Annotated in this window: 51 protein-coding genes and 1 riboswitch (1 of these 52 cut by a window edge); of the genes, 31 read left to right on the plus strand and 20 right to left on the minus strand. The window is 66.9% G+C overall.

Annotated elements, in window-relative coordinates; translation table 11 throughout:
* Positions 1 to 111 precede the first annotated feature (111 nt).
* The 4 genes from AAG816_RS17920 (at position 112) to AAG816_RS17935 (ending at position 4972) form a co-directional block, all read left to right on the plus strand.
* Positions 112 to 1212, plus strand: a complete 1101-nt coding sequence (locus AAG816_RS17920) for an ABC transporter ATP-binding protein (RefSeq protein WP_341991032.1) — start codon at positions 112 to 114, stop codon at positions 1210 to 1212.
* A 3-nt stretch (positions 1213 to 1215) separates the two neighbouring features.
* The gene (locus AAG816_RS17925) at positions 1216 to 3012 is read left to right on the plus strand and encodes an ABC transporter permease subunit (protein WP_341991033.1); all 1797 of its coding nucleotides are present in this window, start codon (positions 1216 to 1218) and stop codon (positions 3010 to 3012) included.
* A 46-nt stretch (positions 3013 to 3058) separates the two neighbouring features.
* A complete protein-coding gene (dapA, locus tag AAG816_RS17930; RefSeq protein WP_341991034.1) occupies positions 3059 to 3979 on the plus strand; it encodes a 4-hydroxy-tetrahydrodipicolinate synthase in 921 nt (306 codons plus the stop codon).
* A gap of 102 nt (positions 3980 to 4081) precedes the next feature.
* Complete coding sequence (locus AAG816_RS17935; RefSeq protein WP_341991035.1) at positions 4082 to 4972, plus strand: IclR family transcriptional regulator; 891 nt, start codon at positions 4082 to 4084, stop codon at positions 4970 to 4972.
* Between the two features lie 282 nt (positions 4973 to 5254).
* On the opposite strand, the gene AAG816_RS17940 is transcribed toward AAG816_RS17935, so the two are convergent.
* Both AAG816_RS17940 and AAG816_RS17945 read right to left on the minus strand, forming a co-directional pair.
* Entirely contained in the window at positions 5255 to 6151 is an 897-nt protein-coding gene (locus AAG816_RS17940; protein ID WP_341991036.1) for a hydroxymethylglutaryl-CoA lyase, read from the minus strand.
* Position 6152: 1 nt separating this feature from the next.
* Complete coding sequence (locus AAG816_RS17945; RefSeq protein WP_341991079.1) at positions 6153 to 7589, minus strand: PLP-dependent aminotransferase family protein; 1437 nt, start codon at positions 7587 to 7589, stop codon at positions 6153 to 6155.
* Between the two features lie 122 nt (positions 7590 to 7711).
* Here AAG816_RS17945 and AAG816_RS17950 point away from each other — a divergent pair, with 122 nt between their 5' ends.
* The 3 genes from AAG816_RS17950 (at position 7712) to AAG816_RS17960 (ending at position 11086) form a co-directional block, all read left to right on the plus strand.
* Positions 7712 to 9031, plus strand: coding sequence for a hydroxymethylglutaryl-CoA reductase, degradative (locus AAG816_RS17950; RefSeq protein WP_341991037.1), 1320 nt, complete (start codon positions 7712 to 7714; stop codon positions 9029 to 9031).
* A gap of 269 nt (positions 9032 to 9300) precedes the next feature.
* Positions 9301 to 9699, plus strand: a complete 399-nt coding sequence (locus AAG816_RS17955) for a hypothetical protein (protein ID WP_341991038.1) — start codon at positions 9301 to 9303, stop codon at positions 9697 to 9699.
* A gap of 1 nt (position 9700) precedes the next feature.
* On the plus strand, positions 9701 to 11086 hold the full coding sequence (locus tag AAG816_RS17960; RefSeq protein ID WP_341991039.1) for a tripartite tricarboxylate transporter permease: 1386 nt from the start codon (positions 9701 to 9703) through the stop codon (positions 11084 to 11086).
* 77 nt (positions 11087 to 11163) lie between these two features.
* Here the strand turns inward: AAG816_RS17960 and AAG816_RS17965 are convergent, their stop codons facing one another.
* The 4 genes from AAG816_RS17965 to AAG816_RS17980 are packed head-to-tail and all read right to left on the minus strand — an operon-like array spanning position 11164 to position 15386.
* Positions 11164 to 12051, minus strand: coding sequence for a dihydrodipicolinate synthase family protein (locus tag AAG816_RS17965; RefSeq protein WP_341991040.1), 888 nt, complete (start codon positions 12049 to 12051; stop codon positions 11164 to 11166).
* A gap of 31 nt (positions 12052 to 12082) precedes the next feature.
* The gene (locus tag AAG816_RS17970; RefSeq protein ID WP_341991041.1) at positions 12083 to 13231 is read right to left on the minus strand and encodes an iron-containing alcohol dehydrogenase; all 1149 of its coding nucleotides are present in this window, start codon (positions 13229 to 13231) and stop codon (positions 12083 to 12085) included.
* Positions 13228 to 14289, minus strand: coding sequence for a 4-hydroxythreonine-4-phosphate dehydrogenase PdxA (pdxA, locus tag AAG816_RS17975; protein WP_341991042.1), 1062 nt, complete (start codon positions 14287 to 14289; stop codon positions 13228 to 13230). The genes AAG816_RS17970 and pdxA overlap by 4 nt, the downstream gene beginning before the upstream one ends.
* A complete protein-coding gene (locus AAG816_RS17980; protein ID WP_341991043.1) occupies positions 14286 to 15386 on the minus strand; it encodes a four-carbon acid sugar kinase family protein in 1101 nt (366 codons plus the stop codon). The genes pdxA and AAG816_RS17980 overlap by 4 nt, the downstream gene beginning before the upstream one ends.
* Before the next feature lie 418 nt (positions 15387 to 15804).
* Between AAG816_RS17980 and AAG816_RS17985 the strand changes: the two genes are divergently transcribed.
* The 16 genes from AAG816_RS17985 (at position 15805) to AAG816_RS18060 (ending at position 34301) form a co-directional block, all read left to right on the plus strand.
* Positions 15805 to 16632, plus strand: a complete 828-nt coding sequence (locus AAG816_RS17985; protein ID WP_341991044.1) for an ABC transporter ATP-binding protein — start codon at positions 15805 to 15807, stop codon at positions 16630 to 16632.
* Complete coding sequence (locus tag AAG816_RS17990; protein ID WP_341991045.1) at positions 16629 to 17471, plus strand: ABC transporter permease; 843 nt, start codon at positions 16629 to 16631, stop codon at positions 17469 to 17471. The genes AAG816_RS17985 and AAG816_RS17990 overlap by 4 nt, the downstream gene beginning before the upstream one ends.
* Before the next feature lie 24 nt (positions 17472 to 17495).
* Positions 17496 to 18572, plus strand: a complete 1077-nt coding sequence (locus AAG816_RS17995; protein ID WP_341991046.1) for an ABC transporter substrate-binding protein — start codon at positions 17496 to 17498, stop codon at positions 18570 to 18572.
* Positions 18573 to 18577: 5 nt separating this feature from the next.
* Entirely contained in the window at positions 18578 to 19270 is a 693-nt protein-coding gene (locus AAG816_RS18000; protein WP_341991047.1) for an SDR family oxidoreductase, read from the plus strand.
* 13 nt (positions 19271 to 19283) lie between these two features.
* A complete protein-coding gene (locus AAG816_RS18005; RefSeq protein ID WP_341991048.1) occupies positions 19284 to 20090 on the plus strand; it encodes an IclR family transcriptional regulator in 807 nt (268 codons plus the stop codon).
* A 54-nt stretch (positions 20091 to 20144) separates the two neighbouring features.
* A complete protein-coding gene (locus tag AAG816_RS18010) occupies positions 20145 to 21341 on the plus strand; it encodes an exo-alpha-sialidase (protein WP_341991049.1) in 1197 nt (398 codons plus the stop codon).
* A gap of 223 nt (positions 21342 to 21564) precedes the next feature.
* The gene (locus AAG816_RS18015) at positions 21565 to 22740 is read left to right on the plus strand and encodes a M20 family metallopeptidase (protein ID WP_341991050.1); all 1176 of its coding nucleotides are present in this window, start codon (positions 21565 to 21567) and stop codon (positions 22738 to 22740) included.
* Between the two features lie 479 nt (positions 22741 to 23219).
* A riboswitch (glycine riboswitch) is annotated at positions 23220 to 23316 on the plus strand.
* A gap of 227 nt (positions 23317 to 23543) precedes the next feature.
* Positions 23544 to 25100 (plus strand): ABC transporter substrate-binding protein, encoded by a 1557-nt coding sequence (locus AAG816_RS18020; RefSeq protein WP_341991080.1) that lies wholly within the window; start codon positions 23544 to 23546, stop codon positions 25098 to 25100.
* 168 nt (positions 25101 to 25268) lie between these two features.
* The gene (locus AAG816_RS18025; protein ID WP_341991051.1) at positions 25269 to 26210 is read left to right on the plus strand and encodes an ABC transporter permease; all 942 of its coding nucleotides are present in this window, start codon (positions 25269 to 25271) and stop codon (positions 26208 to 26210) included.
* A 29-nt stretch (positions 26211 to 26239) separates the two neighbouring features.
* Positions 26240 to 27094, plus strand: coding sequence for an ABC transporter permease (locus AAG816_RS18030; RefSeq protein WP_341991081.1), 855 nt, complete (start codon positions 26240 to 26242; stop codon positions 27092 to 27094).
* Positions 27094 to 28761 carry an ABC transporter ATP-binding protein gene (locus tag AAG816_RS18035; protein ID WP_341991052.1) on the plus strand — a complete coding sequence of 556 codons (1668 nt, stop codon included), beginning with the start codon at positions 27094 to 27096 and terminating at the stop codon, positions 28759 to 28761. Before AAG816_RS18030 ends, AAG816_RS18035 begins: the two co-directional genes overlap by 1 nt.
* Positions 28762 to 30267 carry a M81 family metallopeptidase gene (locus AAG816_RS18040; protein WP_341991053.1) on the plus strand — a complete coding sequence of 502 codons (1506 nt, stop codon included), beginning with the start codon at positions 28762 to 28764 and terminating at the stop codon, positions 30265 to 30267.
* 37 nt (positions 30268 to 30304) lie between these two features.
* Positions 30305 to 31468 (plus strand): M20 aminoacylase family protein, encoded by a 1164-nt coding sequence (locus AAG816_RS18045; RefSeq protein ID WP_341991054.1) that lies wholly within the window; start codon positions 30305 to 30307, stop codon positions 31466 to 31468.
* 10 nt (positions 31469 to 31478) lie between these two features.
* The gene (locus tag AAG816_RS18050) at positions 31479 to 32627 is read left to right on the plus strand and encodes a M20/M25/M40 family metallo-hydrolase (protein WP_341991055.1); all 1149 of its coding nucleotides are present in this window, start codon (positions 31479 to 31481) and stop codon (positions 32625 to 32627) included.
* 277 nt (positions 32628 to 32904) lie between these two features.
* The gene (locus tag AAG816_RS18055; protein WP_341991056.1) at positions 32905 to 33783 is read left to right on the plus strand and encodes a hypothetical protein; all 879 of its coding nucleotides are present in this window, start codon (positions 32905 to 32907) and stop codon (positions 33781 to 33783) included.
* A 23-nt stretch (positions 33784 to 33806) separates the two neighbouring features.
* Entirely contained in the window at positions 33807 to 34301 is a 495-nt protein-coding gene (locus tag AAG816_RS18060) for a ferritin-like domain-containing protein (protein ID WP_341991057.1), read from the plus strand.
* A gap of 72 nt (positions 34302 to 34373) precedes the next feature.
* Here the strand turns inward: AAG816_RS18060 and AAG816_RS18065 are convergent, their stop codons facing one another.
* The 3 genes from AAG816_RS18065 to AAG816_RS18075 all read right to left on the minus strand — a co-directional run bounded on the left by AAG816_RS18065 (position 34374) and on the right by AAG816_RS18075 (position 39697).
* Complete coding sequence (locus AAG816_RS18065; RefSeq protein WP_341991058.1) at positions 34374 to 36425, minus strand: molybdopterin-dependent oxidoreductase; 2052 nt, start codon at positions 36423 to 36425, stop codon at positions 34374 to 34376.
* Between the two features lie 138 nt (positions 36426 to 36563).
* Positions 36564 to 38126 carry a PLP-dependent aminotransferase family protein gene (locus AAG816_RS18070; protein ID WP_341991059.1) on the minus strand — a complete coding sequence of 521 codons (1563 nt, stop codon included), beginning with the start codon at positions 38124 to 38126 and terminating at the stop codon, positions 36564 to 36566.
* A gap of 377 nt (positions 38127 to 38503) precedes the next feature.
* Entirely contained in the window at positions 38504 to 39697 is a 1194-nt protein-coding gene (locus AAG816_RS18075) for an acyl-CoA dehydrogenase (protein WP_341991060.1), read from the minus strand.
* 106 nt (positions 39698 to 39803) lie between these two features.
* Between AAG816_RS18075 and AAG816_RS18080 the strand changes: the two genes are divergently transcribed.
* Positions 39804 to 40508: a TetR/AcrR family transcriptional regulator gene (locus tag AAG816_RS18080; RefSeq protein ID WP_341991061.1), complete on the plus strand. Its 705-nt coding sequence runs from the start codon at positions 39804 to 39806 to the stop codon at positions 40506 to 40508.
* A 48-nt stretch (positions 40509 to 40556) separates the two neighbouring features.
* On the opposite strand, the gene AAG816_RS18085 is transcribed toward AAG816_RS18080, so the two are convergent.
* The 9 genes from AAG816_RS18085 to AAG816_RS18125 all read right to left on the minus strand — a co-directional run bounded on the left by AAG816_RS18085 (position 40557) and on the right by AAG816_RS18125 (position 49446).
* A complete protein-coding gene (locus AAG816_RS18085) occupies positions 40557 to 42110 on the minus strand; it encodes a hydantoinase/oxoprolinase family protein (RefSeq protein WP_341991062.1) in 1554 nt (517 codons plus the stop codon).
* A 3-nt stretch (positions 42111 to 42113) separates the two neighbouring features.
* Positions 42114 to 43244, minus strand: coding sequence for a DUF917 domain-containing protein (locus tag AAG816_RS18090; protein ID WP_341991082.1), 1131 nt, complete (start codon positions 43242 to 43244; stop codon positions 42114 to 42116).
* Positions 43245 to 43252: 8 nt separating this feature from the next.
* Positions 43253 to 43927 carry an AroM family protein gene (locus tag AAG816_RS18095; protein ID WP_341991063.1) on the minus strand — a complete coding sequence of 225 codons (675 nt, stop codon included), beginning with the start codon at positions 43925 to 43927 and terminating at the stop codon, positions 43253 to 43255.
* A 5-nt stretch (positions 43928 to 43932) separates the two neighbouring features.
* Positions 43933 to 45003: an ABC transporter ATP-binding protein gene (locus AAG816_RS18100; RefSeq protein ID WP_341991064.1), complete on the minus strand. Its 1071-nt coding sequence runs from the start codon at positions 45001 to 45003 to the stop codon at positions 43933 to 43935.
* Positions 45000 to 46061 (minus strand): ABC transporter substrate-binding protein, encoded by a 1062-nt coding sequence (locus AAG816_RS18105; protein ID WP_341991065.1) that lies wholly within the window; start codon positions 46059 to 46061, stop codon positions 45000 to 45002. The genes AAG816_RS18100 and AAG816_RS18105 overlap by 4 nt, the downstream gene beginning before the upstream one ends.
* A 44-nt stretch (positions 46062 to 46105) precedes the next feature.
* Complete coding sequence (locus AAG816_RS18110) at positions 46106 to 46903, minus strand: ABC transporter permease (RefSeq protein WP_341991066.1); 798 nt, start codon at positions 46901 to 46903, stop codon at positions 46106 to 46108.
* A gap of 11 nt (positions 46904 to 46914) precedes the next feature.
* Positions 46915 to 47775 (minus strand): ABC transporter permease, encoded by an 861-nt coding sequence (locus tag AAG816_RS18115; RefSeq protein ID WP_341991067.1) that lies wholly within the window; start codon positions 47773 to 47775, stop codon positions 46915 to 46917.
* Positions 47772 to 48545, minus strand: a complete 774-nt coding sequence (locus AAG816_RS18120) for an IclR family transcriptional regulator (RefSeq protein WP_341991068.1) — start codon at positions 48543 to 48545, stop codon at positions 47772 to 47774. The genes AAG816_RS18115 and AAG816_RS18120 overlap by 4 nt, the downstream gene beginning before the upstream one ends.
* A gap of 202 nt (positions 48546 to 48747) precedes the next feature.
* Positions 48748 to 49446, minus strand: coding sequence for a GntR family transcriptional regulator (locus tag AAG816_RS18125; protein ID WP_341991069.1), 699 nt, complete (start codon positions 49444 to 49446; stop codon positions 48748 to 48750).
* A 175-nt stretch (positions 49447 to 49621) separates the two neighbouring features.
* On the opposite strand from AAG816_RS18125, the gene AAG816_RS18130 reads away from it, so the two are divergent.
* From AAG816_RS18130 to AAG816_RS18160, 7 genes are all read left to right on the plus strand, one after another.
* Positions 49622 to 50500 (plus strand): transporter substrate-binding domain-containing protein, encoded by an 879-nt coding sequence (locus AAG816_RS18130; RefSeq protein ID WP_341991070.1) that lies wholly within the window; start codon positions 49622 to 49624, stop codon positions 50498 to 50500.
* Positions 50501 to 50592: 92 nt separating this feature from the next.
* Positions 50593 to 51288 carry an amino acid ABC transporter permease gene (locus AAG816_RS18135; protein ID WP_341991071.1) on the plus strand — a complete coding sequence of 232 codons (696 nt, stop codon included), beginning with the start codon at positions 50593 to 50595 and terminating at the stop codon, positions 51286 to 51288.
* Between the two features lie 40 nt (positions 51289 to 51328).
* Entirely contained in the window at positions 51329 to 52057 is a 729-nt protein-coding gene (locus AAG816_RS18140; protein ID WP_341991083.1) for an amino acid ABC transporter ATP-binding protein, read from the plus strand.
* A gap of 73 nt (positions 52058 to 52130) precedes the next feature.
* The gene (locus AAG816_RS18145; protein ID WP_341991072.1) at positions 52131 to 52715 is read left to right on the plus strand and encodes an amino acid synthesis family protein; all 585 of its coding nucleotides are present in this window, start codon (positions 52131 to 52133) and stop codon (positions 52713 to 52715) included.
* Positions 52708 to 53586 carry an alpha/beta fold hydrolase gene (locus tag AAG816_RS18150; RefSeq protein WP_341991073.1) on the plus strand — a complete coding sequence of 293 codons (879 nt, stop codon included), beginning with the start codon at positions 52708 to 52710 and terminating at the stop codon, positions 53584 to 53586. The genes AAG816_RS18145 and AAG816_RS18150 overlap by 8 nt, the downstream gene beginning before the upstream one ends.
* Positions 53583 to 55061: an aldehyde dehydrogenase gene (locus tag AAG816_RS18155; protein ID WP_341991074.1), complete on the plus strand. Its 1479-nt coding sequence runs from the start codon at positions 53583 to 53585 to the stop codon at positions 55059 to 55061. The genes AAG816_RS18150 and AAG816_RS18155 overlap by 4 nt, the downstream gene beginning before the upstream one ends.
* Positions 55062 to 55085: 24 nt before the next feature.
* Positions 55086 to 56291, plus strand: coding sequence for an iron-containing alcohol dehydrogenase (locus AAG816_RS18160; RefSeq protein WP_341991075.1), 1206 nt, complete (start codon positions 55086 to 55088; stop codon positions 56289 to 56291).
* Between the two features lie 42 nt (positions 56292 to 56333).
* Here the strand turns inward: AAG816_RS18160 and AAG816_RS18165 are convergent, their stop codons facing one another.
* Positions 56334 to 57224 (minus strand): alpha/beta hydrolase, encoded by an 891-nt coding sequence (locus AAG816_RS18165; protein WP_341991076.1) that lies wholly within the window; start codon positions 57222 to 57224, stop codon positions 56334 to 56336.
* Between the two features lie 101 nt (positions 57225 to 57325).
* Positions 57326 to 57445, minus strand: the 3' end of a protein-coding gene (locus AAG816_RS18170) for a patatin-like phospholipase family protein (RefSeq protein WP_341991077.1). It continues 849 nt past the right edge of the window; the window shows 120 of its 969 coding nt (coding positions 850–969); the start codon falls outside the window, past its right edge; its stop codon occupies positions 57326 to 57328.

Here is a 57445-nt window from a genome sequence, read left to right on the forward strand (position 1 = left end):
CCCCCGATCGGACCCGGCGGCGATCCGCACGTTTCTCTTGCCGGATCAGGGCCATGGCGCGCCGCGCAGGTGCGCCGGCCGATCCCGTTTCCGCTGCCCGGAGCAGGCCCGATGTCGTCGTCCAGTCTCACCATTGCCGGCCTCGCCAAACGCTACGGCGCCTTCGTCGCCTTGGCGCCCACCGGCCTTGAGGTGCCTGCGGGGGAGTTCCTCACCCTGCTGGGGCCGTCCGGCTCGGGCAAGACCACCTTGCTCAGCCTGATCGCTGGCCTGGCCACCCCGGACGAAGGCGAAGTGCGCATCGGCGGGCAGGATGTCACCTACCGCCCGCCCTATGAGCGCGACATCGGCATGGTGTTCCAGAACTATGCCTTGTTCCCGCACATGACCATCGTCGAGAACATCGCCTTCCCGCTGAAGATGCGCAAAGTGCGCGACGCGGAAGCGCGCAAGCGGGCCTTCGAGGCACTCGACATGGTGCGCCTGCCCCATGTGGCGGAACGCTTTCCGCGCGAACTCTCCGGCGGCCAGCAGCAGCGCATCGCGCTGGCCCGCTGCCTAGTCTATCGGCCCTCCATCATCCTCATGGATGAGCCCCTGGGCGCGCTGGACAAGAAATTGCGCGAGCAGATGCAGCTGGAAATCAAGCGCATCCACCGGGAACTCGCCACCACCATCGTCTATGTGACCCACGACCAGGAGGAGGCGATGACCATGTCCGATCGCATCTGCCTGATGAATGCCGGGCAGATCGAGCAATTGGGCGCCCCGTCCGACCTCTATTTCCGCCCGCGCACCGTGTTCGTGGCCGATTTCCTCGGCGAATCCAATTTGCTGCCCGGCCGCGTCACCGCCCGCGACGGCGAGACGCTGGGCGTCACCCTCACCGGCGGCGCCGGCTCGGGACCGGCCATTGCCTCGGGCGCCCTGCCTGCGGTGGGCACCGACGTCACCGTGATGGTCCGCCCGCAGAACATCATCGTCCGCGCGCCCGTGGCCGGCTCCGGCCGGCTGGTGGGGCGGCTCACCGATGTCATGGTCACCGGCAGCCTCACCAAGCTCTATCTGGAAGCGACCACGCCGGGCCTGCCGCAACTGGTGGCCGCCTATCCCACCCGCAGCCTCTCCGACGGACATGAGATCGGCCAGTTGCTGGAACTGGACTGGCAGCCCAGCGATGCGGTGGCCATCACCGCCGCCCCGGGGCATTGAGGCATGGCCACGTCCGTCTCTCCCGCCCTGCCCCCGCCCTCGGCGCCGGCCCGCGCCGCCGCCCGCAAGGTGCGCCTCACCCGGCTGCTGATGGCCGCGCCTTTGGTGGTGCTGCTGGTGGCGCTGCTGGTCTATCCGGTGGGCCAGTTGCTGGCGCTCAGCGTCTATGGCGATGCCGGCTTCAATCTGGCCGCCTATCGGCAATTGTTCGCCTCGCCGCTCTATTTCAACGTGATGCTGATCACGCTGAAGATCTCCTTCTTCACCACGGTGCTGTCGGTGATCGGCGGCTATCCCATCGCCTATCTGATCTCGGTGACCAGCCGCGAGCGCAAGGCGACCTTGCTGTTCTGGGTGCTGCTGTCGTTCTGGACCAGCTTCCTGGTGCGCGCCTTTGCCTGGATCATCATCCTGGGCCGCCGCGGCGTGCTCAACCATCTCCTGATGACGCTGGGCATCACCGACGCCCCCGCCGACCTTCTGTACAATTTCGGCAGCGTGATGGTGGGCATGGTGCATGCGCTGATGCCGCTGGCCATCCTCACCATGCTCTCCGTGATGGAGAATATCGACCGCAACCTGCCCCGCGCCGCCTCCACTTTGGGCGCACGGCCGGGCACGGCGTTCTGGAAGGTGTATTTCCCGCTCTCCCTGCCGGGGGTGGCGGCCGCCGCCATCATGGTGTTCGTCACCGCCATCGGCTTCTTCATCGTCCCGGCGCTGCTGGGCGGGCGGCGGGAGACCATGATCACCCAGCTCATCATCGACCAGGTGCAGCAGACCCTGAACTGGGGCTTTGCCGGCGCCATCTCGGTGCTGCTGCTGCTCGTCGTCCTGGCGGTATTCGTGCTCTACGACAAGCTGCTGGGCCTGTCCTCCATGACCGGCACCGCCACGCCGCGCGCCAGCGGCCCCAAGCCGCGTGGCCTTGGGCACAAGGTGGGCGAGGCGATCCTCACCGGCCTCGGCCATGCCAGCGACGCGCTGATCGCCCTCATGCCCCGCACCCGCCACCGCGATGGCGCCAAGCCGCCCCGCGCCTTGGTGGCCTATGTGTGGGGCGTGCTGATCCTCATCAGCCTGCCGGCGCTGCTGATGATCCCGTTGTCGTTCGGCTCCGGCGGGCTGAACTGGCCGCCGCGCGGCTTCACCCTGCAATGGTACGAGCAGATGTGGCAGTCGCCGGTATGGGCGCAGGCGCTGGTGCGCTCGCTGGGGGTGGGCATCGGCACCGGCGTGCTGGCCATGCTGATCGGCACGCCGGTGGCCTTCCTGCTGGTGCGCAGCGACATGCGCGGCAAGGGCGCCATGCTGGCCTTCGTGCTCTCGCCCATCGTGGTGCCGCGCATGATCATCGCGGTCGGCCTGTTCTACATGTTCGCCCGCATCGGCCTGGTGGGCACGGCGCTGGGGCTGATCCTCGGCCATACCGTGGTGGCGGTGCCTTATGTGGTGATGACCATGATGGCGGTGCTGCGCAATTACGACACCCGCCTGGATCTCGCCGCCCAGAGCCTCGGCGCCCGCCCCTTTGCCACCTTGCGCTATGTCACCTTCCCCATCCTGGGGGCGGGGATGATGTCGTCCTTCCTGTTCGCCTTTGCCACTTCGTTCGACGAGCTGACCATCGCTCTGTTCGCCTCCGGCGGCCTGAACGCCACCTTGCCCAAGCAGTTCTGGGACGAGGTGACCTTGCAGGTCTCGCCGGTGATCGCGGCGGTCTCCACCTGCCTGTTCGTGTTCATCGCGGTGCTGATCTTCATCGCCGATCGCCTGCGCCGGCGGAGCGTCATGTCATGACGCCCGCCGCCCCCATTCTCTTCCCCTCCACAAGGTTTCCCGTTTCATGCTGAACGCGACCCAATTGCGCGGCATCCTGCCCGCCACCCCCACCCCGGTGCATGCCGACGACACCATCAACATTCCGGCCTCCAAGAAGCTGTTTTCCTGGCTGCTGCAGCAGGGTATCGACGGCATCGTCCCCCTAGGCGGCACCGGCGAATATGGTGCCCTGCCGCGCTCGGAGCGGATCAAGTTCGCCGAGCTGATGGTGGAAGCCATGGCCGGCAAGGTGCCGGTGATCGCCGGCGTGCTGGACACCGGCTATCACGACGCCCTCCAGGCCGGGCGCGAGTTCGCCAAGGCCGGCGTGGATGGACTCCTGGTGCTCACCCCCTATTACACCAACCCCACCCAGGCCGGCGTGCGCGACTATTTCCTGCGCTATGCGGATGCCTCGCCGGTGCCGATCCTGATCTATGAGATCCCCTATCGCACCCGCATCTCGGTGCAGCCGGAGATCATGCACGAACTGTCGCGCCACGAGCGCATCATCGGCATGAAGGCCTGCAACACCGACATGTACCACTTCCTCCAGGTGGTGGCCGGCGTCGGTCCGGACTTCACGGTGCTGAGCGGCGAGGACAGCCTGATGCCGCTGCACGTGGCCGCCGGCGCCAAGGGCGGGATCGTCGTCACCGCCAATTTGTTGCCCCGCGCCTGGCGCCACATCTTCGATCTGGCCGCCGCCGGCCGCACCCAGGAGGCGCTGGCGCTGCACCGGCAGTTGATCCCGATGATGAACATGGCGTTTGCCGAGACCAATCCCGGCCCCATGAAGGCGGTGATGGATCTGATCGGCGTCGATGCCCCGCAGATGCTCGCCCCCCTGGTGCAGCCCGCACCGGAGCTGGCGGCGCGCCTGCACAAGGAGGTGGCGCGCCTGATGCCGCTGTTCGAAGGCCAGCCCGCCGCCCTCGCCTCCTGATGCCCCGCGCCGGCCGGTGCCCTCGGGTGCCGGCCGCAGCGCACAGACCGGGCGCGTCAAAGCGGATTGACGACCGCCCTGTCGAGCCCACAGAAAGAGCGCATGCGCCAGCCGACCAAGACGCCCCCCGCCCGCCAGACGCCGACGCCGGCGAAAGCCAAGGCGCGCGCCCCCGCGGCCGCGCCGGCGGAGGCGAGCGATGCCGGCACCGACAAGCGCCAATCCTCGCTGTTCGTGGGCTCGACGGAAAAGGCGTTCCAGGTGCTGCACGCCTTCGACGGGCCGCAGCGCTTCATGACGCTCGCCGACATCGCCCGCGCCTCGGGCCTCGACCGCAGCGCGGCGCAGCGGCTGGTGCATACGCTGGAGACGCTGGGCTACATCAAGCGCGTGCCGGATACCCGCAACTACGCGCTCACCTCCAAGATCCTGCAATTCTCCTACAGCTATCTGCGCGCCAACGAACTGATCGACAAGGCGCTGCCCTATCTGATGGACATCAACCGGCGCCTGGGCGAGACCATCAACCTCCAGGAACTGGACGGGCCGGACATCGTGTTCCTGGCCCGCTTCCCCGGCCAGCATCTGGCCCATATCGACATCGTGGTGGGCAGCCGGCTGCCGACGTTCTTCACCGCGTCCGGCACCGCCATGCTCTCGCTGATGAGCGAAGACGAGCAGCGCGCCATTCTCGCCCGCACCAATCTCACCCCGCTCACCCCCTTCACCGAGACCGATCCCGATGCCTTGCTGGCGCGGGTGCGCCAGGCCAGCGAGCGCGGCTATGCCATGACCGTCAATCAGGCGGTGATGGGCGACATCTCCGTCGGCGCGGCCATCACCGACGAGCATGGCCGGCCGGTGGCGGCGCTGACCATTTCCGTCCCCACCAGCCGCTGGACCCCGGAACGGGCCGAGACGGAACTGGCGCAGGAAGTGCAGGTGGCGGCCACCTCCATTTCAAAGCCGAAGGCGGCCCGCCGGCAGGCTTAAGCGACCGGGCGGCTTCAGGACCGTCATGGCCGGGCTTGTCCCGGCCATCCACGCCCAGGCGTTAGCGGAACGGGCAAAGGCTGCTCCCACCCTTCCCGCATGGGTGGGAAAGGCCGCCATCTCCCGACTTGATCCGGCGAGCCACGCGGAGCCGCTCCATCCCGCCTGAGAAGGTCGTCACCGTCGGCCCGGCGTGGATGGCCGGGACGAGCCCGGCCATGACGGCGACAAGGGCTCAAAGAACCCACAAGCGTCTGCGGAACCGAGAGGCTGAGCGCCCGCTCAGCCCAGGCGGGCCTTGGCCACGTGGGAGGCCGGGGGACGGCCGATGGCGTTGGAGATGAACGCCGCCGTCTCCACCAATTGATCGAGATCGATGCCGGTGTGAATGCCCATGCCGTGCAGCATGTAGACCAGATCCTCGGTGGCCACATTGCCGCTGGCGCCCACCGCATAGGGGCAGCCGCCCAGCCCGCCCACGGAGGCATCCAGCACCGAGACGCCCAGCCCCAGGCAGGCATAGATATTGGCCAGCGCCTGGCCGTAGGTGTCGTGGAAATGCAGCGCGACTTGGCTCACCGGCACCACCGCCAGCACCGCATCCAGCATGCCGACGGCCTTGCGCGGGGTGCCGACGCCGATGGTGTCGCCGAGCGAAATCTCGTAGCAGCCCATCTCCAACAGCCGGCGGGAGACTTCCGCCACCGCCGTGCGCGGCACCTCGCCCTGATAGGGACAGCCGAGCACGCAGGACACATAGCCCCGCACCTGGATGCCGGCTTCGCTGGCCGCCGCCATCACCGGCTCGAACCGCTCCAGGCTCTCCTCGATGGTGCAGTTGATGTTCTTCTGCGAGAAGGCTTCCGAGGCGGAGGCGAACACCGCCACCTCCTTCGCGCCGCAGGCGAAGGCCGCCTCCAGGCCCTTCATGTTCGGCACCAGCACCGGATAGGAGACCCCGTCCAGCCGGGTGATGCCGGCCAGCACATCGGCGCTGTCGGCCATCTGCGGCACCCATTTTGGCGAGACGAAGCTGCCGGCCTCGATGGTGGCGACGCCGGCGCGGCCGAGCCGGTCGATCAGTTCGATCTTCACCGCCGCCGGCACGATGGCCGCTTCATTCTGCAGGCCGTCGCGCGGCCCCACCTCGACGATGCGCACCTGGGTCGGAAAAGCCATGTCAGGAGATCCCGTTCTTGAAAGGGGTTGAGCCATCCGGCGAACAGGACGCAAGCGCCCGCCGGAGGAAATCGAGGAAGCGCGGATCCGCGCCATAGGCCACATTCACCCGCATCGCGCCAGGGCCTGCCCGCTCGCGACCGGGACGAAAGATCTGGCCGGGGGCCAGGAAGATGCTCTCGGCGGCGGCGGCGCGGCACAGATCCAGTTCATCCACGCCCGCGGGCAATTCCACCCACAGATAGAAACCGGGCACCTTGCTGGCGTGGATGATGAGCCCCAGCGCGCCCATTTCCGCCAAGGCGCGCTTGTTGGCATCCTCCAGCCGGCTGCGCAGCCGGCGCAGATGGCGCAGATACTGCCCGCCCTGGATCAGCCCGAAAATGAAGCGTTCCACGAAGTCGGAGGTGGCCACCGAGGTGATCATCTTGATGTCGCTCAGCGCCGAAATCAGCGCCGGATCCCCAGCCACGAAGCCGCTGCGCAGACTGGCGGACAAGGTCTTGGCGAAGGTGCCCACATAGAGCACCCGGTCGAGCTGATCCAGCGCCGCCAGGCGCGGCAAGGTGGCGGGTAGAATGTCCGCGAACGCATCATCCTCCACCAGCCGGAAGCCCCAGCGTTCCGCCGCCTGCAGCAGCCCGAAGGCGCAGGCGGGCGACAGCGAGCTGCCGGTGGGATTGTGGGCCAGGGACTGGGTGAAGAACAGCTTGGGCCGCCCCTGGGCCAGCTTGGCCTCCAGGTCGTTCAGGTCCGGCCCGTCCGGGCCGCGGCGGATGCCGACGATCTGCGCCTTGGCCAAGGTGAGCTTGCCGAACAAGGGATAATAGCCGGGGTCGTCCACGAACACGATGTCGCCCGGCTCCACCAGATGGCGGATGATGAGGTCCAGGGCATGGTTGGCGCCGTGGGTGAGCAGAAGCCCATCGGGGGCCACGGTGATGGAGCGGTCCAGCAGCATCACCCGCAGCCGCTCGCGCAACGGCGCATAGCCCCGCACGCTGCCATAGCCAAAGTCCACGCTCTCGGGACCGGCCAGCTTGAATCCGGAGAAATGCCGGCTGAGTTCGGAGGCTTCCATCCAGGAGGCCGGCGGACGGCCATCGCCGGGACGCACCGCATGGTGCTGGTCCAGCTGCTCGCGCAGCAGCGACACCACATCGGCCGCCTCCACCACATGCGGGCGCTCCGCATGCTGATGGGCCAGATCCAGATGCGCCACATAATAGCCCGAGCCGGCGCGGGCCTCCAGCAGGCCCTCGGCCACCAGCCGGTCATAGGCTTCCGCCATGGTGTTCTTGGAGACCCCATGCTCCTCGGCGGCGTGGCGCACGGAGGGCAGGCGCTCGCCCAGCTTGAATGCCCCGGCCCGCAGCATGCCGCTCACATGGGCGACGATGTGATCGACGCGGGTCGGCCGCGCCGCGCGCACCTCCACCAAGTGTCCCCTCCGCTTTATTGGGACAGTCATGGGCAAATGCTGCCGAACCGTCCCTTGATTGTCCCCTCGATGCTAGGACAGTTTGCACACTCGTCCAATCAAGAATTCAAGAAGCGAAAATGGGAGGCCTCGTGAACCCGCAGCCTGATTCCGCGCACCCGATCAACTCGCGCCTCGAGAACTATCGCAACAAGACCCCGTCCGAGCGGCTGGCGTCCTTGGCCGAGGCGGCGCACCTGAGCGCGGCGGACGTGGCCGTGCTGGGCGACAAGGGGGCCCTGCCCCTGGATCGTGCCAATGGCATGATCGAGAACGTCATCGGCACGTTCGAACTGCCCATGGGCATCGCCACCAATTTCCAGGTGAACGGCCGCGACTATCTCATCCCCATGGTGGTGGAAGAGCCCTCCGTGGTGGCTGCCGCCTCCTACATGGCGCGCATCGCCCGCGACCATGGCGGGTTCCAGACCTCCAGCACCGCGCCGATCATGCGCGCCCAGGTGCAGGTGCTGGGCGTGAGCGATCCCTACGGCGCCCGGCTCACGCTGCTGGCGGCGCGCGAGCAGATCCTCACCCTGGCCAATGCCCGCGACAAGGTGCTGATCGGCCTCGGCGGCGGCTGCAAGGACATCGAGATCCACGTGTTCCCCAAGAGCCAGCGCGGCCCCATGGTGGTGATGCACCTCCTGGTGGATGTGCGCGACGCCATGGGCGCCAACACCGTCAACACCATGGCCGAGGCGGTCGCCCCCCTGGTGGAGCAGCTCACCGGCGGCCAGGTGCGCCTGCGCATCCTGTCCAACCTCGCCGATCTGCGCCTCGCCCGCGCCCGGGTGCGGGTGCCGGAAGCGGCCATGGCCACCAAGGACTTCAGCGGCCGCCGCATGATCGAAGGCATCTTGGACGCCTATGAGCTGGCGGCCATCGATCCCTACCGCGCCGCCACCCACAACAAGGGCATCATGAACGGCATCGACCCGGTCATCGTCGCCACCGGCAATGACTGGCGGGCGGTGGAAGCCGGCGCCCATGCCTATGCCGCCCGCAGCGGCGTCTATACCTCGCTCTCCACCTGGGAGCAGGACACCGACGGCGCCCTGGTGGGCACCCTGGAACTGCCCATGGCCGTGGGTCTCGTCGGCGGCGCCACCAAGACCCATCCCGCCGCCCAGGCGGCGCTCAAGGTGCTCAAGGTGACCAGCGCCCAGGAGCTGGCAGAGGTCACCGTCGCCGTGGGTCTGGCCCAGAACATGGCCGCCTTGCGGGCACTGGCCACCGAGGGCATCCAGCGCGGCCACATGGCCCTGCACGCCCGCAACATCGCCATCGTCGCCGGCGCCGTGGGGGCGGAGATCGACACGGTCGCCGCCGAGCTGGCCCAGGCCCATGACGTGCGCACCGACCGGGCCAAGGAGATCCTCGCCCGCCTGCGCGGCTGACGCCGAATCGGGCGCGGACGAATCGGACACGGATGAACCTGCCCCGCCAAGGGCGAAACAGCCGCCGCGCCCCTTCGCGATGTGACACACGCTGTCGCATCGCGCGTCCATCGCCAATGGACGTGTCTGAGACAAACGGAAAACAACACCAAAAGGGAGGATCAGGATCGACCGTGCAGGGAGCATCCACGCCATTTCAGGCCCCGCCAAAGGGGCCACCGTCACATGTCAAATCCCCCAACGTCCATCTCGCGGAAGTGTGGGGCGATGTGGTCGATCGACGTCATTTGGCCGCTGCCGTGGTCATCGGCGCGGTGGTCAGCCTCGGCACCTTCCTGATCGCCGCCCGCATCTTCGCCGCCACCGTGGCGGTGCCCGACGTGGGCCGGGCCTATGCCATGCTGGTGGGCCTTCTGGGCTGCGTCCTGTCCGGCGTCATTTGCGCCAAGCTGTTCCCGCCCAAGCGAGAAGTTGTGGAAAGCGCCTCCGATCCGGCCTGGCGTCTTGCGGCGATGCAGCAGCTGGCCGGCGAGACCGGAACCATCGGCCGCATTGAGGACCTTCCGCCGCAAGTCATTGCGGAAATGAAGGAACTTGGCCTCTATGAGTTGTTCGCGTCCTATGACGCGGAGCAAAACCGGCCCCAGGCCACAGTGACGGGGGCCTGAGATGGACGGCTTGCTCTTTGACATCCTGGTCGCCGTAGGCATGGGCTTTGCCGGCGCCATCGCCTTCTCCCTCATCGGCCTGATCTCCGGCACTGACGAGACCACCACCATCGCCCCGGTGACCTTGCTGGTGGTGCTGTTAGGCGTTCCGCCCGTTGGGGTTTTCACCTTCTGGCTGGCCGCCGCCGTGGCCAAGCACATGACCCATGCGGTCCCCACCGCCTTGCTGGGCATCCCCGGCGACACCATGGCCGTGCCCCTGCTCCAGCAGGCTACGGCCTTGAGAAACCTGGGGGTTCCGCATATTGCGCTGCGAAAGATGATCTCCGGCGGCCTCATCGCCGCGGTGATCGCCGTGCCGCTGTCGGTGGCGTTCGCGCTGCTGCTGGCGCCGTTCGGCCAGATGATCACGGTGGCCGCCCCCTGGCTGTTCCTGGGCGCAGCCCTTCTGATTGCTTATTTTTCCGCGGGCAAATGGGCCTCGGTCTTCACCTTGCTGCCGTTCGTGCTGCTGGTGGTGGCGCTGCAAACCATCACCGCCAAATATGGCGTGAAGCTGGGGGTGAGCTATTTCCTCGGCATCGCCATCGGCCCGCTGGTGGCGGACCTGTTCTCCTCGCTCTCGCCCATGGAGCGGGCGCGCATGCATCGCGATGGCCCGCGCCGCTTCACCCTGGCGCCGGACATGAAGAGCTGGGGCGGATTTTTCCCCAATCCGTTCAAGGTTCTGGATCGCACCCAGGTGCTCTGGACCACGGGGGCGGCGGCCATCACCAGCGCCACCTTCGTGTTCAGCCCGGTGGCCATGACGGTGATCATGGGCGAGGTGGTGGGTGCTCGGATCAAGCATGCCTATCACCGCCTCACCACGGTGATCAGCGTGCGGAACGGCGTGACCGAATCCACCTATATCGCCGAGGCGCTCATCCCCTTGATCGCATTCGGCTTGCCGCTGAGCCCGGTGGCTGCGGGGCCGGCCGCGCCGCTGTTCAACGCCCCGCCCCGCTTCATGGTGGACGGGCCGGGTGGCCAGATCGTCAACCTGCACACCTTGATGACGCCCATGCAGTTCCTCGGCTACGGGCTGCTGGCGGTCTTCATTGCCGCGTTGATCGCCTATCCCTTCGCCATGAATTATGCCCGCGTGGCGGCCGCCTTCGTGTCGCGCCGCATCAGCCATGAGGCGATCATCGCCACCTTTGTCGGGCTGGTGATGGTGATCGGCACCTGGGAAGGTCAGGCGCTGGGCCTCATGGTCATCGTCACCATGGGCCTCGTAGGCGGCTTGCTCTACCGCATCCTCGGCTTCAACACTGGGGTGCAGTTCATGGGCTATTACACCGCTGTCCTCACCGTTCCGGCGCTCACCAAGCTGTTCATCGGCTGATCGTCCGCGCCTCAACGAAAACGCCGGCCAGGGGAAACCCTGGCCGGCGCTTGCTTTTGCGTTGCAGTGTGAGGCGCTTACAGCGCCGCCAGTTCCTCGGCCGAGAGCGGCAGCAGTGGCGGGCGCATGCGCATCCAGCCGTCGGACTGGCTGGCGCGGGCCATCAACGCTTTGAGCGAGGCCATCTGCGCGAAGCGCGACACCCGATTGCGCGTCGCCACCACCCGCGCCTGCGCGGCCTCCACCGCCTCTGCCTGCGCGGGATCGGCGAAGTGCTTGGCGATGAAGGCCAGATCCCGCGCCACCAGATTGGAAGTGGCGGTGATGCAGCCGGCCCCGCCCGCCTTCAAGAGCGGCAGCAGCAAGGGATCGGCCCCCGCCAGCACCGCGAAGCCTGGAAACCGCTCGACCATGGTGACCATGTTGGCCAGATCGCCGGAGGAATCCTTGATGCCGGTGAAGGTGGTCGGATAGCGCTGGCGCAGTTGCGCGATGACCCCATGGCTGATGGGCACCGCCGAGACCTGAGGGATATGGTAGAGCACGATGCGCAAGCGCGGATCGGCAATGCGTTCAACCACTTCGCTATAAGCGGCCACCACTCCGTCGTCTGAGACGCCCTTGTAATAGAAGGGCGGCAGCATGACCACGGTGGTCACACCGACGGACAGCGCATGCCGGGTCAGGTCCACGGTTTCCGTGAAGGCCGCGACGCCTGTTCCGGGCAGCAGGCGCGCCGGATCGATGCCCCCCGCCACCACCGCTTCCAGCAGCGCCTGCCGCTCCTTGAGCGAAAAGGAATTGGCCTCCCCGGTGGTGCCGAGCATGGCGATGCCGTCGCAACCCTCTCCCAGCAGATGCCGGCAATGGGCGAGGAAGGTGGCGTGGTCGGGTGACAGGTCCGCATTCAGCGGGGTGAGCGCCGCGCTGAAAACGCCCCGCGGATGAAGGTCGCTCTGGGTCATGGGTCAAGCCTTTGCGGCAGGTCGCGCGCCCTCAGGCGGCGGCGTGGTAGATGGAAAGAATGTCCGCGCGAGTGAGGTCGCGGGGGTTGTTGTCCAGGAGGCGGCGGATGGCGTGGGCCTCGCTGGCCATGGCGGCGAAATCCGCCTGTGGCACGCCGTGGGCGGTGAGCCGCATCTCGATGCCGAGGCCCGTGCAGAAGCTCAGGGCCGCAGCGCGCACCGCAGCGGGCTCTTGGCTTGCAGGTTGTCCGAGGGCGGCCAGGATCAGCGCGGTCTTCTCAGGCGCGGCTGGGGCGTTGAAGGCCAGCGTGTGCGGGAAGATGATGGCGCAAGCCAGCCCGTGCGCCATATGGTGTCGGGTGCCCAAAGGATAGGCCACCGCATGGCCCGAGGTGGTGTTCACCGGCCCGAGGCAATAGCCGCCATAGAGCGAGGCCAAGGCCAGCCCAGCACGCGCCTCACGGTCACTGCCGTCGCGCACGGCGCGGGCGAGGAACCGCCCCACCAGGCGAATGCCCTCCAGCGCGTAGAGGTCGATCAGCGGATGCGCCCTGCGGCTGGTGAAGGCTTCCACGCAATGGGCCATGGCATCCACGCCGGTGGCCGCCGTGACCGCTGCCGGCACCGTCAGGGTGAGGTCCGGATCCACCACCGCCAGGTCCGCCAGCATGCACCGGCTCTGCACCGCCAGCTTGTTCTGAGTGGCCGGATCGGTGACCAGCGAGCGGGTGCCGGCCTCGCTGCCGGTGCCAGCCGTGGTCGGCACCTGCACCAGACCTGCTCCGCGCCGCAGGACCTTTTCCGGCCCCACCACCTCATGGAGGGTCTGGCCGCTGCCCGGCAGCACTGCCGCGAGCTTGGCCAGATCCATGGCACTGCCGCCGCCGAAGCCGATGATGAGGTCGGGCTGTTCCGCCTCGGCCAGGGCCAGCAGGCGCTCCAAATTTGGAATATCCGGCTCCGGCTTCACCTCGCCGAACACCAATGGCGTGCCCGGCAGGTCCAGAAGACCCACCCGCCCCGCATTGAAGGCATCCGCCACCACCAGCGGGCGCTGGAAGCCGCGCTCGCGCGCAAAGCGGCCCACCTGCGACACCAGCCCGGCGCCGAATGACACCGTGGCCGGGCGCTGGATGTCGATGGGCACCAACAGCGACAAGGGAGTGAGAGGCGCGTTCATGCCACGGCATCCTTCACAGGCGAAAGCGTCTGGACGGAGCGGTTTGCGGAAAGGCGCTCGGCATATTCGATCGCCTCCATGAGGCTGCGCGCATTGGCGATGCCCTGGCCGGCGATGTCGAAGGCGGTGCCGTGATCCACCGAGGTGCGGATGATCGGCAGGCCGAGGGTGATGTTCACCCCGGACAGGTCATTCCAGCGCCCGGTGGCGGGGTCGATCTCAAACCCCAGCAGCTTCACCGGGATGTGGCCCTGGTCGTGATACATGGCGATCACCGCGTCATACTGGCCCGCCCTCAGCTTCACGAACACGGTGTCGCCGGGCACCGGGCCGACCACATCCAGCCCATCCGCCACCGCCTGGGCGATGGTGGGGGCGGAAATGTCGATGTCCTGGCGGCCGAACAGGCCGCCCTCGCCCGCATGGGGGTTCAATGCTGCAACGGCGATGCGGGCGCGGCCGAGGGCAAGGCCGGACAGGGCCTCGTGGGTGAGATCGATCACCCGGCGCAGACGCTCCGGCGTCAGGCGGGCGGGCACATCCTGAAGCGCCACATGGGTGGTGACATGGCTGACGCGCATATTGCCATGGGCCAGCATCATCACCGATCCGCGCACGCCGGTCAGTTCCGCCAGCATCTCGGTGTGGCCGGGATAATGGTAGCCGGCCAGATTGAGCGCTTCCTTGTTCAGCGGCGCGGTGACGATGCCGCCGATGCGTCCCGCCTGGGCGAGACGCACCCCGCGCTCCACGGCGAGGAAGGCAAAGCGGCCGCCGTCCGCGGACACAACGCCCGGCGCGATGGGCGCGCCTTCCGGGCCGGCCTGGATGGCGCACAGGGATGGCCAGTGGGCATCGTCCTCGGACACCAGAGGAATGGCGAGATCCGGCGTGAAGGCGGCGCGGGCGCGCTCCAGCGCCACGCTGCTGCCGAGCACCACGATGCCAAGCTCTCCGGCTTCAATGCGCGGCTTCAGTTGCTGGCAGGCCTTCACGATGATCTCGGGGCCGATCCCGGCGGGATCGCCCATGGTGATGGCGAGGGGGCGGGGGCTCATGAGCCTATCCTTTCGACCGCGAAGCATGCGTCGTTCAAGAGGGTGTGCAGGAGATCCGGGGCCCCGAAGGCGCCGGACTTGGAAATGACTTCGGTGCCGTCCCAGGCGCCGCCGCGCATGCGCGAGCGCGGCACGCCCGGCATCATGGCGCCGGTGATATCGAGGCGGTGGGTGCCCACCGCAGCACACAGGGCGCGCAAGGTCTCCCCGCCCGCGCAGAGCAACGTGGCCGGGGCCGGCAGCGTCGTGGCCAGGTGCGAGACCGCACGGCTGATCAGGGTGGCCGCCGCGCCGCGTCCGGTGTCGGCGGGAAGCGTGAAACTGACAAGGGCGCATCCGCTTTGCGCCATCCGCTCGGACACCGCCGCCGCGTGACCGGCCGCCTCCACGTTCAGGCTGAGGTGCCAGCGCGGGCAGGCGGCCAGTTGCGCCGCGGTGGCGGGCTGTTCGGAGCCGAACACGCCGAGGATGGGTCCACGCAATGGGGCGGCGGTGTCCGATTGTGGTCCGGCCCCAAGCGCCCGCGCCAGTCCACCGCTGCCACACCACAAAGGCGGGCTCGCCCAGTGCCGACCGGCAGCGACGATGCGCTGGAGGTCATCCTGTGTTTCCGCATCGCAGACGCTGACACCATCCTGCGGCCCGGCGAGGCCGAGCCGGGCCGGGATGCCCTGCGCCTGGAGGGCGTCCACCAGATCGGGGCCGACCGGCGTCCACTGCCCCTGCCCGTCCCGGGCAAACTGGCGGCCGCCGCGCGTGACCCGGCCCTGAAACGGAAAGGCCGGCGCGAGGATGGCAGAACGCCAGGGCCCGCCGCGCAGGCAGGCTGCCAGTTCCGCCACGCCATGACCGCGCAAGAGGCTGTCCAACTTGAGAAAGGCGATCTGCGCGCCGTCGAGCACAGGGGCGAAGCGGCTGAACCGCGCGGCGGCAGCGGACGCGCCAAGGTCGCGCGTTCCACTGTCAAACACGGCGGCTTCCGCGCCAGCAGCCTCGGGCGCCCAGACACAGGGGATCGGCCCGAATGTCGGCACGAACTCCGCACCGGCATCCAATGCCCCCGTCAGATCGTCCGCGAGCAGTCGTAGACGGGTCATGCCGCCTCCGAGCACCGGTCGGCAGGGAGCGGAAGGCCAGATGCCGCGTCCGCGCAAAGGGCACGCAGGCAGCAGACGGGCATGGGCAGCACCAGTGGCAAAGGCATTCCTCCCGCTCGCTGATTTTGATCGGATTGCGAACGTTTGTTCGTTGTTTGAGAGAATTAGGCGCCATCTCTTGCTCCTGTCAACGGCCAGGTCGCCCGCTTTTCGGATTCACGGAAGCAATGCTGGCCTATGTTGCAGTGCATGATCCGGACGCTACGCAGCGCACTGGTGTCGTTGCGTGTTGCCGATTGACAATCCGCTGCCGCTCGGCAAACTAATCATAATACGAATAAATGTTCGCTATCCGATCAGGGAGGATATGCTTTGTCGAAGCTTCACCGCATGATCACTGCGGCGCGTGGCCTCTAGCATGCAGGGTTCAGTTCTCCTGCAGGCCGCCCCTGCCGCCCCGGCCACGGATTCCCACCGTGCACTGATCGAGGCCCACAAGGTCGACAAGACCTATGTCAGCGCGTCCGGCAGCAAGGTGCATGCGCTGGACGGCATCGATCTGGCGGTGCGTGATGGCGAATTGGTCACCATCGTCGGACCCTCCGGCTGCGGAAAGTCCACCCTGCTGCGCATGATCGCCGGGCTGGACGACTATGACGGCGGGCGGCTGATGCTCGACGGCAAGCCCGTGCTTGGCCCCTCCCGCGATGTGGGTGTGGTGTTCCAGTCGGCCAACCTGCTGCCCTGGATGACGGTGAAGGACAATGTGCGCCTGCCGCTGCGGGTGGGCGGACGCCATGAGGCCGAGCCCGGCCGCATCGAGGCCCTGCTGGAAATGACCGGCCTCGGCGATTTCGCGGACCGCTTCCCCTATGAATTGTCCGGCGGCATGCAGCAGCGCGCCGGCATCTGTCGCGCGCTGGCCCGCAATCCACGCATCCTGCTCATGGACGAGCCGTTCGGCGCCCTCGACGCCCTGACCCGCGAGCGCATGAACCTGGAACTGCAGCGGATCTGGCAGGTCTATGGCAAGACCATCGTGCTGATCACCCACTCCATCTCCGAGGCGGTATTTCTGGGCGACCGGGTGATCGTCATGTCCGCGCGTCCCGGACGGGTGCTGCGGGACATCGAAATTCCCATCGAGCGCCCGCGCAGCCTCGATACCATCATCAAGCACCCCGCCTATGCGGACATCTCCCGTGAGATCCGCTCGCTGCTGAACGCCGAAGGAGGCGTGGATTGAGCACTCTGCCCTATAGCGAGGCGCCTCCCATGGCCCCCGTCGTCCCCCGCCGCCGTCGCCGGCTGCGCCTCAGCGGTTCACTGCTGGCGGCGCTGGGCTTCGTCATCCTCATCTCCGCATGGTTTGCCGCCGTGCGGTTCCTGAAAGTGCCAGCCTATATTCTTCCGGCGCCGGAGGCGGTGGTGCGGGCGCTGTGGTCCGGGCTTGCGGTCAGCCCCACCAGCCCCATGGGCTATTATCTGCCCCTGTGGGGCTCGTTGAAGAATGCGGCCCTGGGTTTTCTGATCGGCACCGGCCTCGGCATCTTCCTCGGCTCGCTGATGGCGGAGATCCGGACTGTCGAGAAGATGCTGATGCCCTATGCCTTCGCGCTGCAAAGCCTGCCGAAGGTGGCGATCGCGCCTCTCATCGTCATCTGGTTCGGCTTTGGTGATGGCTCCAAGATCGCCATTTCCGCGCTGCTCGCCTTTTTCCCGGTGCTGATCAACAGCTTCACCGGTCTGCGCTCGGTGGAGCCGGAGAAGCTGGACCTGATGCGCTCGCTGTCCGCCAGCCGCCTGGAAACCTATTGGCTGGTGAAGCTGCCCCATGCGGCGCCGTTCATCTTCGCCGGTCTCGACATGGCGGTGGTCTATGCCCTGCTCGGCACCATCGTTGCTGAATTCCTCGGCGCGCAGCAGGGCATGGGCGTGGTTATCACCCAGGCCCAGGCGGTCACCGACGTGGCCGGCGTGTTCGCCGCCTTGGTGATCCTCGGCGCCATGGGCATCCTGCTGCACACGCTGGTGCGCCGGCTGGAATTGAAAGTGGTCCACTGGGGCAACCGGGGATCGAAATAACAAAAAATGCCAGGAGGAAACGCCATGACCGATTTCACTCGCCGCCAATGGCTACTGGCCAGCGGCGCTTTCGCCGCGGCGCTCGCCGCCGGCCCCCGCTTCGCTCAGGCCGCGGATCTGCGCCCGCTCAAGTTCGGCGTCGGCCTGAAAGCCATGGGCCCCGCCGTGATCAGCACGCTGATCGGCGAGGTCCTCGGCTACAACAAGCAGGAGGGCTTCACCCTCATTCCCGCGCCCCTTGGCACCAACGCCAATGTGCAGATCGCCATCGACAAGGGCGATGTGGATATCGGCATCGGCGTGCCGTCCTTCGGTCTGCCGCTGCTGGCCAAGGGCGAATGGCAGGGCGCGCTGAACTATTATCAGTACACCTATCCCTATAAATGGGATGTGGCCGTCAAGCCCGGCTCGGCGGTAAAGACCTATGCCGGACTCAAGGGCCTGCGCATCGGCGTGTCCGATTTCGGCAGCACCGAATATCCGGTCACCCGCAACATCCTCAAGAACATGGGCATCGACCCCGACACCGATGTGAAGTGGATCGCGGTGGGCAACGGCATCCAGGCCGGCGTGGCCCTCCAGCGCGATGCCATCGACGCCTTGGCCTATTACGACACCGGTTTCGGCCAGATCGAAGGCGCCGGCATCGAGATGCGCATCGTGCCGCGGCCGGACAATCTGCCGATGATCGGCGGCCAATTCCTCACCGCCCGCAAGGCGTTCCTGGACAAGGACCGCGCTCTGGCAGTGGGTTTCGGCCGCTCGGTGGCGAAGGCCTCGCTGTTCCTGCTGGCCAGCCCCGATGCCGGCGCGCGGGCGTTCCTGAAAATGTATCCGGAAACAGCACCGCGCGGCAGTTCTGCGGAAGATGCGGTCAAGGCCGTGCTCCAGGGCATCACCCGGCGCATCCAGCTCTACAAGCCGCCCTATGCCGACTTCAAGATGGGCCAGATCAACCCGGAGGAGTTCCGGCTGGAGGCACAGATCTTCGGATACAAGATCAGCGATCTTTCGACCTTCTATACCAATGACTTGATCGCCGACATCAACACCTTCGACGCCGCCAAGGTGGTCGCCGAAGCCAAGGCCTATACGGGCTGATGATGATGGACACAGGACCAGCCGGTCCGCCGCGCCACGCTCTGGTGACGGGGGCAAGTTCCGGCATCGGGCTCGCCATCGTCGAACGTCTGGTGGCGGACGGATGGCGCGTCACCGGCATGGCGCGACGGCCGGTTCCGATACCCGGCGCCCGCTCGATCCTCGCCGATCTGGCGGCGCCCGGCGGCGGCCTCCCTGAGTTGAACGACCTGGAGCCGGTGGATGCCTTCATCCATGCGGCGGGTGTGCTGCGGACGGCGGAATTGGGGGCCCTGCGGCCCGAGGATCTGGCTGCCATGTGGCGCCTGCATGTGGAGGTGGCGGCGCAACTGGTGGATCGCCTGGTGGCGACCATCCCCGATGGCGGCCGCATCGTGTTGATCGGCTCTCGCACCAGCACCGGCGCGGCAGGCAAGAGCCAATATGCCGCCACCAAGGCTGCCATGGTCGGCCTGGCCCGTTCCTGGGCCATGGAACTTGCAACCCGTGGCGTAACCGTGAATGTCATCGCGCCCGGCGCGACGCAGACGCCGATGCTGTCGGATCCAGCCCGGGGCGCCACGCCGCCGCGCCTGCCGCCCATCGGTCGTTTCGTCCAGCCGGACGAGATCGCCGCGCTCGCGGCATTTCTCCTTTCCCCCCAGGCCGGGGCGATCACCGGGCAGCAGATCACGGTCTGCGGCGGCGCGTCCCTATAAGCAGACGGACACCATGGCGGCAGACGATAATCCCAAGAACATCGTGCACTCGGTGGTCAAGGCGTTCGCCGTATTGCGCGCCTTCGACACCACCTTGCCCGAACTGACCATCACCGAGATCGCCGGCCGCGCCGGCCTCGACCGCGGCACATCGTTTCGCTTCGTGAACACCTTGTGCCAGTTGGGATATCTGGCGACCGTGCCGCACAGCCGGCGTTTTCGTCTGACCCTGAAATGCCTGGAGCTGGGCTATACGCCGCTGGCGCGCGGAAACCTGAAGCTGCTGGCTCGCCCCCTGCTGGCGGAATTGGTGCCGGACGTGGTGGAGGCGGCCTCGCTGGGGATGCTGGACGACACCGACGTGGTCTATGTGGAGCGGGTGCAGAGCGACCTCAAGCTCAATCTCGACCGGCGCACCGGCTCGCGGACCGGGGCCTATGGGGCGGCGCTGGGCCATGCCATGCTGGCCCATCTCCCGCCGGAAAAAGCCGAGGACGTGCTCCGCCGCAGCAATCGTGTCCGCCTGTCCGAGCGCACCCTGACCGACGTGGACGAACTGATGCATCGCCTCGCCTTGGTGCGAAAGCGCGGCTACGCCGTCTCCGATGGCGAGAACGCCTATGGCCTGCGCACGGTGGCCACCGCCGTGCTCGACCCGGACGGCTTCCCGGTGGCGGGTGTGAGCGCCACCATCAATTCCGAGCGCATGAATCTCGACGACTTCATCCGCACCGTCGCCCCGGAGGTGCAGCGGGTGGCTGCGGACCTGAGCCGCGGCGTGCATTTGTCCTTTGGCTCCGTGGCGCAGGCCAAGGGCTAACGGTCCGAGCGACGTCCACGGATCCCCTTTCGGAGTTTCTCGATGAATACGCCCATGCCCTTGCGGCCCGTCACCACCGGCGCCGGAGTCCCACCGGAGCCGCCTCTTGTCCGCGACGGGCGTCTGCGCATTGTCGAAAGCGGCCGCGTAGAAGCCGTGCTGCCATCTCCCTGCATCCAGAACCATGCCGCCAACCTCATGGTGCTGGCCAATTGCGACCTGCTATGCACCTGGTTCGGCGGCACCCAGGAGGGCGTGCCGGATATCTCGCCCTTGCTCTCACGCCTCCCCGCCGGCGGGGATCGCTGGTCGGAGCCGGTGCGCCTGTCCGATGACATGACCCGCTCGGAGCAGAACCCGATCCTCGCCTATGGCCCGGACGGAAAGCTCTGGCTGCTGTTCACCTCCCAAGTGTCCGGCAACCAGGACACCGCCATCGTCAAATGCCGGGTGTCCGAGGACGAGGGGCTCACCTGGGGTCCCGTGCACACGCTGATCGACCGGCCCGGCACCTTCGTGCGCCAGCCCCCGATCCTGCTGGCAAACGGCGACTGGCTGCTGCCCACGTTCCTCTGCCGCACCACGCCCGGAGAGAAATGGGTCGGCAATGACGATATCAGCCAGGTGCTGATCTCCTCGGACGGCGGGGCGACATGGTCGGCCCATGACGTTCCCGGCAGCCTGGGATGTGTTCACATGAACATCGTGCCCGGTCCCAACGGCCTGACCGCTGTATTCCGCAGCCGCTGGGCAGATTTCGTCTATCTCAGTCGGTCCACCGACCATGGCCGCACCTGGAGCCCGCCCGAACCCACCGCGCTGCCGAACAACAATTCCTCGATCCAGGCGACGCGCCTGCGCGACGGCCGGCTGGCCATGGTGTTCAACCGCTCCAGTGCCCTGAACGCCACGGAGCGGCGGGTGTCGCTATACGATGATCTGGAAGACGATGCGCCGACACTGCCCCCGGCTTCGACCCCTCGCCCCGTCCCTGCGCCGCCCGCCCGCACGGCCTTCTGGGGCGCACCACGGGCGCCCATGAGCATCGCCTTCTCGGCAGACGACGGCCGCAGTTGGCCCGAAATCCATGACATCGCTTTGGGCGACGGCTTCTGCATGACCAACAATTCTAGCGAGAAGCGCAATCGCGAATTGTCCTACCCCACCGTGGTGGAGACGGCGGATGGGTCCTTGCACATGGCCTTCACCTTTTTTCGCCAGGCGATCAAATACGTTCGCCTGAGCCGATAACCTCCGGCTGCTTAAGGCGGCGGCGATCAAATGGTGCGCAGAAGATCTCGGCGGACTGCGGGAACCCGGGCTCTCACAACGCAGCACTCTCCCCAGGTTTCCGAGCGCCTCGCGTTAGGGCAAGAGACGGGCCGCGCTTGACCTTGTTGTCATTTCCCGCACGTTCTGTGGGCGCGCCGGTTCCGGCGTGCCGCAAGCGTCATCGAAAGTGCAAGGAGCATCCATGCCCGCCGCCACCAGCCAGACCGCTTCCCTCTCTCGGGCCGACCAAGCGGTGGCATGGCTGGCGCCGCGTGGCGCCGAAATGGAAGCGCTGCTCAACCGCTTCGTGTCGATCGATTCCTACAGCCACGACAAGGCCGGCACTGACGCCATGGGCGAAGCCGTCGCCGAGGCTCTTGCCGCCGACGGCATCGTGGTGACGCGCATTCCCAACTCGACCTTCGGCGACGTGATCCGCGCAGAGGTGGCCGGACACTCAGACGGACCCTATGCCCTGCTGCTGGGGCACCGGGACACGGTGTTTGCCACCGGCACCGTCGCCCGTCGCGGCTACACCGCCTCCGGCCAGACCGCGTACGGTCCCGGCGTCGCGGACATGAAGGCCGGCCTGGTGACCAACATCTTCGCCTTGCGGGCTATCAAAGCCATCGGCGGGTTGGAGCGTCCGGTAGTCGCTCTGTTCACCGCGGACGAAGAGATCGGCTCGCCCAGCGGACGGGCGCAGATTGAAGGCGCCGCCCGAGGTGCCCGCGCGGTGTTCAATTCCGAACCGGGTCGGGTCAGCGGCAACGTGGTGACCGCGCGCAAGGGCGGCGCATCGTTCCGCATTGCGGTCACCGGACGGGCCGCGCACTCGGGCGTCAACCATGCGGACGGCGCCAGCGCCATCGAGGCCTTGGCCCGCAAGATCGTGCGCCTCCACGCCTTGACCGACTATGCCACCGGCATCACCACCAATGTGGGGGTCATCAAGGGCGGGAACACCCACAACACCGTTGCCCCCTGGGCCGAAGCGGAACTGGACCTGCGGTTCGTCACGCTGGAACAGCATGCGCGGCTCATGGCGGAGATCGCGGCCATCGTGGCGGTGGAGGAGATCCCCGGCACCTCGGCCACCCTGACCGCCAAGTCCGTATTCCTGCCGCTGGAAGAGCAGCACTCCGCCGGGCTGTTCGCCCTGTATCAGGCCGCAGCCATGCGGGTCGGCTTCGCGGTTGAAGGGGAGTTCACCGGCGGCTGCGCGGATTCCGGCTTCACTGCGGCGTTGGGCGTCCCCACCTTGTGCGGGCTTGGCCCCGTGGGCGGCAAGGCCCATACGGACGAGGAATTCTGCCGCCTCGATACCCTGGTCCCTCGCACCCAGGCGCTGGCCGCCACACTCTGCGACCTCCCCTGAGGCACGCATCAGGTGCCAAGACCACATCGATCACGCAGCGATGCGGGCGGCTGCGCGCTGACGCTCGGCGGTCTCAGGTTTGGCATCTATCCACATGCTTTACACGCAGAACCCCGCCCATTGCGCAGGCATGGGCGGGTCGGCGCGCACCCCCGTGCCGCTTCCGGGACGGAAGCCTGCGCCGACTGGGAACATATGGGTTTCGTCCACAAAACGTTGCCTAATCGCACAAGGATCGTCGTCATAGACGTACCGTCGAATTGGCGATGAAAGCGTTGCCGTGCCCGCCCGATAGGCGGCGTGTCACCACGGCGCGCATTTTTCGCCCAACCTTTCATCACGCGCACTTATTGTGCATCTCGAATGCGTCTCGTAGGCTTCGCCCTGTTGATGGCAGCGCCGGGAGAGACTGGACCTCGCGGTCCGGCACCGAAGGAGCAACCGCCCCGGAAACTCTCAGGTAGCAGGGACCGGCGCCGCCCGAACAGTCCGGAGAGTGATCGGTCACCCCGATCCGCCGAAGGAGCAAACCGGTTTGGCCGGTGAATCTCTCAGGCCCAATACGGACGGGGCAGGAGTTCAGGAACGGGAGGCTTTGCCCCCGCCGTCCGCCCATGACGCTGTCCGAGCACGATTTTGAAATGACCCTTTTCGCCCGACGATCCGCACCCGCGGATGCGCGTTCAACATCTCGACCGAGGGAAGCTGGCATGGCCTGGTTCACGAACGGCTCTTCCGACCATACGACAGGGACGCGCACGCGAGCGAGGCCGTCGCCTTTGGCTCTGGTCTCGGCCATCGCACTGGGCGCAGCCGCGCTCGGCGGACTGGCAACGGCCGCTGAAGCGGCCGGAAGCACCGTGCGCGCGGTGATGCATTCCGGCCTGCGCGTGCTCGACCCGATCATCACCACCGCCCACATCACGCGCAACCACGGCTACATGATCTACGACACGCTGCTGTCGATGGACGCCGATTATAAGCCTCAGCCGCAAATGGCCGAGTACAAGATCTCGGACGATGGGCTCACCTACACGCTCACCCTGCGCGAAGGCCTGCTCTGGCACGACGGAACACCGGTGACCGCCGAGGATTGCGTCGCCTCGCTGAAGCGCTGGGCCCAGCGCGACACCGGCGGCCAGATGATGATGGACGTCACCGAGAGCCTGACCGCCGCCGACGCCCGCACCATCGTGCTGAAGCTCAAGCAGCCGTTCGCCCCGGTGCTGGACATGCTGGCCAAGCCGTCCTCGGTGGTGCCGTTCATGATGCCGAAGAAGGTGGCGGAGACCCCGTCCACGGAATCCATCACCGACCAGACCGGCTCCGGCCCGTTCAAATTCATCAAGGGCGAATTCCAGCCCGGCGTGAAGGTGGTCTACGAGAAGTTCGACAAATACGTCCCCCGCAAGGAGGCCCCCAGTTGGACTGCCGGCGGCAAGGTGGTGAAGGTCGACCGGGTCGAATGGATCAACATGCCCGACGCCCAGACCGCGCTGAACGCGCTGGGCTCCGGCGAGATCGACTATATGGAAGCCCCGCCCGTCGACCTGCTGCCCATGGCGGAAAGCAACCGCGACCTGCGCAAATTCACCTGGAACCCCCTCGGCAGCCAGACCATGGGGCGGATGAATTTCCTCTATCCGCCATTCGACAACGTGAAGATCCGCCGGGCGGCCATGCTGGCCATGAACCAGGAAGATGTGCTGGCCGCTCTGATCGGCAATCCAGACTATTACAAGGTCTGCGCCTCCATGTATGGCTGCGGCGTGCCGCTGGAAACCAATGCGGGAGCGCCCCCCAGCCTGACCTTGAAGGGCGACGCCAAGGCGGCCCAGGCGCTGCTGAAGGAAGCCGGATATGACGGCACGCCGGTGGTCATCCTCCAGCCCACCGACGTCATCACCACGGCGCCCCAGCCGGTGGTCGCGGCCCAGTTGCTGCGCAATGCCGGGTTCAAGGTGGTGCTCCAGCCCATGGACTGGCAGACCCTCGTGACCCGCCGCGCCAGTCAGGCGCCCATCGCGGAAGGCGGCTGGAACATGTTCTTCACCAACTGGATCGGTGCGGAAGTGTGGACGCCTTTGGTCAATCCCATGCTCAATGGGCGCGGCAAGAAGGGCGGTTTCTTCGGCTGGATGGATGACCCCGAGCTGGATGCCATGCGCGTGTCCTTCGCGGCGGCCAAGACCCGCGACGAGCAGAAGGCGATCGCCGCCAAGATCCAGGCCCGCGCCTATGATGAGGTGGCTTATGTGCCGCTCGGCACCTACATCATCCCCGCCCTCTACCGCACCTCGCTGTCCGGCCTGATCCGCGGTCCGGCGCCGCTGTTCTGGAACGTCAAGAAGGCCGACTGAGCCCTGACATCGCGCCTGCGGCCTTTGGCGTTGCAGGCGCGGCAAGACCTCTCCGGCAGGCCCTCCGGCCTGCCGGCTTGTGAAAAAGGATGGCAGTATTGATCGCGCCTCGACGGCGCGGATCAACCATGGCGCAGGCCATGCGCAGCTGCCGAGCGAGGATCCTCTATGCTCGCCTATACGATCCGGCGTGTCCTGGCCGCCATTCCCGTCATGGGGGTGGTTGCCTTGTTCGTCTTCCTGCTGCTGCGCCTGACGCCCGGCGACCCGGCGGCGATCATTGCCGGCGACATGGCCACGCCCGCGCAATTGGAGGCGATCCGCACCAGCCTTGGGCTCAACCAACCGGTGGCGATCCAATTCATCACCTGGATCGGCCAATTGCTCCAGGGGGACCTCGGCACATCGCTGATCTCCAAGACCCCGGTGACCACCCTCATCCACCAGCGTCTGGCGCCGACCTTGAGCCTGGCGCTGGTGACCATGGCGCTGTCCATCGTCATCGCCGTGCCCATGGGCGTTCTGGCCGCCTGGAAGCACGGCACCTGGATCGACAATCTGGTCATGGCCTTCTCAGTGCTGGGTTTTTCGGTGCCGGTGTTCGTGATCGGCTATGTGCTGATCCAGGTCTTTGCCATCGAATTGCGCTGGTTCCCGGTGCAGGGCTTCACGCCCATAGAGAAGGGCCTCGGCCCGTTCCTGCAGCGGGCGACCCTGCCGGCCTTCACTTTGGCCTCGATCTACATCGCCCTCATCGCCCGGATGACCCGAGCCAGCCTCCTGGAGGTGCTGGACGAGGACTATATCCGCACCGCCCGCGCCAAGGGGGTCGGCGAGCAATTGGTGTTGTTTCGCCATGCCTTGCGCAATGCGGCGGTGCCCATTCTCACCGTCATCGGCACCGGCTTCGCCCTGTTGATTTCCGGCGTGGTGGTCACGGAAAGCGTGTTCAACATTCCCGGCCTCGGGCGGCTGATCGTGGATGCGGTGCTGGCCCGCGACTATCCCGTCATCCAGGGCCTGATCCTGCTGACCTCCGGCATCTATGTGTTCGTCAACCTGTTGGTGGACCTCTCTTATTCCCTCCTGGACCCGAGGATCCGCTACTGATGCTCCAGACCTCGAGCGGCGCGGACGCCATGCCGGTCACCCGGCCCCGCTTCATGCCCAACCTCGCCCGCTGGCGGATCGCGCCGGTGCTCGCCTCCGTCTGCCTGGTGGCGATCATTGCCATTGCTGTGTTCGCGCCGCTGATCGCGCCCCATGATCCGCTGACGATGATGCCCAGCCAGCGCCTCAAGCCGCCCACTGCCCTCCACCTGCTGGGCACCGATGCCTATGGCCGCGACCTGTTCTCGCGGTTGCTGTACGGGGCGCGTGTGTCACTCATTGTCGGATTGGGTGTAACAGTGATTTCCGTGGTGATTGGCCTGCCGTTAGGGCTGATTTCCGGCTACTTTCGCATGTTGGACGCAATCCTCATGCGGATCATGGACGGGCTCATGGCCATCCCCAGCGTGCTGCTGGCCATCGCGGTGGTGTCGCTGTCCGGTTCCTCGCTCACCACGGTGATGATCGCCATCACCATCCCCGAGGTCCCCCGCGTGGTGCGGCTGGTGCGCTCGGTGGTGCTCTCTGCTCGGGGGGAACCTTATGTGGAGGCGGCCATCGCCATGGGCACCAGCCTGCCCAGCATCCTGCGTAAGCATCTCATGCCCAACACCTTCGCCCCGCTGATCGTCCAGGGCACCTATATCTGCGCCTCCGCCATTCTCACCGAGGCGATCCTGTCCTTTCTGGGCGCCGGCATCGGCACCGAGACCCCGTCCTGGGGCAATATGATCGCCGAGGGGCGGATGTATTTCCAGTTGAAGCCCTCGCTGATCTTCTGGCCGGGCCTCTTGCTCTCGGTCTGCATCCTGTCCGTCAACCTCCTGGGCGACGCGGCCCGCGATGCGCTGGATCCGCGCATGAAAAAGCGGGGAGGCCTGTGATGAGCGCTCCAACCACCCCTCCCCCTGTTCTCGCCATCGACCGACTGGTGGTGAACCTGCCCACATTGAAGCGGCCGATCCTGCAAGGCATCTCGCTGGACATTGCGGCAGGGGAAACGCTCTGCCTGGTGGGCGAGAGCGGCTCGGGCAAGTCGGTCACCTCGCTGGCCACCATGGGCCTGCTGCCCAAGAAGATCCTGAAGGTCACCGCCGGCAGCATCAAGCTGGACGGCGAGGAATTGGTGGGCGCCAGCGATGCCCGCCTGCGCGCGGTGCGCGCCAGCCGCATGGCCATGATCTTCCAGGAGCCCATGACCGCGCTCAACCCGGTGCTGCCGGTGGGCCGGCAGATCGAGGAGGTGCTCAAGACCCATCTGCACCTGTCCGCCGCCGATCGCCGGGCCAAGGTGTTGGCGATGATGGAGCAGGTGCACCTGCCGAATATCGAACGGGTCTATGGCTCCTATCCGCACCAGCTCTCGGGCGGCCAGCGTCAGCGCATCATGATTGCCATGGCGCTGATCCTCGATCCGCGCCTCCTGATCGCCGACGAGCCCACTACCGCGCTCGACGTCACCACCCAGAAGCAGATCCTCAAGCTCATCAAGGAATTGCAGGAGCGGCGCGGCACCTCGGTGCTGTTCATCACCCATGACATGGGCGTGGTGGCGGACATCGCCGACCGGGTCTGCGTCATGCACCATGGCGAGATGGTGGAAACCGACACGGTGGACACCATCCTGCGCCATCCGCGCGAGGATTATACCCGCCGCCTGCTGGGCGCCGTGCCCAGTCTCGTGCCCCGCCCGGCCCGCCTGGCGGAAAGCCTCGAGCCGGTGCTGCGGGTCAATGCGCTGGCCAAGACCTATGCCACCCGTTCCTTCCTCGGCAAGGCGCGCGAGACCATCGCCGCCGCCGATGTGAGCTTCGAACTGGTGCGCGGGCGCACGCTGGGCATCGTGGGCGAGAGCGGTTCCGGCAAGTCCACGGTGGCGCGCTGCGTGATGCGGCTGATCGATCCCACCTCGGGCTCCATCCGCCTCGGCAATCAGGAGGTCTCGGACCTCTCGGCCCCCGCGCTGCGGCCGTTCCGCAAGCGCATCCAGATGATCTTCCAAGATCCCTATCGCTCGCTCAACCCGCGCATCAAGGTGGGCGAGAGCATCGTCGAGGGACAATTGAATTTCGGCACCCCTCGTCCCGCCGCCATGGCGCGGGCGCGGGAATTGATGCCGCTGGTAGGCCTGCCCGAGGATGCGGTGGAGCGGTATCCGCACCAATTCTCCGGCGGCCAGCGCCAGCGCATCGCCATCGCTCGTGCCTTGGCGATGGAGCCGGACGTGCTGGTGGCGGACGAAGCGGTCTCGGCGCTGGACGTCTCGGTGCAGGCGCAGGTGCTGGACCTGCTGGCGGACATCCAGGCCCGCCTCGGCATCGCCATCCTGTTCATCACCCACGATCTGCGGGTGGCGGCGCAGATCTGCGACGACGTGGTGGTGATGCACAAGGGCCGCATCGTCGAATACGGCCCTGCCGCCGATGTGCTCGCCGCGCCCAAAGCGGAGTACACGCGCGACCTGCTGCTGGCGGCGCCCGGCCGCCATTGGGACTTTGCCAATTTCCGCCCCCTGGCGACCTTCGCCAGTGCTCTTGAGGACGTCCGCTAAATGAGTGCGCCGCGTATTGCCGTCGGTGGTTTTCTGCACGAGACCAACACCTTCGCCCCCTCGCCTGCCGAATATACCGCCTTCCTGCAAGGCGGCGGCTGGCCGCCTTTGAGCCGGGGTGCCGAGATTTTCACCCGCCTGCCGGGCAAGAATGTCGGCCTTGCCGGCTTACTGCTGGCGGCGGAGGAGCGCGGCTGGGAGATCGTGCCGACCCTGTGGTGCGCCGCCAGCCCCTCGGCCGCGGTGACGCAGGATGCCTTCGAGCGCATCATGGCCGAGATGATGGAACGTCTGGCCGCTGCCGGCCCGGTGGATGCGGTCTATCTGGACCTGCACGGCGCCATGGTGGCCGCCCACTTCGATGATGGCGAGGGCGAGGTGGAAGCCCGCGTGCGCGCGCTCATCGGGCCGGATGTGCCCCTCGTGGTCAGCCTGGACCTGCACGGCAACGTCACGCCGAAGATGGTGGAGGCCGCCGACGCACTGGTCGCCTATCGCACCTATCCGCATATCGACATGGCCGATACCGGCCGCCGGGCGGCGGGCGTGCTGGCGGCGCGCATGGCCCATGGCCGCCCCTTCGCCAAGGCCTTCCGGCAGATCCCGTTCCTGATGCCCATCGCCTGGCAATGCACCGAGATGGAGCCGTGCCAGTCACTCTACCGGCAGCTTGCCGCGCTGGAGTCTGACCGCGGACTCGCCAGCCTCTCCTTCCTGCCGGGCTTTCCGGCGGCGGATTTTCCTGATTGCGGCGGCACCGTCGTCGCCTATGCCGCCACCCAGGCGGAGGCGGATGCCGCCGCCGATGCCATGGCCGCTTTGGTGAATGCCCAGGAAGACGCCTTCGCCGGCACCGCTTATGAGCCGGAAGCCGGGGTGCGCAAGGCCATGGAGATCGCCGCCACCGCCACCCGCCCGGTGGTGATCGCCGATACCCAGGACAATCCCGGCGCCGGCGGCAATTCCGACACCACTGGCATGTTGCGGGCGCTGGTGGCCTGCGGTGCCGCCCGCGCGGCCCTCGGTATCATGGTGGACCCGGCTGCGGTCCAGGCTGCCCATGCGGCCGGCGTCGGCGCGGAAATCGACGTGGCGCTAGGCGGCAAGTCCGGCGTGGCGGGGGATGCCCCGTTCGAGGGCCGGTTCGTGGTGGAAACGGTGTCAGACGGGCTGTTCGAGTCCACCGGCCCGTTCTACGGCAAGGGCCCGATGAATCTCGGCCTCTCCTGCTGCCTCCGCATCGGCGATGTGCGGGTGGTGGTGGCCTCGCGCAAGGCGCAAATGGCCGACCAGGCCATGTATCGCTATGTGGGCATCGAGCCCACGGCACAGGCGATCCTGGTGAACAAAAGCTCGGTGCATTTCCGCGCCGACTTCACCCCCATCGCCGAAACCATCCTGGTGTGCACCGCCCCCGGCCCCATGCCACTGTCGCCGGCCGTCCTGCCTTGGAAACACCTGCGCCCCGGTGTGCGCCTGTCGCCCAAGGGCGTACCCTTCGCCTGACCTTTTCCCGTTTCAATCCCCGTCCTCAGGATTTCCCATGCCCGCGATTCCGCACATCCAGGCCTTCGCCGACGAACTGGTTGCCATCCGCCGCGACATCCACGCCCATCCGGAAATCGGCTTCGAGGAAGTCCGCACCTCCGGCATCGTGGCCGAAAAGCTCGCCTCCTGGGGCGTCGAGGTGCATCGCGGCATCGGCAAGACAGGCGTGGTGGGCGTCCTGCATGGCAACAAGGGCCCCGGCCGCCGCATCGGCCTGCGCGCCGACATGGACGCTTTGCCCATGGACGAGACCACCAATCTGCCGTTCAGCTCCAAGAACCCCGGCGTGTTCCACGGCTGCGGCCATGACGGCCACACCACCATGCTGCTGGGCGCAGCGCGCTATCTGGCGGAAACCCGCGATTTCGCCGGCACCGTCGTCTTCATCTTCCAGCCGGCCGAAGAGGGCCTGGGCGGCGCCCGCGCCATGCTGGCGGACAAATTGTTCGAGCGCTTCCCCTGCGACGAGGTGTTCGGCCTGCACAATGCCCCGAACATCGAGGACGGCAAGGTGCGCATCTTCGCCGGCCCGGCCCAGGCCGGGGCCGATTTCTTCGACATCAAGATCACGGGCTGCGGCTCCCATGGCGCGCGCCCGGAGGTCTCCCGCGACCCGGTGATCGCGGCCACGGCCCTGGTGCAGGCGCTGCAATCCATCGTCAGCCGCAATACTGATCCCCAGCATGCCAGCGTGCTGTCGGTGACCAAGATCCACGCCGGCTCGGCCTATAACGTCATTCCCCAGGAGGCGACGCTGGGCGGCACCATGCGCTTCTTCGATCCGGCCACCGGCGAGCTCATGCGCCAGCGCATGCGCACCGTCGCCGCCGGCATTGCCGCCACCTTCGAGATGGAAGTCGAGGTGGACATCCGCTCCATCTTCGACGTGCTGGTGAACCACGAGACCCAGAGCGACGCCGCCGCCAAGAGCATCGCCAAGATCGTCGGTGCCGAGAACCTGCTCACCGATGTGGCGCCGATCATGGGCAGCGAGGATTTCGCCGACATGCTGCGCGCGGTGCCCGGCGCCTATTTCTGGGTGGGCCACGGCGGCAACGTCCCGGTGCACAATCCCGGCTTCATCCTGGACGAGGCCATCCTGCCCATCGGCTCCAGCCTGCTGGCGACGGTGGCCACCGACCGTCTCGCCGCCGCCTGAGGATCATCCGATGGATCTCAACGCGCTGCCCTTCGACGCCCAATCCATGCTGGCGCGCCTGCGCCCGTGGATTGAATGCGAAAGCCCCACCTGGGATGCCGCCGCCGTCTCGGCGGCGGTGGGCCTCGCCTGCCGCGATGCGGCAGCGGCAGGCGGGCGCGTCGAGACCATCCCCGGCCCCAAGGCCACCGGCGGCGAGCAACTGGGCGACTGCGCGCTGGTGCGCTTCCCCCATGCGAATGCCGGAGAGCCCGGCATCTTGGTGATGGGCCATTTCGATACGGTCCATCCCATCGGCACCCTGGCGGATCTGCCGTTCCGCCAGGAGGGCAACCAATGCTGGGGGCCGGGCATCCTCGACATGAAGGGCGGCACCTTCACCGCTCTGGAAGCGGTGATCCAGCTGGCCAAGGCGGGCATCGCCACGCCCTTGCCCATCACCTTCCTGTTCACCAGCGACGAGGAGATCGGCAGCCCCGGAACCCGCGCCCTGATCGAGGCGGAAGCCCGGCGGCATAAATACATTCTGGTGCCGGAGCCGGGGCACAAGGACCGTGGCGTCACCACCGGGCGCTATGCCATCGCCCGCTATAATCTCGCCGCCCACGGCCGCCCCAGCCATGCGGGTTCGACCTTGAAGGAAGGCCGCTCCGCCATCCGCGAGATGGCCCGGCGCATCCCGCAGATCGAGGACATGACCTCCGACGACTGCACCTTCTCGGTGGGCGTGGTGCATGGCGGGCAATGGGTGAATTGCGTCGCCACCACCTGCGCCGGCGAGGCGCTGAGCATGGCCAAGCGCCAAGCGGATCTGGACGCCGGCACCGCGCGCATGCTGGCGCTCAACGAGCGACACGAAGACGGCACCGGCTTCGAGGTGACCATGGGCGTGGTGCGCCCGGTGTGGGAGCCGGACGCCGGCACCCTGGCGCTCTATGAGCAGGCGCGGCAGGTGGGGGCGGATCTGGGACTGGACCTGCCGCACCGCTCCGCTGGTGGTGGGTCCGACGGCAATTTCACCGGCGCCCTGGGTATTCCCACCCTGGACTCGCTGGGGCCGAGCGGGGCGCATTATCACACCCTGAACGAGCATATCGAGATCGACACGCTGCCCCAGCGCGGGCGCCTGATGGCCGGCCTGATGGCGCGCCTCGCCTAGGCGGCAGATGGACCATTCCACCGCGCTTCAGGCGCCGGGGCCGCCCCCTGAGCCCAGGCAAACGTCAAGCATAGCCTTGGCCATAGCTGCGCGGTTTCCGCATTTTTAGTGCCCTCCCCTACGCGATCCCTGGAACGAAGTTTCCGAAATCAGGTTCTGATACGGAAACCAAGTAACAGGAGCGTATGATGGGTCGCGGAATTTTGCTTTGGCTTCTGGGTGTGCCGATCCCGGTGATTATCATCCTCGCTCTTTTGTTCCGTTGAGCGGGGACATTATGACACCCCCAACCTATTCCACGGCGCCGCTGGCGGTTGAAGCCGCCGCATCCGGCGTTTCCTGGCAAGCCATCGTCGCCGGTGCGCTAGCGGCAACGGCAACAACCGTTTCACTGACCCTGTTGGGCTCAGGAATCGGCCTCACCACCCTCTCGCCCTGGACCGGTGGCCCCGGGGCCGGAACATTCGCCATGTCCGCCGCCGTCTGGCTGGTGGTGACGCAGTGGCTGTCCTCCGGCATCGGCGGCTATCTCGCCGGTCGGTTGCGGACCAAATGGACCGACGTGCGCTCGGACGAGGTATTCTTCCGCGACACGGCGCACGGCTTCCTGGCCTGGTCGCTGGCCACCGTCGTAGTGGTGTTCGTTCTGGCCTCGGCCACCACCTCGCTGGTGAGCGGAAGCCTGCGGGCGGCGGGATCCCTGGTTGGCAGTGCCACCCAGGGTGCGGCGCAGGGCGCCAGCCAGCAGGCCGGATCTGTGACCGATCCCACCGGCTACTTGGTGGACACCCTCTTCCGCACCACTACGCCCCAGCCGGGCAGTGACGCGGATGTGCGCGGCGAGACCACCCGCATTCTGGTCGCGGGCCTCACAAATGGCGACGTGCCCGCGGCCGACCGCACCTACCTGGCGCAGATGGTGTCGGCTCGCACCGGGCTCACGCAGCCGGAAGCGGAAAAGCGGGTGAATGACGTCATCACTCAGGCCCAGGCTGCCAAGGTGAAGGCCAAGGAGGCCGCCGACGCCGCCCGCAAGACCGCTGCCACCATCGCTATCTTCACCGTCCTGTCCATGGCGGTGGGTGCCTTCATCGCCAGTGTCGCTGCGGCCCTCGGCGGCCGTGCGCGAGACGACGCCGACCTCATCGCCCGCTAACCGTCCAACCAAGGAGAGATATCATGGCCAAGCAGCCCAAAGACCTCAGCGACCTGTTCCACGAGACCGTGAAGGACATCTACTTCGCCGAGCGCCAGATTCTGCGCGCGCTGCCGAAGATGGCAAAGAATGCCCAGAGCCCGGAACTGGCGAAGGCATTCGAAACCCATCGCGATGAAACCCAGGTGCATATCGAGCGCTTGGAGCAGGTGTTCGAGATCATCGGCAAGAGCCCGCGCGGCAAGACCTGCGATGCCATCGTCGGCATTCTCGATGAAGGCAAGGAGATCATGGAAGACTTCGCCGACACCCAGGCGCTGGACCCCGGCATGCTGGCGGCCGCCCAGGCGGTGGAGCATTACGAGATCAGCCGCTACGGCACCCTGAAGACCTGGGCGATCCAGCTGGGGCATCCCGATGCCGCCAAGCTGCTGGACGCCACGCTCCAGGAGGAAATCAAGACCGACAAGCTGCTGTCCCAGCTCGCCACCGCCTCGGTGAACCGCAAGGCGGCCTGACAGCTCAGGCCTCGACACGCCTTTCGCAAAGCCATCGCCCGGCGCGGACCTGTCCGCGCCGGGCGATGTATGTCAGCCCATCGCAGCTGCCGCGACCGCCACGTCCCAGGCCGCCACATCGAGGAACGTGCTCTGGTAGCAGGCACCCTCGCCCATGTCGGTGAGGCGGTCGGTGCACAGCATGTTGACGGTCCCATCCACCCCCTCCGCCCCAGGCCGCTGGCCGGGCACCAGGATGACGCCTGGGGGAATGTCGTCCGCCACCTTCAGCATCAGGCCGATGGTCGCGCGGTCGTTGAACAGCCGGACCTTCGCGCCATCCTGCAGGCCACGCTTCGCCGCATCGTCGGGATGCAGGATGCAGTAGGGCTTGCCCTCCCGCTGTCGCAGGAAGGCGACGCCGGAGAATGACGTGTGCGGCTGGAAATAGGACGGCGCGGTGAGCAGCCGCAATGGCCAGTCCCGCGCATCCGCCTCCTCCTGGGCGTCCGGCTCCCAGTCCGGGAGCGGCGCGAGCCCCTGGTCGGCCAGCGTCTGGGAAAAGATCTCCAGCTTGCCGGACGGCGTGCGGAAGTCCTGGGCGTCGGGCATGGGTACCTTCACCGCCTTGCCGGACAGCAGATCGGCGGGATCGATCTGCGCCACCGCACCCGCCGCCCCCTTGAAGAATTCCGGCAGGATCTCCTCCTCGCTCATGCGGAACACGGGATCGGTGACGCCCATGCGCTGCGCGAGGGCCTGGGCCAGCTTGAAATTGGACCAGACCTCCCCCTGCGGCGCCACGGCGGCGCGGGAGAACTGCATGTAGTAGCTGCCGTAGCTGCGGTAGAAATCCGCCGTCTCCAGATAGGTGGTGGACGGCAGCACGATGTCGGCAAACAGGGCGGTATCGGTCAGGAACGGATCATGCACCACAGTGAACAGATCCTCGCGGGCAAGACCAGCCCGCACCTTGCCCGCATCGGGGCAGGTGACCGCCGGATTGTTGGCAGCCACGAACAGACCCCGCAGCGGCGGATCGCGCAATTCCAGCAGGTCCCGGCCCAGCAGGCTGTGGTTGATCAGCCGGGTCTGCGCCGGGCCGGAGGGCGGCTTGCGCACGGCGGAGAAGTTGAACTCCATGGAACTGGCGGCGGCCAACAAGGCGCCGCCGCCGCGCCGGCCATAGGCGCCGGTGATGGCGGGCAGGACCGCCACCGCCCGCAGCGATTGGCCCCCGTGCGCCAACCGGGTCATGCCCTCCCCGAGCCGGATGAAGGAGCGCTTGGCCGCGCCATACATCGCCGCCAGCCGCTCGATATCGGCCACCGCGAGGCCGGTGATGCCCGCCACGCGCTCCGGCGGGAAGCGCGGCACCACATCCCGCTCCCACTGCGCGAAGCCCAGGGTGTTTTCATCGATATAGGCCCGGTCGCACAACCCGTCCCGCGCCAGGATATGGACGATGCCGATGGCCAAGGCCGCATCGGTGCCGATGCGGATCGGCAGATGCCAGTCGGCACTGGCAGCGGTGCGGCTGCGGCGCGGATCGATGACGATCACCTTGGCCCCGGCCTTGCGCGCCCCATCCAGCTTCGCCCAGAAATGCACGTTCACCGCCATCAGGTCGCAGCCCCATGCGATGATCAGATCGGAGTCCACCACCGCTTCCGGGTCGGTACCGCCGACCGGCCCGACGGTGGCGTCCCAAGCGGCCTCGCAGCAGGTGTCGCACACCGTTCCGGCCTGCAGGCGGCTGGTGCCCAGCGCGTGGAACAGGCCATTGACCATGTGCCGGTTCATCTGCCCCTGGTGGGCGCTATAGGCATAGCCCAGCAAGGCCAGCGGGCCGCACTCGGCGATGATGCTCTGCCAGCGGCTGGTGATCTCATCCAGCGCCGCGTCCCAGCTGATGGGCGCGAACTGCCCCGCCCCCTTCGGCCCCACCCGGCGCAGCGGCGTGGTGAGGCGCTCGGGGGAATGCACCAGTTCCGCATCCCGATTGACCTTGGCGCAGGCAAAGCCGGCGGTGAACGGCTGCTCAGGATCGCCGGAAACCTTGATGATCCGGTCCCCCTCCACCTCCACCTGCAATGAGCACATATCCGGGCAATCATGGGCGCAGGTGGCGCGTACGATGGTCATCGGGCATCCTTCGGTGGCAGGCCGACCAGCCGATGCTGATCCGTCCGAGGGTAGCTTCCTCTGGGAAGTGGTCTGGTTCAATGGCCACTTTCCACTCCATGCACGGTCCACTTCTCGCCACCCGCGCCGGATGCGACCTCAGCGGGACACGGCACTGCGGTGCCGTGTCGGCGCCGTTCGGGATGCGGGCTTGCGCGGTGCCACCCCCATCACTGCCCTGGTGATGCGGGCCAGATCCGCCGCCGCCGCGCGCAGGCGGTGCGGATCAAAGCCGGAATAGCCCAGCACCAGCCCCTGGCGCGGTGGCGCGGTCATATAGAGCGGGCTGACCGGCTTCACCACCAGCCCCCGGCCCCGCGCCGCTTCACTCACCACCACGTCCGAGACCGCCACCGTGGGGCGGAAATGCAGCACCAATTGAATGCCGCAGTCCGGCACCTCGATCTCCACCAGATCGCCCATGTGCCGGGTGATCGCCTCCACCAGCACGTCGCGTGCCGCGCGATAGTGCTGGCGCATGCGACGGATATGGCTGGTGAGCAGCCCCTGGCGCATGAATTGCGCCGTCATCATCTGCGGCAGCGAGGGCGGGGACCGATCGCTCAGGAACCGCGCCCCGCGGAAGGCATCCACCAAAGCGGGCGGCACCACCGCAAAGCCGAGGCGAATGCCCGGAAACAGCACCTTGCTCAACGTGCCCACATAGACCACGCAGCCGGCCTGATCGAGCCCTTGCAGCGAGGCGAGAGGCGGGCCCGCATAGCGGAACTCGCTGTCGTAATCGTCCTCGATGATCCAGGCACCGGTCCGCGCCGCCCAGGCCAGCAGGTCGAGCCGCCGGGCCATGCTCATCACCGCGCCGGTGGGATATTGGTGCGAGGGGGTGATGTAGACCGCGCGGGCCTCTGGCGCCGCGGCAATGCCCGCCCCCACATCCAGGCCACCGTCATCTACTGGCACCGGCACCAGATGCGCGCCTGCCGCCGAAAGCGCCGCACGGGTGGCAAGATAGCCGGGATCCTCCACCCACACCGGATCGCCGGGGTTCAACAGGGTGCGGACAGACAGATCGATGGCCTGCTGCGCCCCCGACAGCACGATGACCTGATCGGCCTCGCATCGCACGGCGCGGGCGGCGCGAAGATATTCGGCGATCTGCTGGCGCAGGCCCACATCACCGCTGGGGTCCGCATAGGCCAGATGGGCCGGATCGAACTGGCGCATCTGCGCGACGCCGATGCGCCGCCAGGCCTCCACCGTCTTGGCATCCACGGAGCAGCAGCCTGGGGCGAAGGGCACGGCGCCGGTCACGTCGATGCCGGCGCCGAAGTGGGCGTAGCGCCCGCCGGCCTGGGAGATCCGAGGGGGAGACGGGCTTTGCAATGCGTCCGGTCCATGCGCGGGCCGCACAATGGCGGCCGGCACGTCCTCGGCCACATAGGTGCCGGAGCCCTCCCGCCCCACCGCATAGCCCTCGGCCACCAATTGGTCATAAGCGGACACCACCGAGGTCCGAGAGACCTTGAGCCGCGTCGCCAGATCCCGGCTGGAGGGCAGCTTGCTGCCCGGTGCCAGCGTATTGGCAACAATGGCCTCCCTCAGCCGCAGGTAGATCTGGTGGAACAGTGGCCCCACGCCATCCGGCGGCAGGCTCACATGCAGCAGGTCGGACCAGTGGGAACGGGGGCCGGAGGGGGGCATGGGCGGCCTCGGATCAGGGTGTTCGCACGCAGATGGGCACGGTGAGCAAAAGGGCGGCGCGTTTCGCCGCCAAAACCTGCGGGAAGAAAGACGCCGTGGATTGGCGCGTCGGCATCTGCCGAAGATGCTCTACGACGGCGCAGCCGTGAAGGGCAATGCGTACGCGTGCGGGCCTCAGCCTTCGCCGGCAAGAGGCGCGCCGTCCCGGGCCGGGAGGCGCATGTGCGGACGTCCTGCTTTAGGACACGCTGCCTACGCCGCCGAGGGCAAAGCGCCTCGCCAAACGCACATCGCCCGCCACGGCGGACACCGGGCGGGCGATGGAGGATGGCAAGGTCGAGGACACGACGGTGCGCGACCGGCGCGCCCTCAGCCGATCAAAAGAACGCCTGGAGGCCGGTGATCGCCCGCCCGATGATCAGGGCATGGATGTCGTGGGTGCCCTCATAGGTGTTCACGGTTTCCAGGTTGGCCGCATGGCGCATGACGTGGAATTCCGCCGAAATGCCGTTGCCGCCGTGCATGTCGCGGGCGACGCGGGCGATGTCGAGCGCTTTGCCGCAATTGTTGCGCTTGATGTAGGAGATGGTCTCCGGCGACAGCTCGCCGGCATCGAACAGCCGGCCGGCGCGCAGGCACGCCTGGAGGCCGAAGGCGATGTCGGTGGACATGTCCGCCAGCTTCTTCTGCACCAGCTGCGTCTGGGCCAGCGGGCGGCCGAACTGCTTGCGGTCCAGCGTATATTGGCGGGCAGCGGCCATGCAGGCCTCGGCGGCGCCCAGCGTGCCCCAGCCGATGCCATAGCGGGCGCGGTTCAGGCAGCCGAACGGACCCTTGAGGCCGGAGACGTTGGGCAGCAGGCTCTCTTCCGGCACTTCCACGCCGTCGAGCACGATCTCGCCGGTGATGGAGGCGCGCAGCGACAGCTTGTTCTCGATCTTGGGGGTGGTGAAGCCCTTGGCGCCGCGCTCCACCACGAAGCCGCGAATGGCATCGCCATGGGCGGCGGATTTCGCCCACACCACCGCCAGATCGGCGATGGGGGAATTGGTGATCCACATCTTGGCGCCGGTGAGGCGATAGCCGCCGTCGATCTTCTCCGCCTTGGTGCGCATGCCGCCGGGATCGGAGCCTGCATCCGGCTCGGTCAGGCCGAAGCAGCCCACCCACTCGCCGGTGGCGAGCTTGGGCAAATACTTCATGCGCTGCTCTTCGCTGCCATAGGCATAGATGGGGTGCATGACCAGGGAGGACTGCACGCTCATGGCCGAGCGATAGCCGCTATCCACCCGCTCCACTTCGCGGGCGGCGAGGCCATAGGACACATAGCCCAGGCCGGCGCCGCCGTAGATCTCCGGAATGGTCACGCCGAGCAGGCCCAGTTCGCCCATCTCGTTCATGATCTCGCGGTCAAAGCGCTCATTCATATATGCCGAGGTCACGCGCGGCAGGAGCTTTTCCTGGGCATAATCGCGGGCGGTGTCCCGCACCATCCGCTCTTCTTCGGTGAGCTGGTCGTCGAAGCGGAAAGGGTCGGCCCAGTTGAAGGCCGGGGATGAAGCAGCGGACACTCTCGTCTCCTTTGGCGTACCGGTTGCAGTCCGGGATCGCATTTACATTCCGCCCAGTCGGAATATAATGCAAGGGGATCGAGCAAATTTCTGTGGGGCGTGCGTCGTGGAGCCAAGCACCAAGCCATCCGGTCGCGTCGCCGCCGACCGTCGCCTCGGGCGCCCGCCCACCCGCGACGACCCGCGCGCGCAGATCCTGCTGCAGGCGGCCAAACTGTTCGCGGAGAAGGGCTATGCGGCCAGCTCCCTGAACGAGCTGGCGGCGGCGATGAACTATTCCAAGGGCGCGATCTACAACTACTTCGCCTCGAAGCAGGACATTTACGACGCCATCATCATCTTCACGCTGACCGGCCTCTATGAGGCCAGCGCGGCGGCGATCGATCCCAAGACCCCGCCCGCCGTGCAACTGCGGGCCTTCATGGTGGCGCACGCTCAGTTCCTGGCGGACAATTACGACAGCTTCGTCACCATGCTTGTGAGCTTCTCCGGCATGGCCAATACCGAGTTGAAAGATGATGCGCTGAAGCTGCGCGATGCCCATGAGCGCCTGCTGCGCGGCATCATCGCCGCCGGCATCGCCGACGGCACCTTCCGCGCCGCCGACCCGGCCACGGTGGGCCGCGCGGTGCTCTCGCTGCTGAGCTGGATGGTGCGCTGGTTCAAGCCGGACGGCCGCAAGACGGCGGAACAGGTGGCCACCGAATATTGCGACCTCATGCTGCACGGTTTGACCGCGGCGGGGCCGTTCGAAGTGCCCGCGCCTGCCCCAAAGGCCAAGGCGCGCAAGGGGCAAACAGCCTCGGACTGAGGCGTACCCGCCGGTCGGTCAGGGGCGCGCACCACGCGCACCCTGCCCTCAGGCGGCGTCGCGCACGTCCGGCTCGGCGATGGAGCCGGCCACCCGCGCCCGTACCCGCAGGGCATTGCCCGGCAGATAGGCGATGGGCATATCTTCAACCTCGATGGTCTTGAGGCTGTCGCGGGCCGCGCCCGACTGCACGGCACGGTCGGAGGCGATCTTCAGCGCGGCGGCGATGGCCTCGTCGCGGGAGAGATCGCGGAACACCTGATCGGCCTCCCCGCTCACCTGGGCGATGGCCGCGCCCACCGCATTGGCGCAGTCGCCGTGCGGCACCCGGATGATCTCCGAAACGCCCGCCAGGCGTTCCGGCACCAGGAAGGCGCCTCCACCCACCGCCAGCAGCGGCACGTCGCCGGCTTCGGTCTTCATGCGGTCCACATTCTCTTCCAACTGCCGGCGGGCATCCGCCAGCGCAGCCGTGATCATCGCCTTGGAGAGACCGGCGACGCGGGAACGATCGCCGATGTCCAGGAGCCCCGCCGCCACCGCGATGTCGGTGGCGGTCAACCGGCTGCCGCCGAACACCAAGGCGTCCTGGGTCAGGCGATAGCCGACGCTCTGCGGGCCGACGCGCGCCGGATCGCCCTCCACATGGCTGCCGCCACCCAGACCAATGGACAGCAGGTCCGGCATGCGGAACAAGGTGCGCACGCCGCCCACTTCCACCACCGAATTGGCCTCGCGCGGAAAGCCGTGGCGCAGCTGGCCGATGTCGCTGGTGGTGCCGCCCACATCCACCACCATGGCATTGTCCAGCCCCGACAGATGGGCCGCGCCGCGCATGGAATTGGTGGCCCCGGACGCAAAGCTCATCACCGGAAACTGGGTGGCCACCTCCGCCTGCATCACGGTGCCGTCGTTCTGGGTCAGGAACAAAGGCGCGTCGATACCGCTGTCGGCAATGGCCTGCTGGAAGGCCGAAACGGTGGTCACCGCCAAGTCGCGCAAGGCGGCATTGAGCAGCGCCGCATTCTCCCGCTCCAGCAGGCCGATGCGGCCCAGTTCATGGGAGAGCGTGATCGCCACATCGGGGCAGATCTCGCGCAGGATCTCGGCGGCATTGATCTCGCACGAGGGATCCAGCGGCGAGAAGATGGAGGAAATGGCCACCGAGCGCAGGCCGAGATCGCGGATCTGCCGCGCCGCCGCCCGCACGCCGGCGGTGTCCAGCGGCATGAACGGGCGGCCGTCATAATCATGGCCGCCTTCCAGCATGAATACCTGGCCGTTCACCTGGGTCGCCAGATCGCCGGGCCAATCGCAGAACGGCGGCAAGGACGCGCTGGCGGGCATGCCGAGGCGGATGGCGGCCACCGGCATCAGGTGGCGCCGCTGCACCACCGCATTGATGAAATGGGTGGTGCCGATCACCACCGCATTCACCGGCCCGCGCGTGGCCGGATGCTCCCGCAGCGCCGACAAGGCATCGAGAATGCCCGAGGTGACATCCGCCGTGGTGGCGCGCTTGACAGAATGGATCACGGTGGCGTCGTCCAGCAGCACCGCATCCGTATTGGTGCCGCCCACATCTATGCCGATACGTCGCATCACTCAGGCTCCCCGGCCGGAGGCGCCGCTGGCGGGCTCCGCGGACGGCTGGAAAAGGGATTGGAACTCAAGGTCGTAGCCGAAGGCGCGCGGCCCCACATGCTCCAGCCCGCGCGGCGTGGTCAGCACGGCGGGGGACGGCAGAGCGATGACCGTGACCCGCTGGCCGTAGCGCACCGTCTCGGTGCCGACGCCATTGCCATTGACGCTGTCGAGCACGCAGATCAGGTCCGGCGAGGTGGCGATAGCCTTGCCCTCGCGCCAGGCGACGATCCACTCATTCTGGAATGACAGCTCCATCTGGCTGCCGCGATCATCGTCGAGCCCCTCCAACGTGGCGCTGCCGCGCAAAAACCCTTCGGTGGCGCGGCGGGCCACGTCCACCACCTTGCCGGTGAACAGCTTCAGCCCGCCCTCGCCGTCAATGATGGCGGCGACCGGGTCTTCATGGCGGCGATTGGCTTCCTGCACCGTGCGGCCGATGCGGATGGCGGCGGTGGTGGTGAAATGGATGCCCCAGTCCTTCACCTCGCGCCCGGTGCGGGGCGCCTTGCTGGTGGAAGCGATGGAGCCCATCTCCACGCAGATCTTGCGGCTGGCCCGCTCCATCCATTTCCAGCTTGGCACCTTGGTGACCACCGCCTCGATGCCGCGCGGATCATACAACGTGCAGGGATAAGGCTTGAGCCCGCCGATGGCCACGGAGGTCATCTGCGCCTCGGGGAAGGCGCGGCCCATGCAGTCCGCATCCACCACCGGAATGCCCAGCTCGGCCGCCGCCATCAGCGCCTGAATGCCGTTGCCGCCGCCGATCTCCACCGACATCACGGCCCGGAAGGTGAAGCCGTTGATCTCTTCCTGCATGCGCACCGCGCGGGCGGTGTTGCGGCTGTCGGCGAGACGCTCCTGCCCCACCAGAGGCGCGCCCATGTTGGAGACCACGGCGACCCAATCATCGTCCGCCAGATCCAGCGGCGACATCAATTGCACCCGGCGGCCTTCCGCATAGAGCCGGCGCATATTGAGCAGGCCGAGATAGGGGCTGCCGCCGCCGCCGGTGCCCAGCACCCAGGCGCCGATGGCCAGAGCCTCGATCTCCTCGGCGGTGATCTCGCGCAGGGCGGGCGCCGTCATCTGCGCGCTCACGACACCAACTCCTCGACCATGCGGGCGGCGGTGGCGATGCCCAGCACCACCGGGCCACCATAGGAGCGGCGGACGCGGGCCTTGTTGGCGCTGGAATAGCCCATGCAGTCCATGACCACGAGGTCCGGCTTCAGCGCCGCCATCTCGCGCGCGGCGGCGTCCACCACCGTGTCGTCGGAGCCGGGCTGGAGGGTGACGCCCACCACTTCGACGCCGGCCCGCTCCCACTTCTTATGAATGAGCGCGCTCTGCTCAGCCAAGGGCGAGAACACGCCCAAGCGGCCCTTGGGCAGCACCGCTTCCACGAGGTTGTGCAGCACGGCGGAGGGCAGGATCACCAGCCCGTCGGTCTCGATATTGGGAAACTTGCCGGTGCAGGCGAGAAGCGTGACGCCCACGCCTTCCTCGACAAAGCGGCGGATCTGGGCGGCGGCGCGTTCTTCCACCACATGCTTGCTCAGCCGCACCCCATCGCCATTGGGCAGCAAGGTGAACAGCGCGTCGCTGCCGTCGCGGGGGGGAATGGCGTCGATCTCGGCGCGGGTCATGCCGTCCAGCGCCCCGCGCAAATCGATCTCCATGCCGGGGGAGAGCACGGACGCGATCTCGGCGGCGATGCTGGGACGGGGGCTCTGGCCGATGACGACCACGCCCATGCGTTTGTTGTCCATGATGATCAGTCCCTCAGGATCACGAGGTCCGCCGCGCTCCAGGCGAGCGACACCGCATCGCCGGGGGCAAAGGTCTGGCCGGACCCGTTGTTGGATTGCTGCGCCAGCACATGCCGGCCGCCGGAGAGCGCGATGCGGTAGAGCACGAAGCCGCCCTGGAAATTGGTGCTCTCCACCTGCCCGCCGGCGCAGGCATCGACGCTGGTCCCGGCAGAGAGGCGGATCTTCTCCGGCCGCAGCGCCACGGACAGCGCACCGGACGCGCTCGGCATCGCCGGCAAGGGGAACGACAGATCGGACGCCACGGCGAGGACGCCATCCCCGCTCGCCGTGCGCGAGATATCGCCGCGAAATAGATTGGTATCGCCGATGAAATCGGCCACGAAGCGGGTGGCCGGGCGATCATAGATCTCCACCGGCGTGCCCACCTGCTCCACCTTGCCACCATTCAGCACCGCGATGCGGTCCGACATGGCCAGCGCCTCTTCCTGGTCGTGGGTCACGAACACCAAGGTGACGCCCAAAGTCTTCTGCAACTGCTTCAGCTCGAACTGCATGGACTGGCGCAATTTCTTGTCCAGCGCGCCCAAGGGCTCGTCGCACAGCAGCACGCGGGGCTCGATGACAATGGCCCGCGCCAGCGCCACCCGCTGCTGCTGGCCGCCGGAAAGCTGCGCGGGGCGGCGATCCTCGAAGCCGGTGAGCGCCACCATGGCCAGGGCCTCATCCACCTTGCGGGCGATCACGCTACGCGCCATTCCGCGCATGCGCAGGCCGAAGGCGACGTTCTCGCGCACCGTGCGGTGGGGGAACAAGGCATAGTTCTGGAACACCATGCCCATGTCGCGCTTGTGAGCCGGCACATGGGTGATGTCCGCCCCCGCCACGCGGATGACGCCTTCGGACGGGATCTCGAACCCGGCGATCATACGCAAGGTGGTGGTCTTGCCGCAGCCGGACGGGCCGAGGAGAGAGAAGAACTCTCCCTCCTCGATGGTCATGTGGATGTCGTCGACGGCGCGGGCGCCGCCGTCATAAGTCTTGGAGACGCCGCTCAATTCAATCCGCGCACTCATCCGCGGAAGATCCGGTTCACGCGGCTGTCGATCTCGTCCTTACGGGCGTTGTACCACTTCCAATCCACCTGGATCAGCTTGGACACCTTCTCCGGCGTGGTCATCAGCATGGACGAATAGGGCTCGTCCAGCTTCACATTCTTGTTGGTCGGCGAATACCACACGCTCTGCGCCAGCTTTTTCTGCACGGAGGGCGAGAGCATGTAGTTGACATAAGCATTGGCCAATTCCTTGACCTTGCTGCCCGGGGTCAAGGACAGCACCTGCTCCAGCGCCAGCACGCCCTCGCTGGGGGTAACGAAGGTGGTGGGCGGCTTGTCGTCATAATAGCGATAGATGCCGCTGTCGTGGATCACGCAGATCCCGACCTCGCTGGACAGCAGCATCTTTTCCATGGCGCCGGTGAAGTCCACCAGCTTCATGGGCTTCAGTTTCTCCAGCGCGCCATAGGCGGCATCCAGATCCGTATAGCCCTTGCCATAGAGCGCGCCGCACATCACCAGGAACGCCTGGCCGAGGCTGTTGACCGGGATCACATAGCCGCCGCGGGCGCCGGCATAGCGGGCATCCCAGAAGTCTTTCCAGGAGGTGACCGGCGGATAGCCCTTGTCGGTGCGCATCCCCAGGCCAATGGCGCTGGTGAAGATGGACACGCCGACGATCTTGTCGCTGACCGCGAACGGATAGACATCGGCCAGGTTCGGCACCTGCTTGGGATCGATCTTGGGCTCCACCAGGCCCATCTCCACCGCCGCCCACTGCTCGTTGGAATTGGTGTGCAGCACGTCATAGATCGGCGCCGAACGCGGGCTGGCCTGGAGCTTGGGCAGGAACGGCAGCGCGGTGTCGGTGATCACCTTGCACTTGTATTCCTTCTCGAATGCCGGGATCAGGTCCGCCGACATGATCTGCCCCCACTTTCCACCCCAGCCGGTGATGCGCAGCGTCGCCGCCTCCTGGGCGCGGGAGACGTGGGGCGCGGCCACCGCGCCCACGCTCAATGCCGCGCCGGCGGCCAGGAAAGTGCGGCGGTTCAAGGACGTCCGGTGTTCGCTCATGACGGAGGATTCCCTGGTTTGGAAGGTTGTTTTGGAGGTTGTTTTTAGAGTTTGACGTAGGAACGCAGGCCCACGGTGCGGTCGAGGCCGATCACCACCAGCGCCGCCAGCAGAATGGAGACCACGGAGGCGGCGCCGATGGTGCCGTCGAGGTCGTATTTCAGATAGTTGAACAAGGTGATGGGCAGCGTCTCCTGGCCCGGGCTCACCAGGAACAGCGACACCGGAAACTGATCGAACGAGACGATGAAGGCGAAGATGCCGCCGGCGATGACGCCGGGCTTGATCAGCGGCAGCGTCACCTCGAAGAAGGTGCGCTGCGGGCTGGCGCCCAGATTGCGCGCCGCCTCCTCCAGCTTCATATCGAAATTATGCAGCACCGCCAGCGTGGTGCGCACCACATAGGGCACCGTGACCAGGCAATGGCCCACCACCAGGCCCCACAGCGGGCGCCCCACATCCAGCAGCACATAGGTCTGGAACAGGGCGAGGCCCGTGAGGATGGCCGGCAGCATGAGCGGCGAGAGCATCACCGCGGTGATCGCCCGCGAGCCCGGCACATTGCCGCGCGCGATACCCAGCGCCGCGCTCGCGCCCAGCAGGGTGGCCGCCACCGTGGTCATGGCCGCCACTTCCAGGCTCAGCGCCAAGGCCGACATGAACTGGGTGGAAGCGAAGAATTTGTCGAACCATTTCAGCGACACCCCCACCGGGGGAAATTCGATGTAAGGGGTGGGGTTGAGGGCAAAGACGAAGATGATCGCGATGGGCGCCAGCATGAACAGCAGCACCAGAGCGTTCACGGAGAGATAAATCCAGCGGCCGATGCGGATGGACAGCATAAGCTCGGCCCTCACTGCAGATCGCGCTGGCCGCTGACGGCGGCGAGCATGTGATTATAGGCGAGCACCAGCACCAGCGAGATCACCAGCAGCACCATGCCCAGCGCGGCGGCGAAGCCGATGTTGAAGTTGGCGGAAATCTGCTGGTAGATCAGGATCGGCAAGGTCATGATCTGGAACCCGCCCATCAGGATCGGCGTCACATAGGCGCTGATGGCCAAAGCGAACACCAAGAGCGAGCCGGCCAGGATGCCGGGCATGCTCAAGGGCAAGGTGACTTCCAGAAAGGCCCGGATGGGATTGGCCCCCAGATTCTGCGCCGCCTGCTCCAGCCGCTCATCGATGCGGCCGATGACGCCGGTGACGGTGAGGATCATGAACGGCAGATAGATGTGCACGAGGCCGAGCACGATACCGAACTCATTGTACATGAGCTGCATGGGGGCAAAGCCGATGGCGTGCAGGAGCTGATTGATCACGCCTTTGTCGGACAACAGCGCCATCCAGGCGAAGGTGCGCACCACGATGCCGGTGAGCATAGGCATCAGCACCGCCATCATCAGCAAGGCATGGGCCGTGCGGCTGCTCACCCGCGCCATGAGATGGGCTAATGGGTAGCCGATCAACAGCGTCGCCGCCGTGGTCCAGATGCCGATGCGGATGGTGGTCCAGATCACCTCGAAATGGTAGGGATCGTTGAAAATGCGGGCATAATGGCGGGTGGTGAAGGTGACGTTGGGCATCACCACCGGATTGCCGGTGAGAAAGCTCATCACCGCCATCAGACCGATGGGCAGGAAGAAGAACAAAGCGAAGAACAGAGCGCTGGGCAGCAGCGTCAATCCCATGACGTTGGGCCGCGCCTGGCTCATGACGGCACCGCCGGCGCCTTGCCCCACACTGCATCGCCGATGATGGCGCCCACGGTGCGCGCCATCTGGGCCAGTTCCTCGCCCACCCGCGCCCGCTCTTCCGCCTCGGTGCCCTGACTGGAATAGGACACCGCCACGCCAATCATCTCGCCGGTCTCGCTGCTGCACAAAGCGAAGCCCTGGGAGGCGACCCCCTCGATGGCTTCATTCTCGGACAGCGAGCGGCCGGAATTGCGGATTTCGACGATGCGCTGCATCAGCTCGTCGAAGCTCTGCGGCGCGTTTCGTGCCAGGGTGGGAAATGGCACCGGCACCCGCTTGCGGATTTCCCCGTCGGACAGGCGCGCCAGCATGGCGCGGCCGTTGGAGGTGGCCACCGCCGGCGTGCGCTGGCCGGCGGGATTGACCACCCGCAGCGGGTTGCTCCCCTGGACGGTGCGCAGGATCATCTGCTCGGCGCCGTCCAGCACCGCGATATAGCCGGTATGGCCGGTGCGCGCGCACACAGCCTTGAGTTGCTCTTCCGCCCGGCCGATCAAATCGTCATGCGCCCGGTACAGCCGCCCGAGTTCGAAGGTGAGCAGGCCCGGTCGGTAGCGCCGGGTGAGTTCATCCTGTTCCAGCAGTTGCGCCTCGCGCAGCGCCCGCAGCATGCGGGAGGTGGAACTCTTGGGCATTCCCGTGGCGGCCATGATGTCGGCGAACGACAGTTCGGGCCGGGCATCGGAAAAGCAACGCAAGACAGACAAGGCGGTGTTGAGGGCGCTCATGCATCAGACTTCGCGATTGTTCTAATATGCGGAACCTTGTTTCTTATGCTGAGCCCAATATATAAGGTCGTCAACGGGATTTGCACCCGTGACGTTCATTTCCGCATCTGCCGCAATTTTAGGCGCTACATCCCCAATCGGCGCACTACCCGCGCCCGCCGACGGGCATGGCGGCCTCAGGCCCGCACGCAGGCCGCACGCCTCACTGCCCGTCCCGCTCCTGCAGCAATTGCTGCGCGATCGCCGACGCACTCTTCACATGCTGCTGCGCGGCGGCATTGGCCTCTTCGCCCTTGCCGGCCCTGATGGCATCCACGATGCGCCGCATCTGCAGCGGCCCCTCCACGTCGCGATCCGTGGTCTTGATGGTCATGGAGCGCAGATGGTTGATGCGCACGGTCAGCGAATTGACGATGCCCCAGGCGATGTCCTTGTCCGCGTGCGTGAACAGGGTGCGATAGAATTCCGTGGTCGCATCCAGCACGCCGGGCATGTTCTTGGCCCCATACGCATCCTTGATTGCCGTCAGACACACCTCCAGCGCCGCAACGGTTTCGGGATCGCGCCGCTCCGCACAGGCCCGGGCGGCGATACCCTCCAGCACGCCGCGGATCTCGTAGATCTGCAGCGCTTCCGCCGCCGTGGTGCGCGCCACGATCGGCCCGCGGGCCTGCAAGGTGGCGACCAGCCCCTCGGTCTCCAGATGCCGCAGCACCTCGCGCACGATGGTGCGGCTGACTCCGAGCCGCTCGCACAGATCGCGCTCCACCAGCCGCTCGCCGGGCTTGAAGTGCTGGGCGAAGATCGCCTCGCGCATCTTCTCCAGCGTCAGCTCCCGCAGGGTCTTGGCCGGGCGATCCACCCGCAGGGTCTCTTGCTGGGTCTCTCGGAGTGCGCTCATGATTCCTTGGATCCCGTTTCCCGACACCTGCCGCAGCCGCGCCGATTATTCAACCTACGGCCGGCAGCACCGGACCCGACCGGCAAAAATCGGCAGCGATACAAATCCGTCATTGTCGCTCCAATTTTGGCATGCCATATTACGGAACGCCATAACAATCCAGCGGGCGAACATCATGACCTTCCTTGATACCCTATGCGAGCCAACGGCTTTCGTCGGCGCACGGCGCCTCGCGGTCCGACTGGCCGGCGCCGTAACCGCGCTGCTGCTGTGCGGCGCCGGAGCCCAGGCCCAGGACTGCAAGCCGAAAATTGCTGATGCCTTGCTCACCAAGCCAGGCACCTTCGTCATGGCCACCAGCCCGACCCTGCCGCCCATGGCCTATGCGGACCAGAAAGGCGTCCTGAAAGGTCTGCGCGTCGATCTCGGCTATGAAATCGCCAAGCGCCTATGCCTGAAGGCCGAATTCATCAGCACCGAATATGCCGCCATGATCCCCGGCCTGCAGGGCAAGCGCTGGGACATGATCGATGCCGGGCTGTTCGTGACGCCCGAGCGGCTCAAGATCCTCTACATGATCCCGTATGAGAACCTGGCCATCAGCATATCCACCGCCGTGAAATCAGGCGCGCCCATCACCAAGGTGGACGATCTGGCGGGCAAGACCATCAGCACCGACATCGGCGGCTATGCCGAGCGCAAGATGCGCGACCTGAACAAGGACTTCCAGGCCCGCGGCCTGCCGCAGATGACCATCAATCTGTTCGACAATTACGCCACCGTCTATCAGGCGTTGCGCGCGGGCCAGGTGGAAGCGGCGGTGTCCATCGATCCCGTGGCGAAGCAATATCAGGATCGCGGCGAGTTCACACACGCCCTCAGCGGCATGTATGCCACCCCCGGCTCCCTCGCCTTCGGCGACAAGGCGGTGGCGGACGCGGTGGCCGGCGTGATGAAGCAGATGGAGACCGACGGCTATCTTGCCAAGCTGCTGGGCGAATATGGCGTCGGCGCTGCGGAAGGCGGCATTCGCGTCCTCGGCCCCAACGGCTGAGCCCCCGTTCGCTTACGCCGGGGGCATGCCCCCGGCGCCATCTGCACGCGCGGCGCGGGTGCACCAATTGACCCTGTTATTGTGAGGCATCCGTGAAAGGCTGGCACTGGGACGGCTTCTTCGAGTATCTCACCAACGGTTATTTGCTGGAGGGGGCCTTCGTCACCCTTGGGCTCACCGTCTTTTCCATCGTCTTCGGCCTGATGCTCGGCTTCGTCATCGCCGTCATGCGCATGTCGGAGCATAAATTTCTGTCCGCGCCGGCCTATTTCTACACCTGGATCATGCGCGGCACGCCGCTGCTGGTGCAGTTGATCATCATCTATACCGGTCTGCCGCAACTGGGCATCAAGTTCACGGTGCTGGAATCCACCCTCATCGGCCTCACCCTGAACGAGGCCGCCTATCTGTCGGAGATCGTGCGCGCCGGCATCGCCGCCGTGCCCCGTGGCCAGGTGAATGCGGCCCGCGCCATCGGCATGACCCCGTTCCAGGTGATGCGCTATGTGGTGGCGCCGCAGGCCTTCCGCATCATCATTCCCCCGCTCGGCAATTCGGTGAACGGCGTGCTGAAGACCACCTCGATTGCCTCCATCATCTCCATGGAGGAGTTGCTGCGCCGGACTCAAGTCCTGATCCAGGAACGCTTCCTGGTGCTGGAACTGTTCCTGGTGGCGGCCATCTATTATCTCATCATGACCACCGCCTGGGAGTTCGTGCAGCGCTGGATCGAACGCCGGTTCGGCCGCGCCTATGATCCCAAGGCTGGCCTGGTCGAGCAGCGGTGAGGCGATCATGACACATCCCACCCCGACAGACGCAGCACCCATGCTGGATATCCGCGCCGTCAACAAGCACTACGGCGCCTTCCAGGTGCTCAAGCAATGCTCGGTCGCCGTGAAGGCGGGCGAAGTGGTGGTGGTCTGCGGACCGTCCGGCTCTGGTAAGTCCACGCTCATCAAGTGTGTCAACGCCCTGGAACCGGTGGATGACGGCGAAATCCGCATCGACGGCCAACTGGTCACCGATGGCAAGGCCGACCTGCCCAGGCTGCGCTCCCGCGTGGGCATGGTGTTCCAGCACTTTGAACTGTTCCCGCACATGACCGTGCTGGAGAATTTGTGCGTGGGTCAGGAAAAGGTGCTGAAGCGCGGACGCGAGGAAGCCCGCAAGAAGGCGGACATGCTGCTGGCGCGCGTGGGGATGGCGGCCCATGCGGGCAAATATCCCATGCACCTGTCCGGTGGCCAGCAGCAGCGCATCGCCATCGCCCGGGCGCTCGCCATGGACCCCATCGCCATGCTGTTCGACGAGCCGACCTCGGCCCTGGACCCGGAAATGATCACCGAGGTGCTCGACGTCATGGTGGCGCTGGCCCAGGAGGGCATGACCATGATGGTGGTGACCCACGAGATGGGCTTTGCCCGCAAGGTGGCCAACCGCGTGGTGTTCATGGACCGCGGCGAGATCGTCGAGGACACCCCCACCCAGATGTTCTTCGACGCGCCCAAGAGCGACCGCGCCAAGCTGTTCCTCTCCAAAATCCTGTCGCACTAGCCGAACCGGCCCACGGGCCGGATCAGGCCTCCCCGTCCGGCATACCATAATCTGGCATACGCAAGAGATCCCCATGCTGAAGCTGCGCAAGATCGTCGGTTACGACGAGAAAGTCCTCATCGAAGGCGGCAAGGATGCCCCGACGCCACAGTATCTGTTCGGCGCGGCGGCGGTGATCGCCAATCCCTGGGCGGGGCGCGGCTTCGTGGAAGACCTCAAGCCCGAGATCATGGCTATCGCCCCCGTGCTCGGCGCGCTGCTGACGGAAGAAATCGTCCGTCGCGCCGGTTCCGGCGAGGTGGTGGAAGGCTATGGCAAGGCGGCGCTGTGCGGCACTTCCGGCGAGATCGAGCATGCCTCGGCGCTGATCCACACCCTGCATTTCGGCAATCACTTCCGCCGGGCAGTGGGCGCCAAGACCTATCTGGCCTTCACCAATGTGCGCGGCGGGCCGAACACCCCGATCATGATCCCCTTGATGGACAAATTGGATGAGGGCCGTCGCTCCCATTATCTCACGGTGCATTTCGCCATTCCCGATGCGCCGGCCCCCGACGAACTGGTGATCGCGCTGGGCGCCTCCATCGGCGGGCGCCCGCACCATCGCATCGGCGACCGCTACCAGGACCTCGAGACCCTGAAGGACCTCCATGGCTGATCCGGCTCCGCCGTTCAGCGGCAGCGCCATGGTGCGCCTGCGCGCGGGCGACATCCTCGGCAAGGTCGGCTATCTGCGGGCCGGCACCGGGCCGGTCGTGGTGCTGATCCACGGCGTCGGCATGCATGCGCAGATCTGGGCACCACAGATCACAGCGCTGGCCGCGCACTATGACGTCATCGCGCTCGACATGCTGGGCCACGGACGCTCCATGTTGCCACCGGACCCGCCGGCATTGGCGGACTATGCCGATGCGGTCATCGGTGTCCTTGATGCCCTGGATGTGCCGAAGGCGGCACTCATCGGCCACTCCATGGGCGCCCTGGTGGCGCTCCAGGCCGGATTGCAGCATGCGGACCGTGTGGAGCGGCTGGTGGCGATGAACGGGGTGTTCCAGCGATCGCCGGACTTGCGGCGGGCGGTGCTGGCCCGCGCCGAGGAACTGGAGGAGAAGGGCTTTTCCGCCTCCATCGCCCCGACGCTGGCGCGCTGGTTCGGTGATCCCGTGCCAGAGGACCTTGCCGCCGTCTGCGCGTTGGCCAGCGACGCCTTGCAGAGCGTGCGCGTGGATGGCTATCGCAGCACCTACGCTTTGTTCGCCACCTCGGACGAAACCTTCGCGCCCTCCCTGCACACGCTGTCCATGCCGGCGCTGTTCCTCACCGGCGCGCTGGACGCCAATTCCTCCCCGGCCATGTCCCACGCCATGGCCGCTCTGGCGCCGCTGGGACGCGCGGACATCGTGCCCGATGCGCGCCATATGATGGCGCTCACCCATCCCGACGCCATCAACGCCCTCCTTCTCGCCTTCCTCTCCGAGACGCCGGCGCCCCTCCCCCATCGTGACACGCTGGAGCATGCCGGACGATGACCGAGCTTCGGACCTTCCAGAGCTATATCGACGGCCGCTTCCAGGCCCCGGGTGAAACCTTCGACAGCATCGACCCCTCCACGGAAGCCGTCTGGGCCCGCATGCCCAAGGCCGGCGCCGCGGACGTGGACCGCGCGGTCCGCGCGGCCCATCACGCCATGAAGGCCGGCCCCTGGGCGCGCATGACCGCCACCGAGCGGGGCCGCATGCTCTATCGCCTGGGCGATCTGGTCACCGCCCACGCCGACGAGCTGGCGGAGCTGGAAACCCGCGACACCGGCAAGATCATCCGCGAGACGCGGGCGCAGATCGGATATGTGGGCAGCTATTACCGCTATTTCGCCGGCCTGGCGGACAAGCACCACGGCACCGTGGTGCCCATCGACAAGCCGGACATGGATGTCACCCTGCGCCCCGAGCCCATCGGCGTGGTGGCGGCCATCGTGCCGTGGAACTCGCAACTGTTCCTCTCGGCGGTGAAACTGGCACCGGCGCTGGCGGCCGGCTGCGCAGTGGTGCTGAAGGCCTCCGAGGATGGCCCCGCGCCCCTGCTCGCCTTCGCGCGGCTGGTGCATGAGGCCGGCTTTCCGCCCGGCGTGGTCAATATCCTCACCGGCTTCGGCGCAGATTGCGGCCATGCCCTCACCACCCATCCGCTGGTTGCCCGCATCGCCTTCACCGGCGGCCCCGCAACCGCCCGCCAGATCGTGCGCAACAGCGCGGAGAACCTCGCCTACACCACGCTGGAATTGGGCGGCAAATCGCCGGTGGTGGTGTTCTCAGACGCCAATCTGGAAAGCGCGGCCAATGCGGTCATCTCCGGCATCTTTGCCGCCAGCGGCCAGAGCTGCACCGCAGGCTCGCGCCTGCTGGTGGAACGCGCGGTGGCCCAGCCGTTCCTGGAGCTGCTGACCCGCAAGGCCAAGGCGATCCGCATCGGCGACCCGCAGCAGACCGAGACCGAGATGGGGCCGCTCGCCACCGCCCGGCAGGTGGCGCATATTGAGCGCACCGTGAGCGCCAGCCTGTCCGCCGGCGCGGAATTGCTGACCGGCGGAACCCGGCCCGAGGGCTTCGCCAAGGGCTTCTACGTATCCCCCACCATCCTTTTGTCCGAAGATGCCAGCCTGCCCTGCGTGCGCGAGGAATTCTTCGGCCCGGTGCTGAGCGCCGCCACCTTCGAGGGCGAGGACGAGGCGGTGGCCAAGGCCAATGACACCGAGTTCGGCCTCGCCAGCGGCGTGTTCACCACCAATCTCGCCCGCGCCCATCGCATGACGGCCAAGATCCGCGCCGGCATCGTCTGGGTGAACACCTATCGCGCCGTCTCGCCCATGGTGCCCTTCGGCGGCTATGGCCTCTCGGGCCTGGGGCGCGAGGCAGGGGCGGACTCGATCCGCGACTATACCCGCACCAAGTCGGTGTGGATCAACACCTCCGACGCCCCCATCCCCGACCCCTTCATCATGCGCTGACGCGCGGCGCAGGAGCCATCGGCCATGTTCAACCGCATTCTCACCCCGCGCGAACTGCTCATCGGCGGCGGCAGCATACAGCACCTCACCGCTTTGCTCGGCCGGCTCGGCATCGCCCGCCCGCTCTTGGTGATCGACCCCGCCATCCAGCGCCTGGGCCTTGCGGACGGCGCCATCGCCGCCATGCGGGCGGCGGGGCTCGCCCTCACCGTGTTCGCCGATGTGGTAGAAGACCCGACCGATGTCAGCGTCGCCGCCGCCGTGGCGGCTCTGGGTGCGGGGGCATGTGACGGCGTGATCGGGTTCGGCGGCGGCAGCGCCATCGACACCGCCAAGGCCGCGGCCATCGTTGCCAGCACCGGCGAGACCGTCGATGCCCTGAAGGTGCCGCGCATCGTCGATCTGCCCACCCTGCCGCTGGTGGCAATCCCCACCACCGCCGGCACCGGCAGCGAAGTCACCCGCGCCTGCGTCATCACCGATACCGTGCGGCAGGAAAAGGCCTTGATCCTGGGCACCGCCGCTTTACCCGCCGCCGCCATCGTGGATTATGAGCTGACCCTCACCTGCCCCTATCGGGTGACGGTGGATACCGGTCTCGACGCCCTCACCCATGCCTTGGAAGCGCTGATCAACCGCAACGGCAATCCGCACGCGGAAGCCCTCGCCCTCTCCGCCCTGAAGCTGATCGGCGCCCACCTGGAGACGGCGGCGCAGGAGCCTGGCAATCCGGTGGCACGCGAAGCCATGATGCTGGGCGCCACCCACGCGGGCCTCGCAGTGTCCAACACATCCACCGCTTTGATCCACGGCCTCAGCCGGCCCATCGGCGCCTTCTTCCATGTGCCGCACGGCCTCTCCAATGCCATGCTGCTGCCGCTGGTGACGCACTTCTCCCTGTCAGCCGCTCTGCCCGCCTATGCCGCCGCCGCCCGCGCCCTCGGCTGGGTCGGTCCGGGGACCAGCGACGAAAAGGCCGGCGAGGCGCTGGTGCAGGGCTTCCTGGGCCTCAACGCGCGCCTGAAGGTCCCCACCCCCAAGGCCTATGGCATCGACGAGGCGGACTATCATCGCCTGATGCCGGAGATGGCCCGTCAGGCGCTGGCCTCCGGCACGCCGGGCAACAATCCGCGGGTGCCGTCCGCCGTGGAGATCGTCACCCTCTACACCGCCGCCTGGGATGGTCACTGGAGCACAGAGACGCAAGAATTGGCGACCATACCGGCGTGACGTCCCGGTCTGTGGAGGGGTGAAACCGCCCTTCCGCCGGCCTCACGCCACCGCGCGGATAAAGCCGATGATCGCCTGCTGCGAGACCTCATCCCACAGCAGCGGGGCGTGGCCTTGATCAGGCACCTCATGGATCACCAGGCCCGGATGGTGCTCGGCCATCTGGGCGACGGTCGCGGCGGAGAGCACATCGGACAGTGCCCCGCGCACCACCATCGCCGGCACCTGCCCAAGGGCATCGAAGCCCGGCCACATGTTCGGTTGCGGCTTGTCGGGATCGAAGGCCTTGAACGAGTCCAGCAGCGCGGCGTCATAGGACAGGCACGGCTTGCCATTGGCCTCGCCGTAGATCTGGCGGGCGTACCGCTCCCACTCATCGTCGCTCAAGGCCGGAAACATGAAGCCCTGGGTGGCCTTCAGCTCGGCGATGGCGGCGGGCCAGGTCTCCGACAGCGCCGCCCCCACATAGCCGGCGATGCGAACGGCGCCGGCGACATCCACATAGGGGCCGATGTCATTGTAGATGGCGGCGGCAAACAGCGCCGGCTTGAGGAAGGCGAGCACGAACATCACGAGCCCGCCGCGGGAGGTGCCGAGCACCACAGCGCGGGAAATGCCCAGATGGGCGAGGCCGGCGAGGATGTCCTGGGCTTCCTGGATCGGCGTATAAGTGGTGAAAGGCGCATGGCCCGAACCGCCGCGCCCGCGATAATCGAATGCCACCACGCGGGTGGGATGGGCCGGGTCCGCCACCAGCGCTTGCGCAAGGGCGTCGAAATCCCGCGAATTGCGGGTCAGGCCGGAGAGCAGGACAACCGGCAATGGGGCAGTGGCATCACCCCACTCCCGGCCCAGCAGAGCCACCCCGTCCTGGCTCGCATACGCAAAAAAGCGCGCCGCAGCCGTCCCCTGCACCCCATCGGCTTCGGCCATGAGCTTCCCTTCCCGCTATGCGGATCGACTGCCGCGATGTCATCCCGCCCCCGGACCCGGCCGAGAGCGCCAATCATGGGCGAAAAACGCCCAACTGTGCCTCACTCCGCGCCGGCGGGGCTCGGCACTTTCCAGCCATGGCCCTTCAGCCATTCCACCGTGGTGTCCAGCACCACATTGGTCTCCGGCGCATCCCAGACCGGGCCGGAGAACACCGGCGG

Source organism: Azorhizobium sp. AG788 (genome assembly GCF_943371865.1).
In the GTDB taxonomy this organism is placed as follows: domain Bacteria; phylum Pseudomonadota; class Alphaproteobacteria; order Rhizobiales; family Xanthobacteraceae; genus Azorhizobium.

What these genes read in the sequence shown, in the direction of transcription:
- AAG816_RS17920 (WP_341991032.1), top strand. Translation starts at nt 112, where the DNA reads ATGTCGTCGTCCAGTCTCACCATTGCCGGCCTCGCCAAACGCTACGGC.
- AAG816_RS17925 (WP_341991033.1), top strand. Translation starts at nt 1,216, where the DNA reads ATGGCCACGTCCGTCTCTCCCGCCCTGCCCCCGCCCTCGGCGCCGGCC.
- dapA (WP_341991034.1), top strand. Translation starts at nt 3,059, where the DNA reads ATGCTGAACGCGACCCAATTGCGCGGCATCCTGCCCGCCACCCCCACC.
- AAG816_RS17935 (WP_341991035.1), top strand. Translation starts at nt 4,082, where the DNA reads ATGCGCCAGCCGACCAAGACGCCCCCCGCCCGCCAGACGCCGACGCCG.
- AAG816_RS17940 (WP_341991036.1), bottom strand. Translation starts at nt 6,151, where the DNA reads ATGGCTTTTCCGACCCAGGTGCGCATCGTCGAGGTGGGGCCGCGCGAC.
- AAG816_RS17950 (WP_341991037.1), top strand. Translation starts at nt 7,712, where the DNA reads ATGGGAGGCCTCGTGAACCCGCAGCCTGATTCCGCGCACCCGATCAAC.
- AAG816_RS17960 (WP_341991039.1), top strand. Translation starts at nt 9,701, where the DNA reads ATGGACGGCTTGCTCTTTGACATCCTGGTCGCCGTAGGCATGGGCTTT.
- AAG816_RS17965 (WP_341991040.1), bottom strand. Translation starts at nt 12,051, where the DNA reads ATGACCCAGAGCGACCTTCATCCGCGGGGCGTTTTCAGCGCGGCGCTC.
- AAG816_RS17970 (WP_341991041.1), bottom strand. Translation starts at nt 13,231, where the DNA reads ATGAACGCGCCTCTCACTCCCTTGTCGCTGTTGGTGCCCATCGACATC.
- pdxA (WP_341991042.1), bottom strand. Translation starts at nt 14,289, where the DNA reads ATGAGCCCCCGCCCCCTCGCCATCACCATGGGCGATCCCGCCGGGATC.
- AAG816_RS17980 (WP_341991043.1), bottom strand. Translation starts at nt 15,386, where the DNA reads ATGACCCGTCTACGACTGCTCGCGGACGATCTGACGGGGGCATTGGAT.
- AAG816_RS17985 (WP_341991044.1), top strand. Translation starts at nt 15,805, where the DNA reads ATGCAGGGTTCAGTTCTCCTGCAGGCCGCCCCTGCCGCCCCGGCCACG.
- AAG816_RS17995 (WP_341991046.1), top strand. Translation starts at nt 17,496, where the DNA reads ATGACCGATTTCACTCGCCGCCAATGGCTACTGGCCAGCGGCGCTTTC.
- AAG816_RS18000 (WP_341991047.1), top strand. Translation starts at nt 18,578, where the DNA reads ATGGACACAGGACCAGCCGGTCCGCCGCGCCACGCTCTGGTGACGGGG.
- AAG816_RS18005 (WP_341991048.1), top strand. Translation starts at nt 19,284, where the DNA reads ATGGCGGCAGACGATAATCCCAAGAACATCGTGCACTCGGTGGTCAAG.
- AAG816_RS18010 (WP_341991049.1), top strand. Translation starts at nt 20,145, where the DNA reads ATGCCCTTGCGGCCCGTCACCACCGGCGCCGGAGTCCCACCGGAGCCG.
- AAG816_RS18015 (WP_341991050.1), top strand. Translation starts at nt 21,565, where the DNA reads ATGCCCGCCGCCACCAGCCAGACCGCTTCCCTCTCTCGGGCCGACCAA.
- AAG816_RS18025 (WP_341991051.1), top strand. Translation starts at nt 25,269, where the DNA reads ATGCTCGCCTATACGATCCGGCGTGTCCTGGCCGCCATTCCCGTCATG.
- AAG816_RS18030 (WP_341991081.1), top strand. Translation starts at nt 26,240, where the DNA reads ATGCCGGTCACCCGGCCCCGCTTCATGCCCAACCTCGCCCGCTGGCGG.
- AAG816_RS18035 (WP_341991052.1), top strand. Translation starts at nt 27,094, where the DNA reads ATGAGCGCTCCAACCACCCCTCCCCCTGTTCTCGCCATCGACCGACTG.
- AAG816_RS18040 (WP_341991053.1), top strand. Translation starts at nt 28,762, where the DNA reads ATGAGTGCGCCGCGTATTGCCGTCGGTGGTTTTCTGCACGAGACCAAC.
- AAG816_RS18045 (WP_341991054.1), top strand. Translation starts at nt 30,305, where the DNA reads ATGCCCGCGATTCCGCACATCCAGGCCTTCGCCGACGAACTGGTTGCC.
- AAG816_RS18050 (WP_341991055.1), top strand. Translation starts at nt 31,479, where the DNA reads ATGGATCTCAACGCGCTGCCCTTCGACGCCCAATCCATGCTGGCGCGC.
- AAG816_RS18055 (WP_341991056.1), top strand. Translation starts at nt 32,905, where the DNA reads ATGACACCCCCAACCTATTCCACGGCGCCGCTGGCGGTTGAAGCCGCC.
- AAG816_RS18060 (WP_341991057.1), top strand. Translation starts at nt 33,807, where the DNA reads ATGGCCAAGCAGCCCAAAGACCTCAGCGACCTGTTCCACGAGACCGTG.
- AAG816_RS18065 (WP_341991058.1), bottom strand. Translation starts at nt 36,425, where the DNA reads ATGACCATCGTACGCGCCACCTGCGCCCATGATTGCCCGGATATGTGC.
- AAG816_RS18070 (WP_341991059.1), bottom strand. Translation starts at nt 38,126, where the DNA reads ATGCCCCCCTCCGGCCCCCGTTCCCACTGGTCCGACCTGCTGCATGTG.
- AAG816_RS18085 (WP_341991062.1), bottom strand. Translation starts at nt 42,110, where the DNA reads ATGCGACGTATCGGCATAGATGTGGGCGGCACCAATACGGATGCGGTG.
- AAG816_RS18090 (WP_341991082.1), bottom strand. Translation starts at nt 43,244, where the DNA reads ATGACGGCGCCCGCCCTGCGCGAGATCACCGCCGAGGAGATCGAGGCT.
- AAG816_RS18095 (WP_341991063.1), bottom strand. Translation starts at nt 43,927, where the DNA reads ATGGACAACAAACGCATGGGCGTGGTCGTCATCGGCCAGAGCCCCCGT.
- AAG816_RS18100 (WP_341991064.1), bottom strand. Translation starts at nt 45,003, where the DNA reads ATGAGTGCGCGGATTGAATTGAGCGGCGTCTCCAAGACTTATGACGGC.
- AAG816_RS18105 (WP_341991065.1), bottom strand. Translation starts at nt 46,061, where the DNA reads ATGAGCGAACACCGGACGTCCTTGAACCGCCGCACTTTCCTGGCCGCC.
- AAG816_RS18110 (WP_341991066.1), bottom strand. Translation starts at nt 46,903, where the DNA reads ATGCTGTCCATCCGCATCGGCCGCTGGATTTATCTCTCCGTGAACGCT.
- AAG816_RS18115 (WP_341991067.1), bottom strand. Translation starts at nt 47,775, where the DNA reads ATGAGCCAGGCGCGGCCCAACGTCATGGGATTGACGCTGCTGCCCAGC.
- AAG816_RS18120 (WP_341991068.1), bottom strand. Translation starts at nt 48,545, where the DNA reads ATGAGCGCCCTCAACACCGCCTTGTCTGTCTTGCGTTGCTTTTCCGAT.
- AAG816_RS18125 (WP_341991069.1), bottom strand. Translation starts at nt 49,446, where the DNA reads ATGAGCGCACTCCGAGAGACCCAGCAAGAGACCCTGCGGGTGGATCGC.
- AAG816_RS18130 (WP_341991070.1), top strand. Translation starts at nt 49,622, where the DNA reads ATGACCTTCCTTGATACCCTATGCGAGCCAACGGCTTTCGTCGGCGCA.
- AAG816_RS18140 (WP_341991083.1), top strand. Translation starts at nt 51,329, where the DNA reads ATGCTGGATATCCGCGCCGTCAACAAGCACTACGGCGCCTTCCAGGTG.
- AAG816_RS18145 (WP_341991072.1), top strand. Translation starts at nt 52,131, where the DNA reads ATGCTGAAGCTGCGCAAGATCGTCGGTTACGACGAGAAAGTCCTCATC.
- AAG816_RS18150 (WP_341991073.1), top strand. Translation starts at nt 52,708, where the DNA reads ATGGCTGATCCGGCTCCGCCGTTCAGCGGCAGCGCCATGGTGCGCCTG.
- AAG816_RS18155 (WP_341991074.1), top strand. Translation starts at nt 53,583, where the DNA reads ATGACCGAGCTTCGGACCTTCCAGAGCTATATCGACGGCCGCTTCCAG.
- AAG816_RS18160 (WP_341991075.1), top strand. Translation starts at nt 55,086, where the DNA reads ATGTTCAACCGCATTCTCACCCCGCGCGAACTGCTCATCGGCGGCGGC.
- AAG816_RS18165 (WP_341991076.1), bottom strand. Translation starts at nt 57,224, where the DNA reads ATGGCCGAAGCCGATGGGGTGCAGGGGACGGCTGCGGCGCGCTTTTTT.